Here is a 56,137-nt window from a genome sequence, read left to right as displayed (position 1 = left end):
AAAAATAATTAATAGCAAACCACCTCGGAGCAAGACCACGAGACATTCGCTACAAACAAATTCTCAATTTAGAGGCAAGTCTCGGAGGTAATAATTCCTTTTGGTTGTGTCCATAAAAAAGGGTCTGATTTTAAAATCAGACCCTTTTTTATGGATTAAAGTTTAACTGAAAATTACGCTACAGTCTCCTCTTCTTCTACTTTTTCTGGCTTTAACGCCTTCTTCTGGATCGTATCAAACATAACCGGTGTTGCGATAAAGATCGAAGAGTATGTACCTACTACAACCCCTACAATCAATGCAAACATAAAGCCCATTATACTTGCTCCTCCAAAGATGAAAATGGCAAGCAATACAATTAAAGTAGTCATAGACGTATTTAAAGTACGACTAATAGTACTGTTAATCGCCTGATTGATTATAACACCCATTTTGCGATCTGTACCGTACTCCTTCATAAACTCTCTAATACGGTCAAATACAACGACGGTATCATTCAGCGAGTAACCAATAACGGTTAGTATCGCAGCGATGAACGATTGGTCAATTTCCATATTAAATGGCATAAACTTATAGGTCAATGAGAAAATACCTAACACAATTAATACATCATGGAAAACCGCAACAACAGCTCCCAGTGAAAATTGCCATCTTCTAAAACGCAGTAAGATGTATAAAAACACAACCACCAATGATCCTAAGACTGCCCAGAACGAATCCCTTTTAATGTCATCTGCGATAGTAGGACCTACCTTGTTATATTCTAGAATACCTACTTTCTCTTCAGTAGAACCACCTTTCACAAACTGTGAAAGGGTTAAATCTGCAGGTAAATAGCTTTTTAAAGCTGTATATAATTTCTGTTGAATATCATCATCTACTTCAGAAGCCTCCTCGTCTATTCTATACTTTGTTGTGATTTTTAACTGATTTGCTTCACCGTATGTTTTTGCTTGTGCACTTTCAAGTTCTGCAATCAATTTATTCTCAACTTCAGTAGCATTAACCGGCTCTTCAAAACGAACGGTATAATTACGCCCTCCTACAAAGTCAACTCCTTGATCAAGACTGTTAGTAAATAGCGAGATTAAACTTATCACTATTAAAACACCACTTATGATATAGGCAACCTTTCTTTTTGCAAGAAAATCTTTATTAAAGTTTGTAAAAAGGTTTCTCGTAGCACCTGTACAGAATGCAAGAGACTTACCATTTTTACCATAACCGTCAATAAACAAACGTGTAACAAAGATTGCTGTAAATAAAGATGTAGCAATACCTATCATCAAGGTAGTTGCAAAACCCTGAATAGGTCCTGTACCGAATAAGAATAATATCAATGCCGTTAAGAACGTCGTAATGTTAGCATCAAGAATAGATGACAATGCATTATTGAAACCGTCTTTAATAGCATCTTTTTGAGACTTACCTTTTGCAATCTCTTCTTTAATACGCTCAAAGATCAGCACGTTTGCATCTACAGACATACCTATCGTAAGAACAATACCTGCGATACCAGGAAGGGTAAGCACAGCTCCAAGCCCCGCAAGTATACCGAATATAAATAAGATGTTTACCGCTAAAGCAACATCTGCAAAAAGACCTGCTTTCCCGTAATAGAATACCATCCATACCAGCACCAATAAAAGTGCGATCACAAATGACATCAAACCACTATTAATCGCCTCTTGCCCTAATGAAGGACCAACAACATCATAAGAAATAATCTTTGCAGAAGCAGGAAGTTTACCTGCTTTTAATACATTTGCTAAATCCTGAGCTTCAGTAACTGTGAAGCTTCCTGAGATTTCAGTAGCACCTCCTGAAATTTCGGCTTTTGCAGTAGCTGCAGAATAAACGGTTCCGTCAAGAACAATTGCAATAGCATTTCCTTCACTTGCAACCTCTCCGGTTAATTTAGCCCACTGACCAGGACCTTGCCCCTCAAAATCGATACCTACAGATGGTTGACCAGCTTGTGTATATTGTTGACGTGAATCTTGCACTACATCACCATCCATAGCAGCAGAACCACTTCGATCTGACATTAACGCATAAAGTGGAACAACATCAGATTCTCCCTCTGCAATCCCCCATCTGAATTTTGCAAAACGTAATTCTTGTGGACGAAGCCTTACAATTTCAGGCTTTGTTAAATAGCCATTAATAGTAGCAGTATCTTTTACCTGAGCATAACCTACAATTGGAGCCTGAGCATATTGCTGTATAGCTGGGTTAAAACTAAACACCTCAAATAAAGGATTATTTTGTGCAGCAGGACTTATTGAATCTTCCTCACTTGCAAGCAAGTCTTCGATAGAATCATCTGTATCTGTAGAATCAACAGTTGCTGTTGTCTTTTGCTCTTCAACAGGAGCAACAATATCTTTTAAAACAGTGTTTACCTCTAATAAATAAGGTGCAACCTGAGAAGCGTAGTGCGTTTTGTAAAACTCTAATTGAGCAGTACTTTCTAATTGAAATTTTACACGCTCTATGTCAGTAGCTCCGGGAAGCTCAATTAAAATTCGCGACTGATTGTCTAAACGCTGAATGTTAGGTTGTGTAACACCAAATTTATCAATACGATTACGCAATACCTCAAAAGCAGAATTGATAGACCCTTCTATTTCCTGAGCAATGATAGGCTCTACCTCTGCATTGGTCATATTAAAATTGATCTTCTCTCCTAAAGTAGTATTAGCAAAAATGTCTGGAGAAGCCAATTTATTATCCCCAGGAATTGCTTCGAAAGCATCAAAGAAATCATCTAAAAAGCTATTTTGAGAATCCTTTTGAGCTTCTGCAGCCTGATCTAAAGCCTGGTTAAAAGCAGGATCTGTGCTGTTATTACTCAAGCCTCTTAAAATATCTGCAACAGAAATTTCAAGAATAGCATTCATACCTCCTTTAAGATCCAGACCTTTATTAAGCTCTTTATCTTTTGCATCATTATACGTAATACCTAAAGCTATAGGATCATTACCTATAGAGTCTAAATATTGACGCTCAACCTCACCTCTTCGGTCTACATAATCCTCAACAGAATTGGGTACTTTTTGCTCAGCAAAAGCAGCTGCTTTGTCTTCTGTTTGATTTGTGAAGTACGTAAACGAAAGCTGGTATAAACTCACCAACCCAAATAAAATCGCAAATACTCTAATGAGTCCTTTATTTTGCATTACTCTTTAATATTTATTAATTCTTCCCGAACCTTTTTCAGGCGATTTTGTAAAACGTGCAAATATAGGGTTTCAATGCAGAAATGCCAATAAATATCTTTTTGATTTCTTTAACCTTTTAATTAACTGGAATTCAGACCACTAATTGGTTTTTACTCCGCTTTCAGGAACAACCTTATATGTTAAAAATGAGGCTGTAGAGTTGAACAAATCAAACCATCTCTTATTTAATTTAACACCTAACGGCAAATTTTTCGCATTAAAACCTAGATACTAAATAGATAGTACTTCATAGAATTTGCTAATATGGAAAAAAATGAACACTATTTTTTTTTATTTAATTAGCCACTTTCATAAGATTTATGCAACTATTTTAAACAAAAACCAGCGATGCCATAAATTAAAAATTTCAGATATAAATTATAAAATTTTTCAACTCCTAAGTGTTGATAAATTTTTAAAACACTGTAATTCAATTATTTAAAATTATTTATTAACAACTTCACAGCACATCAAATTTTTTTGTGTTTATTTTTCAACTACCTTCACACTATTAAAACCAGATCTAATTCTTTAAAATAAAACCGATGGCCACACAAGTTACCGCTCCTGCTTCGCAAACGTATTCACAAGATGAAGCCTTTGAAGCTTCACTAAAATATTTTAAAGGAGACGACCTTGCAGCGCGCGTATGGGTCAATAAATATGCTCTTAAGGATTCTAACGGCAATATCTACGAAAAAACTCCCGATAACATGCACCGTCGTATCGCAAAAGAGTTGGCACGTATAGAAGCGCGTTACCCTAACCCTATGGATGAAGCGGAAGTTTTTGACTTGATTAGAGATTTTAAATATATCGTTCCTCAGGGTAGTCCAATGGCAGGAATTGGCAATCCGTACCAAGTAGGCTCTTTATCTAACTGTTTTGTTATAGGAAACGACGGTGCTTCTGATTCTTACGGCGGAATTATGAAGATAGACCAGGAACAGGTTCAACTTATGAAACGTCGTGGAGGTGTAGGTCACGATCTTTCTCATATAAGACCTAAAGGTTCTGGTGTAAAAAATTCAGCACTAACCTCAACAGGGCTTGTCCCTTTTATGGAGCGATACTCTAACTCTACCCGTGAGGTTGCTCAAGACGGAAGACGTGGAGCTTTAATGCTTTCAGTTTCTATAAATCATCCCGATGCAGAAGATTTTATCGATGCTAAAATGGAGCAAGGCAAAGTGACCGGCGCAAATGTTTCCGTTCGTATTGATGATGGGTTTATGCAAGCCGTAAAAGATCAAAAAAAATACACACAGAAATATCCCATTTTCAGTAAAGACCCGCTAAACCAAAAAGAGATCGAAGCTGAAAAACTCTGGAAAAAAATTGTTCATAATGCCTGGAAATCTGCAGAACCCGGCATTCTTTTCTGGGACACGATTTCCCGCGAATCTGTACCCGATTGTTATGCAGATTTAGGTTACAAAACGGTTTCAACAAATCCGTGTGGTGAAATCCCACTGTGCCCTTATGACTCTTGTCGCTTATTAGCTATCAACCTATTTTCTTATGTTGAAGAACCTTTTACTAAGAATGCTTCTTTCAACTTTGATCTGTTTAAAAAACACGTTGCAAAAGCGCAGCGTATTATGGATGATATCATCGACCTCGAATTGGAAAAAGTAGATGCCATACTTGCAAAAATAGAAAGCGACCCAGAAAGCGAAGAGGTTAAAAAAGTAGAGCGCGATCTGTGGTTAAACATCAAAAAGAAAGCCGAAGAAGGTCGCCGTACCGGAATAGGCATTACTGCAGAAGGTGATATGCTGGCTGCTTTAGGCATCAAGTACGGAAGCGAAAAAGGGAATGAATTTTCTGTAGAAATTCACAAAACTATCGCCATTGAAGCGTATCGAGCTTCGGTTTACGCAGCAAAAGAACGGGGTGCTTTTCCTATTTTCGACTCAGAACGCGAGAAAGAAAATCCGTTTATTTTGAGACTGAAAGAAGCAGATGAAAAATTGTATTACGATATGCTGGAATACGGTCGTCGTAACATCGCGCTGCTCACGATCGCTCCTACCGGAACGACGAGCTTAATGACCCAAACAACCTCTGGAATCGAACCCGTGTTTCTTCCTGTTTACAAGCGTCGTCGTAAAGTAAATCCGAATGACAAAGATGCTCGTGTAGATTTTGTTGATGAAGTAGGAGATTCTTGGGAAGAATATGTGGTTTTTCATCACCGCTTTAAAGAATGGATGAAAAGCAACGGGATTGCTACTGACAAAAACTACAGCCAGGAAGAATTGAATGAAATTGTTGCTCAATCTCCCTATTATCAAGCAACTTCTAATGATGTTGACTGGTTAAATAAAGTACGTATGCAAGGTGCTGTACAAAAATGGGTAGATCACAGCATCAGCGTTACCATCAACCTGCCTAATGATGTAAACGAGGAGCTTGTGGGCGATTTATACCTTGAAGCCTGGCAAGCCGGCTGCAAAGGTGTCACCGTTTACCGCGACGGTTCACGATCTGGGGTGTTAATTTCTAACGAAGAAAAGAAAGAGGAGGAAGACAATGAAACACTAACTGCTTTTCCTACTAAAAGACCACAAATCTTAGAGGCAGATATCGTACGTTTTCAAAATAATAAGGAAAAATGGATCGCTTTTATAGGACTTATAGAAGGAAAACCTTACGAGATCTTTACCGGTATTGCTGATGATGAAGATGGAATTTTACTACCCCGCTGGGTTGAAAAAGGGCTGATCATTAAAAATCGAAATGATGACGGAAGCTCTCGTTATGATTTTCAATATCAAAACAAAAGAGGCTATAAAACCACTATTGAAGGCCTCTCTCACAAGTTTGATCCAGAGTATTGGAATTATGCGAAATTAATCTCTACCACACTTCGCTACGGAATGCCTATTGAAAAAGCTGTTGAACTAACGAACAGCTTACAGTTGGATAGCGCTTCAATCAATACATGGAAAAATGGTGTAGCACGAGCTTTAAAACGCTATGTAGCAGATGGCACAGTAGCCCGCAAACAAAAATGTGACAACTGTAATTCTTCAGAATTAATTTATCAGGAAGGATGTCTTACCTGTAAAGACTGCGGTTCTTCTAAATGCGGATAATTTTTCGCAGCAAACTGAACACAAAAAAGCCACTCATTGAGCGGCTTTTCTTTTTATATAAAAATCAGATTACAACTCCAATAACCCATTGGTTTTCTTCACTGCAGCAGCGCTCTCCTGAAGTTTTTCTTTTTCAGCATCTGTGAGATCCACAGGTACGATTTTCTCGATACCTCCTTTTCCTAAAATAACAGGAACGCCAATACAGATATCATCTAGATCGTATTCACCTTCCAATAAAGCAGAACAAGGAAACATCTTTTTCTGATCACAAGCAATCGCCTGCACCAATCCAGAAACAGCAGCTCCGGGAGCATACCAGGCAGAAGTACCTAATAACTTAGTAAGTGTAGCTCCACCTACTTTAGTATCTTCTTTCACTTGCTCTAAGCGATCTTCGGCTAGAAATTCTGAAGCAAGCAAACTATTACGAGTTGCCAGACGTGTTAAGGGAATCATACCAGTATCACTGTGACCACCTATAACCATTCCATCAACATCAGAAATAGGACATACTAATGCTTCAGCTAAACGATATTTAAAACGTGCACTATCTAAAGCACCACCCATTCCTATAATTCTATTTTTAGGAAGTCCGGTAGTTTTATGTACTAAATAAGTCATCGTATCCATTGGGTTACTCACTACAATAATGGTAACGTCTGGAGAATGCTTAATTAAATTTGAAGAAACATCTTTTACAATACCTGCGTTGATACCTATAAGCTCTTCTCTGGTCATACCCGGCTTTCGCGGAATACCACTTGTAATAACTGCAATATCACTGCCAGCAGTTTTAGAATAATCTCCGGTTGTACCGGTAATACGGGTATCAAAAGCATTTAAAGAAGCGGTTTGCATCAAATCCATCGCTTTACCTTCAGCATAACCTTCCTTAATATCAAGAAGAATAACATCTGAGGCAAAATTTTTCATAGCTATATATTCGGCACAACTTGCACCTACAGCTCCTGCTCCTACTACGGTAACTTTCATGGGTATGTATTTATAAGATTTATTAAATAATTTTATCGCAACCGGCAAAACAACTAAGTTATCGATTGCGGCTTTAAAATTACGACTTCATTTAGTCTTTTAAGACTCTTAAGACTTAAAATTAGGTTATGATTTGCATCATAGACCCTATATTCGGCTTCCTCAAACTCCACAGTATAAATAAAGCCACTTATAAGCTATATGCTTAAAAGTGGCTCTGGCAACCATTTGACAAATGGTAAAGTAAATTATCTAAAACTGAATGCAATTCCCGCACTCAAATTACTGTACTCTTGAACCGTGTAATCTGCATAAATTTTGAAAAATGCCAGATTTAAACGTGCGCCTAACGAAGCTCTAACGCTAGACGGACTGTAAGAAAGTGCAATGGGATCTGTTAAGGTAGTCCTGTCAGCTCCTCCATTATAATCTACATTATAAGTACCCAAAACATTCAATTCAGACTTACCTCCGGTATACCCTAAACCACCATACACAGTTATAAAAGGAAAATCTAACGAGGCTACACCTTGAAATGTATAAGAGTTTAATTTGAATTCTGCAGCCTGATTTACACCATCTACAGAAGATCCATCCTCAATATCATAATCAACATTCATAGACGTGAATGCCCCCATAACCGCAACATTAAGTGGGAGCTTATCTAAAGGACCTAAGTATTGCATGAGATTATGCTTCAACCCCACTCCAAATAAGCTACCTTTTACATCGTCGCTCCCTAATTTTGGGGTCGCTCTAACCATTAAATCGGTATCATAAATAAGCCCAACACTTGCCTGAAGCGTCGGGGCCGGCATTGCGTTGAGTGGTAAATCATCTTTAACCCCTTCAGGCATGGTAAAAGTACCAGTATCCCCATCCTGAGTAACAACCGTTACTTCTGCAGGATTTCCGCTACCAGCAACTGTAGGAGTGGTTCCCGGAGATGCTGTTATGGTGTTTTCAAAATTTAAATCAGCAAAAGAAAACAGTTCCTTTTCAGTAGGCACAATTGCTGCATTAACTCCAATAGTAATATCAAAACCTAACTTTTTATGCGTTTTTGCGGTATGATACCAGCCGCCGGACATGCTATAAACTAAGCCTTCCATTGCTGGCGCAATATAGGCTCCCATTAAAGTATTAGCATCTGCTGCTCCCGCCACAATGATTGCTTCAAAGCCTTCATCGTCCTGAGCAAAGGCATTAGCAGAAAGCGTAACTGCACTTAAAAATAGTAGTAGTTTTTTCATTTAATTGATTGATTTGGTTTATTCAAAAATAACAAAACCCCTGAAAGACACAAGGCTACACCATTAAAAAAGCCCGATAAATAATTATCGGGCTTTTAAATTCTATTTAGTATCGATTATGCATCAATATTAGCATAAACTGCATTTTTCTCAATGAATTCGCGACGTGGCGGAACCTCGTCCCCCATCAACATAGAGAAAATACGGTCTGCTTCCGTACCGTTATCTATAGTTACCTGACGAAGCGTTCTAAATTCGGGGTTCATTGTGGTATCCCACAATTGCTCCGCATTCATCTCACCAAGCCCCTTGTAACGCTGTACACCGGCGCTTCCACCCATTTGCTCGTTATACTCATCACGTTCTTTCTCACTCCAGGCATAGCGCATTTTTTTACCTTTTTTAAGTAAGTAAAGTGGTGGGGTAGCGATATAAACATGACCACCTTCAACCAACTCACGCATATAACGGAAGAAGAAGGTTAATATCAATGTTGCAATGTGACTACCATCTACATCGGCATCACACATAATCACAATTTTGTGATAACGCAGTTTTGAAAGATTCAATGCTTTACTATCTTCTTCGGTACCTATAGTAACACCTAAAGCTGTAAAAATATTCTTGATCTCTTCGTTTTCAAAAACCTTATGTTGCATCGCTTTCTCAACATTCAGAATTTTTCCGCGAAGCGGAAGAATCGCCTGAAAGTTACGATCGCGACCCATTTTTGCAGTTCCACCTGCAGAGTCACCCTCTACGAGGAATACTTCACAGGCATTAGGATCTGTCTCAGAACAGTCGGCTAATTTTCCAGGTAAACCACCTATACTCATCACCGTCTTACGCTGCACCATCTCGCGTGCTTTCTTAGCAGCGTGGCGTGCCTGAGCGGCAAGAATTACTTTCTGAACAATTGTTTTTGCATCGTCTGGATGCTCCTCAAGGTATATTTCTACCATTTCAGAAACCGCCTGCGAAACTGCAGAAGTCACTTCCCGGTTACCTAATTTTGTTTTTGTCTGACCTTCAAACTGAGGTTCTGCTACTTTAACCGAAATAATTGCAGTAAGACCTTCTCTAAAGTCATCACCGGCAATCTCAAATTTCAGTTTATCTAACATTCCCGAAGCATCTGCATACTTCTTAAGCGAAGAAGTTAAACCCCGTCTAAAACCTGCAAGATGCGTACCTCCTTCGTGTGTGTTGATGTTATTCACATACGAATGTAAATTCTCTGCATAACTGTCGTTATAGATCATTGCAACCTCAACAGGAATATCATTCTTCTCGCCTTCCATAGATATAACCTCGCTAATAATTGGCTGACGGTTACCATCCATAAAGCGAACAAATTCTTTCAACCCTTCGTCCGAATGAAAAGTTTCAACAGGAAATTCTCCCTTATCATCCTTCTGGCGTTTATCCATCAAGGTGATAGTAATACCTTTATTCAGATATGAAAGCTCACGCATACGACTAGCAAGCGTGTCGTAATTAAATTCTGTTGTTTGCTGAAAAATGGTAGGATCTGGTAAGAAAGTCACGGCAGTACCGCGATCATCTGTATCACCTATTCCCTTGACAGGGTACATGGCTTTACCTTTCTCGTACTCCTGCTCCCAAATTTTACCATCTCGGTAAACTGTAGCTCTCAAGTGATCTGAAAGTGCGTTAACACAACTCACACCAACACCATGTAAACCTCCGGAAACTTTATACGAATCTTTATCAAATTTCCCCCCGGCACCAATTTTGGTCATTACAACCTGAAGTGCAGAAACACCTTCTTTCTTATGTAAATCTACCGGAATACCCCGACCGTTATCTTTTACAGAGATCGAGTTATTTTCATTTATAATCACATCTATGGCATCACAGTGACCAGCCATAGCCTCATCTATAGAGTTATCAACAACCTCATAAACCAGATGATGCAAACCACGCACTCCTACATCCCCAATATACATCGATGGACGCATACGTACGTGCTCCATTCCTTCCAGCGCCTGAATGCTGTCTGCCGAATATTGTTTTTTATTGGCTTCTTCGCTCATATATCTTTATTAAGTTAAATTTTCTGTTTTACGATCTAAAACCCCTAATTACATCAGTATTCTTAGACCTCTTTTTTTTAGCTGAAACGCTACAATTTCAATCTAAAAAAGTTTAGCTAGATCAAGCTAAAGCTTCAAATCTAAACCCCATAAATCAGGTTTAAAAACCCTCATTACGACTAGCTAACAAATATAAAAAAAGGCTACGCGATAATATGTCAAAAGCCGCGCCAAACAGCTTAAGTTATCAACAAATTGTGGAAAAAAAGCACTGAAATTTCAGTATTCTAAAGAATAGTTGAGATTAACTATTAAAACAAAAAAACGCCTTCTTTTTGAGAAGGCGTTTTCTAAACAAATTATGTAAAACGGACTATGCCAATTCTTTCTTTTTATAGGCATCACTGTGTACATTTGCAACAGCTCTACCAGACGGATCGTTCATGTTCTTAAAAGCCTCATCCCATTCTAATGCAATTTTTGTACTACACGCAACAGATGCTTCCTGAGGAACACTCATTGCTGCTGCATCACTTGGGAAATGCTCAGCAAATATACTTCTGTAGTAATACTCTTCTTTATTACCTGGTGTTTGAATAGGGAATTTATATTTAGCGTTAGCTAATTGCTCATCGCTAATTTTCTCATCCACCATTTCTTTTAGAGTATCGATCCAGCTATAGCCTACGCCATCAGAAAACTGCTCTTTTTGTCTCCAGGCAACACTCTCAGGAAGATAGGATTCAAATGCTTTACGCAACACCCATTTTTCCATTCGCTCCCCATTGATCATTTTGTCTTGTGGGTTAATACTCATCGCTACATCCATAAATTCTTTATCCAAGAATGGAACGCGACCTTCAATACCCCAGGCAGCAAGAGATTTATTTGCTCTTAGACAATCATACATATGCAGTTTGCTCAGCTTACGTACAGTCTCCTCATGAAATTCTTTAGCATCGGGTGCTTTGTGAAAATAAAGATACCCTCCAAAAACCTCATCTGCACCTTCTCCGGAAAGAACCATTTTAACCCCCATAGACTTAATTACACGAGCCATCAAATACATAGGAGTAGAAGCTCTAATCGTAGTAATATCGTAAGTTTCCAGATTATATATTACATCTTTAATCGCATCCAGACCTTCCTGAATTGTAAATTTAATCTCGTGATGTACCGTGCCGATATGATCTGCTACTTTTTGGGCTGCAGCTAAATCTGGTGAACCTTCTAAACCTACAGAGAACGAGTGCAATCTTGGCCACCATGCTCCATCTGTATCTCCAGACTCTATTCGCTTTTCTGCATATTTCTTCGCTACTGCAGAAGTAATAGAAGAATCTAAACCTCCTGAAAGCAATACTCCATAAGGCACATCTGACATTAACTGGCGGTGCACTGCTGCTTCTAAAGCATCTCTTAGCTTCTCAATGCTAGTCTCGTTATCCTTAACAGCATCATACTCCATCCAGTCACGCTCGTACCATTTTTTCAACGCTCCTTCTGCACTGTGTAAATAATGTCCCGGAGGAAATAATTCAATTTTAGTACACGTTCCTTCTAAAGCTTTCAATTCTGAAGCTACATAGAAAGTACCGTGTTGATCCCATCCCATATAAAGTGGAATAACCCCCATATGATCACGCGCCACGAAATACTCATCTTTCTCAGAATCGTATAACGAAAATGCAAAGATCCCGTTCAGTTTATCAATAAATCCAGTACCTTCCTCCTGATAAAGTGCTAAGATCACTTCACAATCAGACTGTGTTTTAAAATCGTATTTCCCTTTTAATTGCTTACGCAATTCCTGATGGTTATAAATCTCACCATTCGCCGCAAGAATTAATTTTCCATCAGGGCTTAATAAAGGTTGTTTCCCTGATGCAGGGTCAACTATAGACAAACGCTCATGAGCGAGAATAGCTTTCTCATCGCTATAAACACCATTCCAATCTGGACCACGGTGACGTATTTTTTTTGACATTTCTAAAAGCTGTGGTCTTAACACCTCAGCTGGCTGCTTCAATTCGTAGGCACATACTATCCCGCACATAATCGTATTATTTTAATTTGTTGGTTCAAAGATGCAATACACATTCTAATTCACAAACAAATAATGCAAATATGCTTACATATTTAAACTTTTAAAGTAAAATAACTCTAAAAATAAAACTTTATAAATATAAATTTTGACATTTCAATTAATAAGTGCAAACTTCAATCATTTTAATAAAGTCTTAACAACTGTAGGTTTTACCACATTGTACATTTGTATAAAATTTTGACACTCAATTATTAAAAAAATAGTTATGAAATCCATTATACTTAAAAGCATCTTAGTAGCAACTCTTATTTTTGGCAGCACTGCAACAGCTCAAAAGTTTAGCGAACTCGATAAAAGTCCATTAGATATCGCTATGTATCGTGGTCAGGATAAAGCTCCCAGAGTGCGTGTTATTTATAGCAGACCTCAGAAAAAAGGACGCGATGTTTTTGCAGAAGAAGATGGTATGGAAAAATACGGTGAGGTATGGAGAACCGGAGCTAATGAATCTACCGAAATTAAATTCTATAAAGAAATGATGGTAGGTGACACTAAAGTACCTGCCGGAACGTATACTTTATTCACAATCCCTACAGAAGATGAGTGGACGGTAATTCTTAACAAAGACCTGGACACTTGGGGTGCTTACGGATACAAAGAAGAACGCGACTTAGTTCGTTTTAAAATACCAGCTCACAAAACAGCAGCACCTATCGAAGCATTTTCTATTTCGTTTCAACCTACAGAAGACGGTTCTGATATGTTCTTAGGGTGGGATGATCTATATATTCAAATTCCAATTGAAGAAGTTGAAATGTAATTTTCCGCATTTATTAAATAAAAGAGGCTTCCATCTGGAAGCCTCTTTTATTTAAGGTATATTAAGATACTTATGGGTTTGCAAGCTTACCTTCCATTTAGGGTTTGCCATAACATAATCTACTATCAACGGAGTCATTTTTTCACGCACACTCCACTCGGGTTGTAAAAATAATTCGCATTTACCATTAACCTTTGAAGCATGTTCTTCCGCAAAAGCAAAATCATTTTTATTATAAATAATCACTTTCAGTTCGTGAGCTTCGTCATAGATACGAGGCTTCGGTAACATACGTTTCTTAGGAGAAAGGCAAATCCAGTCCCAATGACCAGATAATTCATAAGCACCAGAAGTCTCAATGTGCACATTCAACCCTTCAGCCTTAAGCATACTGGTTAAGTGATTCATATCCCACATTAGTGGTTCTCCCCCCGTAATTACAATAGTCTTACTGTATTTTTTTGCATTAGCTACAATAGCAGCTGCCTCTGTAGGAGGATGTATCGCCGCATCCCAGCTTTCCTTAACATCACACCAGTGACAGCCTACATCACAACCACCTACTCTAATAAAATATGCAGGAGTACCGGTATGAGCACCCTCACCTTGTATGGTATAAAATTCTTCCATTAACGGAAGTAATTCACCGAGCTCTACCCGGCTTGCTGTTGCCTCTTTTGTCATAAGGTGCAAAGATACACCGCAATAAAATCGTTGCCAAAGCTTAGCTACCTTATTTTCTATGGATGAAACAAGAACACAACTCATACATTCAGAATATTAAAATCAAAAAAAAGAATAGTTTTATCAACCGATTGCTTTTTAGCATTAATCCTTATTTTTATTCCAAATTTTGACTGATGAATCAAACTGAAGCATTTAAAGATCTTATAATACAAGGCAACACTTTTAAAGGATTGAGTATCACTGTAGGAGCTGCTATGTTAGAAGGTCAGACCATCACAGGTGCGCACGTAAAAATTCCTCTTAAAACTATGAATCGTCATGGTCTTATTGCCGGAGCAACCGGTACGGGTAAAACTAAAACGCTACAGGTTTTGGCCGAAAATCTATCAGAAAAGGGAGTTCCGGTTCTGTTGATGGATATGAAAGGAGACCTTAGTGGTATCGCAAAAGCCAGTGAAGGTCATCCTAAAATTGATGAACGTCATGAAAAAATAGGATTGCCTTTTGAAGCCAAAGACTTTCCCGTAGAACTACTTACACTTTCTGAGCAAAATGGTGTGCGCCTGCGAGCTACAGTAAGTGAATTTGGCCCGGTTTTATTTTCCCGTATTCTTGATGCGACCGATGCGCAAGCTGGTATTATCGCGATACTTTTTAAATACTGTGATGACAAAAGCTTACCGCTACTGGATTTAAAAGACTTTAAAAAGGTCTTACAATATGCTACTGACGAAGGAAAAGAAGAAATTCAGGATTTGTATGGAAGGATTTCGACAGCTTCAGCGGGTTCTATTTTGCGGAAAATCGTTCAGCTTGAACAGCAAGGTGCAGATATCTTTTTTGGCGAAAAATCTTTTGATGTAGATGATCTTTTGCGCTTAGATGATAACGGAAGAGGAAAAATAAACATCATTCGGTTAACGGATATTCAAAATAGGCCTAAATTGTTTTCAACATTTATGTTGAGCCTTCTTGCTGAAATTTACAGCACATTCCCGGAGCAGGGAGATAGCGACCAACCGGAACTGGTAATCTTTATAGACGAAGCGCATCTTATTTTTAAAGAGGCTTCAAAAGCATTACACAGTCAGATTGAAAGTATCGTAAAGCTCATTCGTTCTAAGGGTGTGGGGCTTTATTTTGTAACTCAAAACCCCACTGATGTCCCCGAAGGAGTCTTGAGTCAGTTGGGTTTAAAAATTCAGCATGCGTTAAGAGCCTTTACTGCAAAAGATCGTAAAGCCATAAAGTTAACCGCAGAGAACTATCCCGATTCAGAATATTACGATACTAAAGAAGTACTTACCAGTTTGGGTACCGGTGAAGCTTTAGTTTCTGCATTAGATGAAAAAGGTCGCCCCACTCCGCTTGCCGCAACTATGATGCGTGCGCCAATGTCACGCATGGATATCTTAACAGATGCTGAGATTGAAGAAATAAATCGTAAATCTGCACTCGCTCCTAAATACAATGACGCTGTAGACCGGGAAAGTGCTTATGAGTTACTCAATGCAAAAATTAAAAAAGCAGAGAGCGAAGAAGCTAAAGAAAAAGCGCAAAAAGAACGTGCAACAGTAAAAAGAAGTTCTCGTACTTCTTCACGTAGTAGTTCTACAGAAAAAGCTATTATTAAAGTACTCACCAGCGCCACGGTTATACGCGGTGTTTTGGGTATTTTAGGTAAACTAATTAAATAAAAAAACAGACTTAAATTTAAAACTCTATATGAAACGTATTTTATTCATTGCCCTTATTGCAAGCATATCACTTACCTCTTGTAACAGCGATAATGCTTTTACAGTTACTGCAGATCAAGTAGGCCCCTTAACAAAAGACACTCAAGTTAGTGAACTCAAAACCTTGTTTAGTAAAGACAGTGTTGTAGATCAAAACTCCGGTTTAAGCGAAGAACTTAATGTAAATGCTATTGAAATTTATGAGAAAGGCGGTGAGCAATTACTAAGCCTTATGCCTACAAAAGAAGGATCTCCTAAAACCATTAAAACGATTCAGATTTTTGATGCGCGTTATACCACAGAAGAAGGCATCAACCTCAACAGTACTTTTAAAGATATTACAGACGCTTATGAAGTTTCACGTGTTGAAACGTTGATTAGCAGCATTGTTGTTTTTGTTGACGAGATCAACGCTTACTTCACAATAGATCGCGACAAACTTCCCGGGGAACTTAAATTCAATATGGATGCTAAAGTTTCTACTGCAGAAATACCTAGTGATGCCAAGATTAAATATTTTATGATAGGCTGGTAAACCCGATGTGATGTCTGATAAAAAATTTCAAATACAGAAAAAGCCTTTTGTAGTTCCTACTGATGATGACAAATATATTGGCGAACATTTTGGTAAAGCCAGCGACGGTAATTCTGAAATCAGTATTGCTCATATGGTAGCACCTCCACAATGGAGCGAACCTTTTCAAACTCCCGAGTTTGATGAATACACGTTTATTTTTGAGGGTAAAAAGCAGTTTTTAATTGATGAGGAAGAGATTATCCTAGAAGCCGGACAGTCTATTAAGATTTCTGCAGGAACACGCGTGCAGTATAGCAATCCCTTTGACAAACCATGTACTTACATCTCAATTTGCAAGCCTGCTTTTGATTTCAATAAAGTCAATAGAGAAGAATAATCAAACCAACCGCAACTCACAAACAACTGGGAATCAAATTCTAATTCGTAAATAATTATTAATTCTTACCTAAAGACACGTTAATCTAAAACCTAGCTTGAGTCTATAGCTGTACTTTTAAAATCTAACCTAATAATTTATACAATTATGATTAAGATTTTAGCACTAGTTATGGTAATAGGAGGAGCAATCTCGCTTGTAATAGGAATTATGGGTGTTTTTGGAAGTTTGAGTACCGGTGTTAGCCCTTGGGCTTTGGCTATATTGGGTGGTATTTTTTTCCTTTCTGGTATATCACTATTAAAATATCGAAAAGACACAGATGTTATTGATGCCGAAAATAAAAATTAGGCCATAGATAACCCGTATATTTGACCCTCTCAAAAAGAGGGTTTTTTTATGAATAAAATTGTCAAAAAAATTCTTCCGAAAGCGATTGGTTCATATATCAACGTGCTTGCTGTAGTAAGTCCCAGAGCTTCGGCAAAAAAAGCTTTTAAAGTTTTTAGCAAACCCAGACGCGGCAAAATAGGACCTCATCACGAAGGTTTTTTAAAACCGAATCTAGAACCACAAGTTACTGTTGAAGAGCATACCATCCAACCTTACAGATGGCCAGGTAAAGGCAAAACCATAGTATTGGTTCACGGCTGGGAAAGTCACACCCATCGTTGGAAAGACATGATTCACCGGTTTCAAGAAGAAGATTATAATATCATTGCCTTTGACGCGCCCGCACACGGTTACAGTAGTGGCAAATACTTTTATGTTCCACTTTACCACAAGGCACTAAGCGTAATTTTAAATACGTATCAGCCTGATTTCCTCATCGGTCATTCTATGGGCGGAATGACGGTTTTATACAACCAGTCGCATGCAGAAACTTTTAAAACTGAAAAATTAGTGATTCTGGGAGCTCCGGATAAACTAGAAAGCATCTTGAAAGATTACCAAAAACTTTTAGGCTTAAACAACAAAGCTCTAAAAGCATTGGATAATTTTTTCCTGAATACATTCAATTTTAAAACTGTTGAATTTTCTTCTTCCGCTTTTGCAAGAAAAATAACTGTGCCTACACTAGTCATTCACGATAAAGATGATATCATTACTCCGGCTTCTGGCTCACACGCCATTCATTCAGAATTACAAAAATCTGAATTTATAGAGACTAAAGGTCTTAATCATTCGCTCTACGATAATGAGGTAAACGAAAAAATCGTAAATTTTTTAAAAGAGTAAGAAGTCATTCTTATTTAAATCAAACACTATGTCAGAAATTCCTTTAACTCGAATCAATAAGTTTTTAAGTGAAGTAGGTTTTTGTTCACGCCGGGAGGCAGACAAGCTTATTGATGCCGGCCGTATTACGATTAACGGAAGCGTCCCAGAAATGGGAACTAAAGTGAGCCCGGCAGACGAAATACGAGTTGATGGTAAATTAGTAGGTGAGGAAAAAGACCCACCTGTTTACTTAATCTTCAACAAACCTGTGGGCATAGTTTGTACTACAGACACCCGGGTAGAAAAAGACAACATTATTGACTACATCAACTATCCTACTCGCATTTTTCCGGTAGGGAGACTTGACAAAGCCAGTGAAGGCTTAATCTTTTTAACCAATGATGGCGATATCGTAAATAAAATTCTACGTGCTCGCAACAACCACGACAAAGAATACATTGTTGAAGTTGACAAGCCCATCACCACCTCTTTTGTAAAAAGTATGGCTGGTGGTGTACCTATTCTAGACACAATAACACGCAAATGTGAAGTGGAACAATTAGGAAAAAAACGCTTCAAAATCATCTTAACGCAAGGTCTCAATCGCCAGATTAGACGTATGTGTGAGCATCTGGGCTATAATGTCACCAGGCTGAAACGCGTACGTATTATGAATATCAATCTTGATGTGAACGTTGGGAAGTACCGCCAGTTCACTAAAAAAGAACTGAAACAACTTAACAAACTTCTTTCTGAGAGTATCGGTGAATTTGATCCCAATAATGAGCCTGGCAAACGTTCTGTTGTAAAACCTTCAGGCCCCAGACGCCGAAGAATGTAAAGCTTATTTCTGTACCAAAAATCATTTCACACATTACACAATGCCTAGTAATCATTAAACCTGTGTTAAGGAGTATCCACAACTGAATAATTCCTTTTATTTTTAAATAGCACTTATTTAGATTTAAAAAATTATGGCAGATAAGATTCCTTCGGTTAAAAATGAAGAACAATATGAAGCTTTGCGTGATCAAGGCTACAGCAAAGAAAAGTCTGCTCGTATAGCAAATACTCCAGACGCCGGTAAAAAAGGTGGTAAAGCGGAAAAATATGAAGACCGTACCAAAGAAGACCTTTACAAACAAGCTAAAAAGATAGGGATTGACGGCAGATCTAAAATGAGTAAAAAAGAACTCATCAAAGCTTTACGCAATAACTAATACAAAAGAATTAACCTTTAATTTTTATGCCTGTACCTTTTCACTTAGCTATTCCTGTTGATGATGTAGCCAAAGCCCGCAAATTTTACAGAGACACTTTAGAACTTTCTGAAGGTCGCAGTAGTGAGCAATGGGTAGATTTTGACTTTTTTGGACATCAGCTTGTTATCCATTATAAACCAAAAGAGGAAAAGGCGGCTATGCATTACAATGACGTAGACGGTAAAGAAGTACCGGTTCCACATTTTGGGGTAGTACTGGATTGGGATGATTTTCATCTGTTTGCCAAACATCTAAAATCAAAAAATATTGAATTTGTAATTGAGCCTTACATTCGCTTTCAAGGTCTCCCCGGAGAACAAGCCACGATGTTCTTTTATGATCCTTGCGGAAATGCATTAGAGTTTAAAAGTTTTAAAGATATTCCTCAACTATTCTCCAAATAATGAACAAACTAAAACCCGAATTAGTTCGCCAACTTTTTTTAATAATCTTAATACTCTTTCTCTTTGTACTCATAGTAGAAGAGATGACTCCCTATTTATCTGGTGTTTTAGGCGCAATCACTTTATATGTACTCTTGCGCAAATTCGTTAAATGGTTAGTAGATAGAGGTTGGAAGTTAGGGCTTGCTGCAGGTACTGCCATGCTCGTTTCGTTTATCGTCATCTTAGTACCTATAGGGCTAACTGTTATGATGCTCACTAACAAAATAGGTAAAGCTGTAAAGAACTCTGAACGTGTTGTTGAAGTCGTAAAAAATCAAGTTGGGGTTTGGGAATCAGACCTAGGATTTAGCGTAAGTGACTCTATAGATACTAACTCTATTACAAGTTGGGTATCTACCAACTTACAAAACTTTGCAGGCGGAACGTTTAATGTTTCTATCGCTATAGGTATAATGTATTTTATACTTTATTATATGCTGGTTAATAATGATAAAATGCACAAATCACTTTACGCATTCATACCACTCAACGAAGAAAATATCGCGCGAATAGGTCACGAGAGTGTTGCAATGGTAAAAAGCAATGCTTTAGGAATACCTCTGGTTGCTTTAGCTCAAGGTATTGTTGCCTTAATTGGGTTTTTCATCTTCGGTGTTCCAGATCCTTTTTTCTGGTTTGTAATTACGGCTATCGGTAGTATGATTCCATTTGTGGGAACTCTATTAGGTATCGTTCCTGTAGTGATTCTTATGATTGCCAGCGGAAATAATCTTCAGGCTGTGGGTATTGCTATTTATGGGCTTGTAATAGTAGGTTCTACAGATAACTTAATACGTCTTTATGTTTTAGAACGTCTTGCCAATGTACATCCTTTAGTGACGTTAATTGGTGTAATCGTGGGTGTGCCTCTTTTTGGGTTTATCGGACTTATTTTTGGACCGTTGCTCATAAGTTTATTCTTGCTTATTGTAAAAATTTATAAACATGAATACGGTGACCAAAATGCTGAATTTGATGAACTAGTTCCAGATGTTTCAGAAGATAGCAAAGACTAAGTACCCACCTAAGAATAAGCCAGTTCTCATTTGGGATGGTAATTGTGGTTTCTGTAGATTTTGGATAATCAGATGGAAATCTAAAACTGGCGATGCGCTGGAATTCAAAACCTTTCAAGAAACATCAAAAAATTATAAAGATTTTCCGCTGAAGGAATTTAAAAAAGCAAGCCGGCTTATAGAACCCAACGGAAATGTATATAGTGGTCCCGATTCTGCATACCGTTGTTATGATTACGCTGAGCGGAAAAACTACCCGTATCACAAGTGGTATGTTTCAAATAAGATATTTAGATCTATAAGCGATAACTCATATAACTATATTGCTAAGCATCGCCCGGCGATGTTTAAAATCACCAAAATATTATTCGGCAATAACCCGTTGAGTCTAAAACCCTACTGGGCACTATATATTCTTGGTATTATACTATTGTTTTTTGTGGTTTTTCAATAAATTGCCCTTCAGCATTACTAGCTACTCAAAAATCAAATAGAAATTTTGAGTAATTTATAATTTAGACCAAACAATATTTTATGCAAATACTAGGAGTTGACGTAGGTGGTTCAGGAATAAAAGGGGTTCCTGTCAATCTCGACAAAGAAGAATATTTAGGTGAACGTTTTAGATTAGATACTCCTGTTCCACGCGAGCCAAAAGCTATGGTAAATACTATCGCTGATGTTGTTAAACACTGGGATTGGAAAGGTCCTGTAGGCATTGGCTTCCCTACTGTTATTCATAAAGGAAAAGCTCTTGAACATGGAAACCTGGACAAGTCTTGGTTAGGCCTCCAAGTTGACGATATGATTTCCCAAAAAATAGGATTACCCGTAAATGTTATGAATGACGCTGACGCAGCCGGGCTTGCCGAAATGGAATTTGGCGTAGGCAAAGGCGTTGATGGCCTTGTAATCGTTGTTACCGTAGGAACCGGTATAGGAAGCGGTGTTTTCTTTAATGGTGAACTCATCCCAAATTTTGAATTGGGACAAATGCGCTATAAGAAAAAGAAGATCATAGAGAAATATGCCTCTAGGCGTGTACGTTTGGATAACAATATGAGTTTTAAAAAATGGGGTAAACGCTTCAATAAATTTATTCAGCTAACTACTGAAATTTCACAACCAGAACTAATAATTATTGGTGGCGGTGCGAGTAAAAACTTAGATGAATACATAAAATATCTAAAAACAGATATACCCATTGTGGCTGCACACACTCGAAACCACGCCGGGATTATTGGTGCGGCTTTAGGAGCAAGGCATTTATTGTAAGTCTTATGAAAACAAAAAAAAGAGGTCAATTTGACCTCTTTTTTTTTTAGAAACTTCAGAATCTTAAGATTGAAGTTCGTTATGCCTTGCACGTGCAAGCAATGTATTTTTTAACAACATAGCGATTGTCATCGGTCCTACACCTCCAGGAACCGGAGTAATGAAAGATGCTTTTTTACTCACAGCTTCAAAATCTACATCTCCGGTAATTCTATAACCGCGCTCTTTGGTTTCATCAGGAACACGCGTGATGCCTACATCAATTATAGTAACATTATCTTTTACCATATCAGCTTTTAAAAACTCTGGAACTCCTAAAGCGGTGATAATTATATCAGCTTGTTTGGTTAATTCTTCAAGATTTTTAGTGCGGCTATGCGTAAGTGTTACCGTGCTGTCTCCAGGGTTTCCTTTTTGAGACATCAAGATACTCATCGGGCGGCCTACAATATGACTACGACCTATTACAACGGTATGTTTACCTGAAGTTTCTACGTTATAACGCTTCAGTAATTCCATAATACCAAACGGCGTTGCAGGTATAAACACCGGCATATCCTGAGCCATTTTACCAAAATTGGTAGGATGAAAACCATCTACATCTTTATCAGGATCAACAGCCAGTAATACTTTTTGAGAGTCTATATGTTTCGGTAATGGAAGCTGAACAATATAACCGTCAATTTCAGGATCTTTATTCAACGTATCTATTTGACTGAGCAACTCTTCCTCGGTAGTTTCTTCAGGCAACTGAATCAAAGTAGATTCAAAACCTATACGCTCACAAGCACGAACTTTACTACCTACATACGTTAAACTTGCACCATCGCTACCTACCAAAACTGCAGCTAAATGAGGTACTTTTTCGCCTTTAGCTTTCATTGCTTTTACTTCTTCGGCGATCTCATTTTTTAAATCGTTACTGGTTTTTTTTCCGTCTAAGATTGTCATACTCTATATAGTTGGCAGTATCAGCTGGCAGTTTTCAGTTACAACCAAACCTTCCTGGATTATTGATCATATAATTTAATAGCCTCCCTACTTCTCTACTCTTTTCGAGTTTTAAGGAATAGTCAGTTTCTGAAATGTATTCACAAGCGAGTGAAAATTTCAACCAAGTTTGAGTTTCTCCATTCTCAGCATCACAATCCGTTAACTTACTTACAAAATGTTTTTCGTACTTTCTTTTTCTATACGCTTCAGACATATTAGCACAAACTGATCTTGAACTTCTTCTAACTTGATCAGTCAGTGAAAACTGCTCTTCTTTTGGAAAAGATTTAGTAATCTCAAAGATTTCCATAGCCAATTCAAATGCTTTCTGATATGGTATTAAATCTTCTACACCCATAAGTATTAGTAAAAAAGTACTGCTTGCTGAGACTGCAAACTGGTGTTATCGCATATTATTCATCATCTGCATCATTTTGGCTCCGCCTCCACCCTGCATCATTTTCATCATCTTACTCATCTGATTGAATTGTTTCAACAACTGATTTACCTCTTGCACCGAAGTACCAGAGCCTTTACTGATGCGTTTTTTACGACTGCTGTTTATAATAGATGGTTGCGTACGCTCGTCTGGAGTCATACTGTGAATAATGGCTTCAATACCTTTAAAAGCGTCATCATCTATATCAAGACCTTTTAGCGCTTTACCAGCACCGGGAATCATCCCAATAAGGTCTTTCATATTACCCATTTTCTTAATCTGCTGAATCTGCTTTAAGAAATCGTCAAAACCAAACTGATTTTTAGCGATTTTCTTTTGCAGCTTACGCGCTTCTTCTTCGTCAAATTGTTCCTGAGCGCGTTCTACAAGAGACACCACATCTCCCATCCCAAGAATACGATCTGCCATACGAGAAGGATAGAACACATCTATCGCTTCCATCCTCTCACCGGTACCGATGAATTTAATGGGTTTATCTACAACCGTTTTAATAGAAAGTGCCGCACCACCGCGTGTATCACCATCTAATTTAGTTAAGATTACCCCATCAAAATTAAGAACATCGTTAAAAGCTTTTGCCGTATTAACAGCATCCTGACCCGTCATAGAATCTACTACAAACAAGGTTTCTTGTGGCTCAATCGCCTTGTGTATCGCAGCAATCTCATTCATCATCGCTTGGTCAACTGCAAGACGACCGGCGGTATCAATGATCACTACATTAAAACCGTTTGCTTTTGCGTGTGCAATTGCTGCTTCTGAAATTTTTACCGGATCTTTCTCTTCTTTATTAGAGTAAACCTCAACTCCTATCTGATCACCTACAACGTGAAGCTGATCTATTGCCGCTGGACGGTATACATCACAAGCAACAAGAAGCGGTTTTTTAGTTTTTTTAGTCTTAAGGAAATTTGCCAGTTTACCAGAAAATGTAGTTTTACCACTACCCTGCAAACCAGACATCAAAATCACAGAAGGATTACCCGAAAGGTTGAGACCTTCTGCCTCGCCACCCATCAATTGGGTAAGTTCGTCTTTTACCAATTTGGTCATCAACTGACCCGGTTTTAACGCGGTCAATACATCCTGACCCAACGCTTTTTCTTTAACCGTACTGGTAAAATCTTTGGCTATTTTATAATTAACATCTGCATCAACAAGCGCACGACGTATTTCTTTAAGGGTTTCGGCAACATTAACTTCGGTAATCTGACCGTGCCCCTTAAGCACGTGCATCGCCTTATCTAACTTATCACTTAAATTATCAAACATAGATCTTATAATAAACAACCCCGGGAATCAATCACGAGGGATTTTGTATTCTTTTAATTTATCAGGTTTTATACCTGAACTCAATCTTCCAATTTATGGATTCAAGGTTGCAAATTTAATGATTTGAATACAAGAATAATAGTTTCAAATCAGAAGATATTCATTTAACCTAATTTAGGTAAGTTGATGATTTTCTTCTTTTAAACTGCTTCAAATAATTACATACGCTCAGGAACTTCAATTCCTAACAAACTAAATGCAGAAGCAATAACATCACCCACCTTTTTAGATAGCGCTACGCGGAAACTTTTCTCTTCTGCTGTATCTGCTCCTAATATCGAAACCTGCTGATAGAATGAGTTGAATTCTTTTACCAGATCATAGGTGTAATTTGCAATCAATGCCGGACTTTGATTTTCTGCTGCTAACTGAACCGTTTCAGGATACAGCGCAACTTGCTTAATCAACTCTTTTTCTTTAGGATGCAGTTCTTTATGCGGAACGTTTACAGGCACACCCGTTTCTGCTGCTTTTCTCAAAATAGATTGAATACGCGCATACGTGTATTGAATAAACGGCCCCGTATTTCCCTGAAAATCTACAGACTCTTCAGGATTGAACAGAATGCGTTTTTTAGGGTCCACTTTAAGAATGTAATATTTCAACGCTCCAAGCCCAATGACCTTATAAAGCTCCTGTTTTTCTGCTTCGCTATACCCATCAAGTTTCCCCAGTTCTTTAGCGATGTTTCCGGCAGTTGTTGCCATCTCTTCAACAAGATCATCAGCATCAACTACGGTCCCCTCACGACTTTTCATTTTTCCACTAGGTAAGTCTACCATCCCATAACTCAGGTGATACAGATTTTCTGCCCAGTCGTAGCCTAGTTTTTTCAGTATTAAAAACAAGACTTTAAAATGATAATCTTGCTCATTTCCTACGGTATAAATCATTCCTCCTACATCAGGATGATCTTTCACACGCTGAATCGCGGTACCAATGTCCTGAGTCATATAAACGGCTGTACCATCGCTGCGTAAAACAATCTTTTCATCAAGTCCGTCTGCCGTTAGATCACACCAAACCGAACCGTCTTCTTTTCTGTAAAAAACACCTTTTCTAAGGCCTTCTTCAATATTATCTTTTCCTAATAAATAGGTATTGCTCTCGTAATAATAACTGTCAAAATCAACACCCAGACTTTTATAAGTTTGTTCAAATCCCTCATAAACCCAGCCATTCATTTTCTCCCAAAGTGCTACTACTTCTGCATTACCAGCTTCCCATTTGCGCAACATATCCTGAGCTTCCAACATCAACGGAGCTTCTTTTTCTGCTTCTTCTTTGGTTTTCCCCTGTGCAACTAAATACGATTGCTCTTCTTTGTAGGCTTTATCAAATTTCACATAGTAGTTTCCTACCAGCTTATCACCTTTCAATCCGGTAGACTCCGGAGTTTCACCATCACCAAATTTCTGCCAAGCTAACATGCTTTTACAAATATGAATCCCGCGATCGTTAATGATTTGAGTTTTGTATACTTTCTTTCCGGAAGCTTTTAAAATCTCAGCAACCGAATACCCTAATAAATTATTACGCACATGTCCTAAATGCAGAGGCTTATTAGTATTAGGCGAAGAATATTCAACCATCACAGCTTTACCAGACGCTGCTTCGTGGCCAAAGTTTTCTTGGGTACGAATACTTTCAAAAAAATCAAGATAAAAAGAATCTGCAATCACCAGATTTAAAAAACCTTTAACCACATTAAAATCTGAAATTTCAGCGAGGTTCTCTTTCACATAAGCTCCAATTTGCTCTCCTATTACAGCAGGATTACCTTTGGCAACGCGTAGAATCGGAAAAACAACAACAGTAAGATCACCTTCAAAATCCTTCCGGGTAGGTTGAGTCTCAACGCTTTCTAATTCGGCATTAAAAATACGTTGCACCGCATCTTTTACGGCTTGTGTAAGTTTATCTGATAAATTCATGAGTGCTTTTTCTGAAGGCGCAAAGATACGTAAAACGTAACGTTGACAAAGCTAAAATACCACAGAGGCTTCAAAATTGATCTTTGATAAAAAGTTTATCTTTAAAAGAAAAAAATGCTGCTCAATGTCTCATACAATAATCCTGAAGTTAAACGGAAAATAGACACCGAGGTTGGCCCGCCTTTTACCATACGAGAACGCCTGAAAATGAAAGGCATTGGTTCTTCTAAACTCAGTATTACCAGCACAAGTGTAGAAATTCACAACTTACTTATTCTAGACAGCTACATCAATACCTGTAATATAGAAATGCGTCCTGAGGGAATCATTATAGGTTTTAGATCGCTTCTGGAATCGTATGCGCTGATTATTCCCTACTATAAATTAAGCCTTTATAAAGGTAAAGCCGAAGAGTATAGCATTTACCGGGATCATTATTTTATAAAAATACGTGCAAAAGCAAACGATAAATCAACTCATAAATTCATTAAAAAGATAATGGATTATAAAGCTGAAAATCTACCATTAGGCCCCGAAGATCTTTAATTGCGTTTATAAAAACTCGCGATCAATGCAACTACACCAATACCGATTAAAAGTAAAGATTATGTTGAGAGTCCTTCTTTTGCACTAACGCTAAGACCGGAAAAGTCTACAACTTTTTGCGGAACAAAAGCCTGATATATACCCAAACCTATTAAAACCACTCCTACTACGAGAGTTATGGTACGCATTGTTTTATTCATAGTATTTCAACTTTTAAAAGGGATAAGTTAATCCTTTAGTATTTGTTTTACCTAAAAAATCTTTCAAATGGCTATCTTTAGAGAAAAGCGTTATGAAAATATTATTAACCGGAGCTAACGGGTATATCGGTATGCGACTGCTTCCTCTTCTTTTGGAGCAGCGACACGAAGTTATTTGCGCCGTCAGAGACTCTAAGCGACTTTCGGTAAGTCCTAAAATACGAGAGAAAATACAGGTCGTAGAAATTGATTTTCTTGCGGATCCCGACACTTCTAAGCTTCCTAAGGATCTGGATGCTGCGTATTACCTCATCCACTCCATGACTTCTTCGACTTCAGATTTTGATGAGAAAGAAGAACTTTCCGCTAAAAATTTTAATACATATCTCGCGGAAACCAATTGCAAACAGGTTATTTATTTAAGCGGCATTGTCAATGAAGAGAATTTAAGCAAACACTTAAGTTCCCGTAAAAAAGTGGAAGACACACTCTACAAAGGAAGATTTAATCTTACCGTTTTAAGAGCTGCAATTATAGTAGGTTCTGGTAGTTCTTCTTTTGAAATCATAAGAGATTTATGCGAAAAATTACCCGTTATGATCACACCAAAATGGGTAAAAACAAGTTGTCAACCTATTGCGATACGTAATGTTTTGCAATACCTAAGCGGCGTTTTAGGAAATGAAAAATGCTATAACGAATCTTTTGATATAGGCGGCCCAGACATATTATCCTATAAACAAATGATGTTACTGTATGCAAAAGTACGCGAACTTTCGCTCACGATTATAGATGTCCCGGTGATGACACCTAAAGTTTCTTCTTACTGGTTGTATTTTGTAACTTCCACGAGCTATAAACTGGCTTTGAATTTGGTAGACAGTATGCGTATTGAGGTTATAAGCAAAGACACGCGCTTGCAAAAAATGCTTCAGGTAAAGCCCATAAATTACATGGATGCGATACGTCTGGCTTTTGAGAAAATTGAACAAAATCAGGTCGTTTCTAGCTGGAAAGATTCTATGGTGAGTGGTCGGTTTAGAAAAGATCTCAACCATTATATCAAAGTACCGGAATATGGCTGTCTTAAAGACAGGCAATCCATAAAATTGGAAAACCCGGAGCAGGCGCTCAAAAACATCTGGTCAATCGGCGGCAAACGCGGCTGGTATTACGCAAATACGCTGTGGAAAATTCGTGGATTTCTAGACAAAGTTGCTGGCGGTGTAGGCCTCAGACGTGGCCGTACACATGACAACGAATTGTACGAAGGAGATTCTCTTGATTTCTGGCGTGTATTACTGGCGGATAAAGAAGAAAAAAGATTGCTTCTTTTCGCTGAAATGAAAGTACCCGGAGAAGCCTGGCTAGACTGGGAAATAGATGACAACAATATATTACATCAGACAGCAACTTTTAGACCTCGAGGGCTTTGGGGACGATTGTATTGGTTTAGTATGTTGCCCTTTCATTATTTTATTTTCGGCGGAATGATACGCAATATTTCGAGTTACCAACCAAAAGAAAAAAAGCTATTAAATACCTAAAGTTTATAAATAAAAACCTTCTACTTTTTTCTTCCGGAGTGCTCCTATTGAGCATCTCTGCACTGTTTTATGCCTTTACCGCCGAAAGTTACCAGCTTATTGAAACACTTTCAATAGGGGTTAGAGAATGGTTTGGTCAGTTTTATTTGGTCCTCGGTCTTCTTTCGGTTGTGCTTCTTGTTGTCGTTGCCTTTTCAAAATGGGGAACCTATAAATTGGGTAAAATTGATGAAAAACCAGCTTTCTCTAACATTGCTTGGATTTCGATGCTGTATAGCGCAGGTATGGGCGCGGGCATCTTATTGCGAGCGGTACAAGAACCCGTTTTTATGCAACAAAACCCTCCAATTCAAAACAATGTTTCTACAGAAATCAAAGCACTAGAATTTACTTTTTATCAATGGGGTTTTACAGCTTGGGCATTTTATGCACTTTTTGCACTCGCAATAGGCACGGTAGCTTTTAAGTACGGGAGGCCATTAATTACAAGCAGCTCTGTTTTTGATACCAAAAAATATTCTACAAAAAGTAGATTTAAAAATCTTGGAATTGCGCTGACAGACCTATTAACCATTCTTACAACAGTTTTTGGTCTAGTAGCTGCGGTAGCTCTTGGCTCTAGTCAAATAAAAGGTGGTCTGGATCATTTATTGGGGCTGACTTTAAATGCAAATTACAGTATTGCGCTGATACTCTTTATTGGCTTTTTGGCGTTACTTTCCGCATTAAGTGGAGTAGAAAAAGGAATAAAAATAATATCCACTGCAAATATTTACCTGACACTTGCCTTACTGATTTTTGTATTTCTACAAACAGATATGCTTTTAATACTGAAGCAATATGCTCATGCATTGTATAGGTATCTTATAGACTTTATACCTATGAGCTTAGCGCTGGGAGCTTTTGATCCCGGTAAAAAATTCCTTACTGACTGGACCTATTATTATTGGGCGTTTTGGTTGGCTTGGGCTCCCTTCACCGGATTATTCATTGCCCGAATCTCAAGAGGAAGAACTATCAGAGAGATTATACTTGGAGTTTTACTTATACCCTCTCTGGGCAGTTTCTTTTGGTTTACCGTTTTTGGGCAATCTGCTTTTGAAATGATTAATGCCGCAGGAGAATACAAAGGGGAATTTGACAATGTTTTTACTTCGCTATTTATATTTCTTTCTCACTATCCTGCTCAAAGTATTGTAAACACAATTGTTGTGATTTTATTAGTAAGCTTTTTAGTTACATCTCTAGATTCGGCGATTTTGGTTTTGAGCATGTTTACTTCAAAAAATACTGACACCCCTTCTAAAAAACATCGAATAGTCTGGAGCACATTACTTACAATTTGTGCAATTGGAATAGTGCTGCTAAGTTTTGCCAAAAAAGATGAAGATGTTTTGAGCGCTGTTCAAAAGCTTTTAATCATTACATCTCTACCACTAAGTTTCTTTATGATCGTGATGAGTTTTAAATGGATTCAAAATCTCAATAAAAAAGAATGCTAATTGGCTTTAGGGAGAAAAATCTCCGCCATCATACAACGGGCACTTCCACCACCACAGGTTTCGATGGTTTCCAGATCACTGCTTAAAATATCACAGTATTTAGTAATAGCTTCTATCTGGTTTTCTTTTAAAGCATTGTGTGCGCTGGCACTCATTACTAAATACTTTTTTCCAGCATTATTTTTTACCTGAAGCATATTACCTGCAAACTGATGCATTTGCTTTTCTGAAATTGCTATCACTTCTTTGCCTGATTCTTTCAACTGTTTAACAACAAGTTTACGCTCCTTCTTATCATCTATACTTTCCAGACAAATTACCGCAAACTCCTCTGCAATACACATCATCACATTGGTGTGATAAATAGGCAAACGTTTACTTGCTACAGACTGATATGCTGTAAAAATCACCGGTAGGTACCCAAAGTCTTCGCAAAATTCAACAAACAAATCTTCATCTGCACGAGCCGAAAGTGCGCAGTACGCTTTTTCATTTTCCCTATCTAAAATAATACTCCCAGTTCCTTCTAAGAAGACACCTTCCTCCTCTGCCTCAGTATAATCAACAACATTTTTGATTTCAAAACCAGAATCTTCAAGCAACTCAAAGAACTCGTTCCTGCGCTCTCTCCTTCGGTTTTCGGCATACATAGGGTAGACTGCAACATCTCCATTTGCGTGAGTACTCACCCAATTATTAGGAAAAATTGAATCTGGTGTATCCAGTTCTTTTTTATCCTGAAGTACCAAAACTCCAACACCAGCAGCTTTTAATTTATCTACAAACGCATCAAATTCTTGCTGAGCCTTAAGGTTAATTTCCTCATTTTTTAAGGAAACATCTTCCTGAAAATAATTATTTACAGCGGTTTGCTCATTCATTCTAAATGCAGCAGGGCGCACCATCAATACAGTATCTGTAACTTGTTTCATAGGGATTCTTTGAGATTGAATAAAAAGAGAAATTCCGGAATATTAAAATGGAATGATTACTCACGTACAAGAGGCAGCGTACTGCAACGCAATAAACCTTCTTGCTTTGAGATTTCAGCATAAGGCACTTCCTCAACTGTAATCCCTTTGCTGCGTAACCAAGTATTCAATCGCGTGAAATTCCTTTCGGAAATGACTACTTCAGGCGATATAGAGAAGACATTAGAATTCATACTAAACATTTCTTCTGAGGTGATCTCAAAAATGTTTTCAGGCCCAAAGTGATCTACAAGCCATTGATACTCTTTCTCTTCAAGAAATCCGTTTTTGTGCAGAATAGCATATTTTTCTCCTACCGGCTGAAAACAGCAGTCTAAGTGCAAAGCATTCTCATAAGGATTTGTATTTGATTTTCTCAAGTTGAAAGATTTCACCTGCTTCTCAGGAAATGTCTCCTGAAGATACTTTACAGCCAACATATTCGTTCGTGCAATTATATAATCTGCATAATCAGGACCGCGATAAACACCTACAAAAATATAATCTCCTAAAGGCATCACATCACCACCTTCTATATGTGCTTCTTCTGGAAATCTTATGATTTTTTCTGGATCAATCTGAGTTAGTACATGTTCAATAGCTTCTATTTCCTGCTCGCGATCTGGTAAAATATTTGCTTTTATAAAAACATCATCTATTACAAAACCAATGTCTCTTGTAAAAATCTGGTTATAATTATCGATCAGTTTAGGTCTAAAAACCTGAACACCGTATTTATTAAAAACTTCCTCAACAGCTTCCATCTCTTGAATCATATCCTCTTCTTTAGGATAAGTATTCGCTTTGATGTGTAATAAAGATTTAGGATCATAAGCCTCTTCTACAGCAGGAATACCACCGTTTGTTTTTGCTGTTCCTAGAATCACAGAGCGAAGTCGAGACGTCTCATCGTTAATATTCAGCTTTATCATAAAATTGAAGTTGTCGCAAATATAAAAACATAAAGCGGGTTTTTGAACTATTGCCAAAAACCCGCTTCATTATTTAAAATCTTTAGGATTTCTATCGTTCTTCCATAGGTTTAAAGGCTCTCAAAGTCTCACCAATATAAACTTGACGAGGTCTTCCTATAGGCTCTTTACGTAAACGCATTTCACGCCACTGAGCAATCCATCCCGGCACGCGCCCCATCGCAAACATCACAGTAAACATTTCAACAGGAATACCTAATGCTCTGTAAATAATACCTGAATAAAAATCTACGTTAGGATATAATTTACGTTTAACAAAATAATCGTCTTCTAAAGCTTCTTTTTCTAGTCCTTTAGCAATAGCTAAAACTTCATCTTCTACACCTAGCTGTTCTAAAACTTCATCCGCAGCTTTTTTAATGATTTTAGCACGAGGATCAAAATTCTTATAAACTCTATGACCAAAGCCCATTAAACGGAAAGGATCTTCTTTATCTTTTGCCTTAGCCATATATTTTTTAGTATCACCACCATCCGCTTTAATGGCTTCAAGCATTTCGATCACCGCTTGATTAGCGCCACCGTGAAGTGGCCCCCATAATGCAGAAATACCAGCAGATATTGAAGCAAACAGTCCGGCGTGAGAAGAACCAACAATTCGTACAGTTGAAGTAGAACAGTTTTGCTCATGATCAGCGTGTAAGATTAAAAGCTTATCAATAGCATCTATAATAGCTTTATCAACTTTATACTCACTGTTAGGCTTCGAGAACATCATCTTATGTAAATTCTGCACATAATCTAAACTGTCATCACCATAATCAAGAGGCTTGCTCATTTTTGTACGCATAGTCCAAGCTACAAGAACCGGAAACTTACCTAAAAGTTTAACAATGGCTGCATACATATCTTCTTCAGAATCTACATTTACTGCATCTGGATTAAATGCTGTTAATGCAGAGGTTAAAGATGCTAACACTCCCATTGGATGAGCAGATTTAGGAAAACCATTTAAGATCTTCTTAACATCCTCATCAACGTGATTCTCTTCTTTTATATCATTATGAAATTTAGTCAACTGCTCTTCTGTAGGCAATTCACCAAATATTAAAAGATAAACAACTTCTAAAAATGAAGCTTTCTCAGCTAAATCTTCAATAGAATACCCTCTATACCTCAAAATTCCTTCCTCACCATTCAAGAAAGTTATAGCACTCTCACAACTACCCGTATTTTTAAAACCAGGGTCAATTGTGGTAATTCCACCTGTTACAGCTCGTAAACTGGCGATATCGATTGCACTTTCATTTTCAGTACCTGTAATTATAGGAAATTCGTAGGATTTCTCACCTATTATTAATTTAGCATTATCTGCCATTTTTCAAATATGTTTTAGCTGATTATCAAAATTTTCAAGAGTTGCTAAATTACGAAATACAAAGGAATTTATAAAGGAATTAGGGCTTTAGCAAGGTTAAAAAAATACAAATAAAAAAGGGGTGCATACCTAGCAGCATGTCACCCCTCACCCAACTTCAAAATTTAGATATCTTTATTTGGACAAAAAGAGCGATACGTACTTGATTCAGAATCGCTCTTTCACCCAACTTCAAATTTTTAAATCTGTTAAATTAGATTTTGTCAGGTTAACTATCTAATTTGAAGCGTGGTAAAAACCTTTTTTATCTTGAAGCTAAATTAATAGTTTTTTTCTTACTAATAATAAATAAAAGAAACAATTTAAGCACTTAATCGTTAAAATATTACATTTTAATGTTATTATACAAGTAAAAACATTTCGAAATTAAAATAGATTTTATCTAAATTTTACTCAATAAAAAAAGGCATTGAAAACAATGCCTTTTTCATTAAAACTACCGAAGTTAATTATTTTATTTTAAAAGCCTTAAGCTTAGGAAAATAAGCAACAGTACCTAATTCTTCTTCAATACGAAGCAGTTGATTGTATTTTGCCATACGATCACTACGTGAAGCAGAACCTGTTTTGATCTGTCCTGTATTTAATGCTACAGCTAAATCTGCAATAGTATTATCTTCTGTTTCTCCAGAACGGTGAGACATAACAGAAGTATAACCTGCATTATGCGCCATATTCACAGCAGCAATAGTTTCAGTCAATGTACCTATCTGATTTACTTTAATCAAAATTGAATTAGCTATACCATTTTCGATACCTCTTGAAAGGCGCTCTACATTAGTAACAAATAAATCATCTCCTACTAATTGTACTTTATCGCCAATCTTTTCAGTTAATGATTTCCAACCATCCCAGTCATTCTCATCCATACCATCCTCAATTGAAATAATTGGGTATTTACCTGCTAATTCAGCTAAATAAGAAGCCTGCTCTTCACTAGTTCTAACCACACCTTTATCACCCTCAAACTTGGTGTAATCATATTTACCGTCTACGTAAAATTCTGCTGCTGCACAGTCTAAGGCGATCATTACTTCATCACCAAACTTATATCCTGCATTTTCAACAGCTTTTTGAATGCTTTCAATAGCATCTTCAGTACCATCTAATGTTGGTGCAAAACCACCTTCATCACCTACAGCTGTACTCAAACCGCGATCGTGAAGTACTTTTTTAAGATTGTGAAAAATTTCAGTACCCATTTTCATAGCGTGAGTAAAATCTTCAGCTTTTACAGGCATAATCATAAATTCCTGAAAAGCGATAGGAGCATCACTATGAGAACCTCCATTAATGATATTCATCATTGGTACCGGAAGTGTATTTGCACTTACACCGCCTACATAGCGATATAATGGCATATTCAATTCATTTGCTGCTGCTTTAGCAACCGCTAAAGAAACACCTAAAATTGCATTTGCCCCTAGCTTAGATTTATTTGGAGTACCATCTAAATCAATCATAGTTTGATCGATTAGATTTTGTTCAAAAACAGAAACTCCTAAAAGTTCTTGAGCTATAACCGCATTTACATTTTCTACAGCTTTTAAAACTCCTTTACCCATATAATCAGAACCACCATCACGCAATTCAACAGCTTCATGCTCACCAGTTGATGCTCCAGAAGGAACCGCAGCTCTTCCTAAAACACCGTTTTCGGTTAAAACATCTACTTCAACTGTGGGATTTCCACGAGAATCCAAAATTTGACGTGCGTGGATATTGATAATTATACTCATTTTTATTAAAAATTGATTAGTTCATTTAGCTCCCGCAATATAAGGAATACTTGACTATTTATAAGGAAGCTATGCCCCTTTTGGATTATTTTAATGATTATTTAAAACGCATCTACCCTTCTACTAAATCATGGAAAGGAATTCAACAAAATGATTAAAACACATTAGAATTAGTATAAAAAAATCCCGACTACTTGTCGGGATTTTATATTTATACAGTTTCTATAGTCATACGCTGCACAAACTCATCAAACAAGTATGTAGCGTCGTTTGGTCCGGGACCAGCTTCTGGGTGATACTGAACAGAAAAACAGTTTTTATTTTTCATTTTCAGCCCCATTACAGTCTGATCATTAAGATGTTTATGGGTTACCTCAATATTAGGATTCTGAATTGCTTCTTCATAATTTACAGCAAAACCATGGTTCTGAGAAGTTATCTCTCCTTTGCCTGTACCGTGGTTTAAAACAGGGTGATTGATACCTCTATGGCCGTGATGCATTTTAAAAGTACTTATTCCATTTGCCAAAGCGATAATTTGATGTCCTAGACATATACCGAATAATGGTATATCTGCATCTAATATTTGCTTTGCTGTTTCAATAACTCCGTGTAGAGGTTCTGGATCACCAGGGCCATTAGATAAAAAGAAACCATCAGGGTTCCAAGCTTTCATTTCTTCAAAAGAAGCATTATAAGGGAATACTTTGATATACATATCGCGCTTAGCCATATTGCGTAAAATATTCTTCTTAATACCAAGATCTATCGCTGCTACTTTATAACTAGCATTTTCGTCTCCGAAATAATACGGTTCTTTGGTGGAAACCTTTGAGGCTAACTCAAGACCGTGCATATTAGGCACAGACGCTAATTGTTCTTTAAGCGATTCAATATTATCAACGTCTGTTGAAATTACAGCATTCATAGCACCATTGTCTCTTATATATGAAACAAGGGCGCGGGTGTCAACATCTGAAATTACAAATAATTTATTCTTATTAAGAAAATCTTCTAAAGACTCGTCTACACGAATTCTTGAATAATTATAACTGAAGTTTTTACAAATCAGTCCTGAAATTTTTACGGTATCAGATTCTGTCTCTTCGTTATTACCTCCATAGTTACCTATGTGAGCGTTTGTAGTCACCATAAGCTGACCAAAATAAGAAGGATCTGTAAATATTTCTTGATAACCGGTCATACCGGTATTAAAACAAACTTCTCCAAAAGCAGTTCCTTCTTTATTACCCACAGATTTTCCGTAGAATATTGTTCCATCAGCTAAAAGTAAAATTGCTTTTCTATTGGTTTGGTATTTCATAAGGCAGATTCTATAACTTATAATTTGTTGCAAAAATAATTATAAAAAAAAGGATAAGCCCTAGGGCTTATCCTTTTTTTGAAAGTTAAAAAATAAATATATTTTTATTCTTCTTCGTCATTAGCTTTTACCTCTTTAGCAGGAGCTTCAGTTGTTGCAGCTGCAGGAGCTTTTTTACCTGCTCTACGAGTTGATTTTTTCTTCGTTTTACCTAAGTTATAAATCTCGTTATAATCAACCAATTCAATCATTGCCATATCAGCATTATCTCCTAGACGATTTCCTAATTTGATAATTCTAGTATAACCTCCTGGACGGTCACCTACTTTTACAGCAACATCTCTAAAGAGTTCTGCAACTGCATCTTTTTGACGCAATTTACTCATCACAATACGACGATTGTGAGTAGTGTCTTCTTTAGACTTTGTAACTAAAGGCTCAACAAACTGTTTAAGAGCTTTTGCTTTTGCAACAGTTGTATTAATACGTTTGTGTTCAATTAATGAACAAGCCATATTAGCCAACATAGATTTTCTATGTGCTGTCTGACGTCCTAAATGATTATTCTTTTTTCCGTGTCTCATGACATTTTAAAATTTAACATCCATCTTGCTCAACCCTTTTTGAGGAGCAAATTATGAAGTATTACTAGTCTTTATCTAATTTATATTTTGATAGATCCATTCCGAAATTCAAACCTTTTACATTTACAAGCTCTTCAAGCTCTGTAAGAGATTTTTTACCAAAGTTACGGAACTTCATCAAATCGTTTTTATTGTAAGAAACTAAGTCTCCTAAAGTTTCTACTTCTGCAGCTTTAAGACAGTTAAGAGCACGAACCGAAAGATCCATGTCAACTAATTTTGTCTTAAGCAACTGACGCATGTGCAATGACTCTTCATCATATGTTTCAGTCTGAGCAATTTCATCAGCCTCAAGGGTGATACGCTCATCAGAAAACAACATAAAGTGGTGAATCAAAGTTTTTGCAGCTTCAGTTAAAGCATCCTTAGGGTGAATAGAACCATCAGTGATGATTTCAAAAACTAATTTTTCATAATCAGTTTTTTGTTCAACACGATAGTTTTCTATACTATACTTTACGTTCTTAATTGGAGTATAAATTGAATCTGTAAAAATAGTACCGACAGGTGCATTTTGCTTTTTGTTCTCTTCCGCAGGAACATAACCACGACCTTTTTCTACCGTGATCTCCATATTGATATTAACTTTCTTCTCCATATTGGCAATTACCAAGTCTGGATTAAGAATTTGGAAACCAGAAATAAATTTCTGAAAATCTCCAGCAGTTAATTGTTCTTTATCAGAAACCGAAATAGTTACAGTTTCATTATCAATCTCATCAATTTGTCTTTTAAAACGAACTTGTTTAAGATTAAGAATGATCTCTGTAAAGTCTTCTACAACTCCTGCAATAGTTGAAAACTCATGGTCAACTCCTTCAACGCGTACCGAAGTAATTGCAAACCCTTCTAACGAAGAAAGCAAAACTCTACGTAACGCGTTACCCACAGTTAAACCGTAACCTGGCTCTAAAGGTCTGAATTCAAACTTACCTTCAAAGTCAGTAGAGTCAATCATTATGACCTTATCAGGCTTCTGGAAATTTAGTAATGCCATATTATGTTTTCTAAGAGTTGTTATTATTATTTAGAGTACAATTCTACAATGAACTGCTCATTGATATTTTCTGGAATCTGAATACGCTCTGGTATAGAAACGAAAGTACCTTGTTTTGAATCGTTGTTCCAAGTAATCCACTCATAAACGTGACTTGCATTTGCAAGAGAATCTTGGATCGCAGTTAAAGATTTAGATTTTTCACGTACAGCAACAACATCTCCAGGCTTAATTTGATAAGATGGGATATTCACTAATTCACCATTAACAGTGATATGTCTGTGTGAAACAAATTGACGAGCTGCTCTTCTTGATGGAGCAATACCCATTCTAAAAACAACGTTATCCAAACGAGACTCACAAAGTTGTAATAATACAACCCCAGTAATTCCAGTAGCACGTGTTGCTTTTTCAAACATATTACGGAATTGATTTTCTAAAATCCCATAAGTGTATTTTGCTTTTTGCTTCTCTTGAAGCTGTATAGCATATTCAGACTTTTTACCACGACGTCTGTTGTTTCCGTGTTGACCAGGAGGATAGTTTCTTTTTTCAAAAGATTTGTCATCTCCAAAAATCGCTTCACCAAATTTACGGGCGATTTTAGTCTTAGGACCGGTATATCTTGCCATTATAATGTTTATTAGTGGGGTGATTAAGGAATTAAGGTCTAGTCCTTCGCAAAATCAATACTCCCCGATTGATATAAAAAAATTAATTAAACTCTTCTTCGTTTAGGAGGACGACATCCGTTGTGAGGTAATGGAGTAACGTCAATAATTTCTGTTACTTCGATCCCACTATTGTGTATAGAACGTATTGCAGATTCACGACCGTTACCTGGTCCCTTAACGTAAACTTTTACTTTACGCAAACCAGCTTCGTGAGCTACTTTACTAGCATCCTCTGCAGCTAGCTGTGCAGCGTAAGGAGTATTTTTCTTAGAACCTCTAAAACCCATTTTACCGGCTGAAGACCAAGAAACAACATCACCTTTCTTATTAGTCAAAGAAATCAATATGTTGTTGAAAGATGCTGCAATATGTGCTTCACCTACAGACTCAACAATTACTTTACGCTTTTTGGTTCCTTTACCAGCTTTAGCGTTTTTTCCTCCACCTTTAGTGTTTTGCTTTGCCATTGTTACTTATTATTTAGTTGCCTTTTTCTTATTAGCAACCGTTTTACGCTTCCCTTTACGGGTTCTTGAGTTATTCTTAGTTCGTTGTCCACGTAATGGCAAACCAGAACGATGTCTGATCCCACGGTAGCAACCAATATCCATAAGACGTTTGATGCTCATAGAAACTTCACTTCTAAGCTCACCTTCAATCTTATAAGTACCTACAGCTTCACGAATACGACCTATTTGATCATCATCCCACTCGTTTACTTTTAAATTCTCATCAACGTCAGCTTGAGCTAATATTTTCTCAGCTCTACTTTTTCCGATTCCAAAGATGTACGTCAAAGCGATTACACCTCTTTTTTGTTTTGGGATATCTACCCCTGCAATTCTAGCCATAATCCTTAACCTTGTCTTTGTTTGAACTTAGGGTTCTTTTTATTAATAACGTATAATCTTCCTTTGCGACGCACGATTTTGCAGTCTGCACTTCTTTTCTTCACTGATGCTCTTACTTTCATCTTACTAGTATCTATAAGTTATACGAGCCTTAGATAAATCGTATGGGCTCATTTCAAGTTTTACTTTGTCCCCAGGTAGTAATTTTATATAATGCATGCGCATCTTACCTGAGATATGCGCAGTCACGATGTGACCATTTTCTAGCTCAACGCGAAACATTGCGTTAGACAATGCTTCAATAATTGAACCGTCTTGTTCTATTGCTTGTTGTTTTGCCATTATGCTACTGCTTTTCTGTTTTTACCAGTTTTCATTAAGCCATCATAATGTCTATTCAATAAGTATGAATTTACTTGTTGCATAGTATCGATAGCTACACCTACTAAGATAAGCAATGACGTTCCACCGTAAAACAAAGCCCATCCCTGTTGCATCCCTAAAACACTAACTGCAATTGCTGGGAAAATAGCGATAAGAGCTAGAAACACAGAACCTGGAAGTGTAATCTGAGACATAATTCGATCTAAATATTCAGAAGTCTCAGTACCCGGTCTAATACCCGCGATAAAACCTCCACTTCTTTTAAGATCATCAGCCATTTTATTAGTTGGTACTGTAATCGCCGTATAGAAATACGTAAAAATGATTATCAATAAACCAAACACTAAGTTGTACCAAAATCCAAAAATGTTAGTAAACTGAGATGCTATACTTTGAGCCATTGGAGAATCTGAAAGTCCAATAACCGCACCAGGAATAAACATAATTGCCTGAGCAAAAATGATAGGCATCACCCCTGAAGCATTCAATTTTAAAGGAATGTACTGACGACTACCAAAAACATTACGCTCGTAACTACCACTAGCAGTTCTACGAGCATATTGCACAGGTATTTGACGTACGGCCATTACAAGGAGAACAGATAGTAAAACGATTACAAACCAAATCACTAACTCTATAAGGATCATAATTAATCCTCCATTAGATTCTGAAACTCTTGAAACCCATTCCTGAAGAAAAGACTGAGGTAAACGCGCAATAATACCCACCATAATTAACAGTGAGATACCATTACCAATACCCTTATCAGTGATCTTTTCTCCTAACCACATTGCAAAAATACAACCTGTAGTAAGAATAATAACCGAAGAAACTATAAAAGTTACATTACTCCCCATAACAAATGCTTCCGGAGGAAGAATGTTGAACAGATTTGTAATATAACCAGGACCCTGAATAAGTGTTATCGCAATGGTTAACCAGCGTGTAATCTGATTAATTTTACGACGACCACTCTCACCTTCCTTTTGAAGTTTCTGCAAGTAAGGTACCGCTATACCCATAAGCTGCACTACAATTGAAGCAGATATGTAAGGCATAATACCTAATGCAAATACAGAGGCATTAGAAAATGCCCCTCCTGTAAATGCGTTTAATAACCCAAGTAATCCACCGTCTGTTTGAGCAGACAAATTGGCTAACTGAGATGCATCAATACCAGGAAGTACGATTTGAGCCCCAAAACGGTATACCAAAAGTAAACCTAGGGTTAAAAGAATACGATTCTTTAACTCTTCAATCTTCCAAATATTTTTAATCGTTTCTATAGCCTTCATGCTGATTGTGTTATAAAGTTACTGCTTCTCCGCCTGCCGCTTCTATAGCTTTCTGTGCTGAGGCTGTAAATTTATGAACTGTAATCTTCAATTTAGCTTTTAACTCACCACGACCTAAAATCTTTACAAGATCATTTTTCCCGGCAAGTCTGTTTTGTACTAAAACATCAATGGTAACTTCATCTTTGATTCTACCAGCGTCAACATATTCTTGTAGTGTATCAAGATTTACTCCTGTAAACTCTTTACGGTTAATGTTTGTAAAACCAAACTTAGGAACACGTCTTTGAAGTGGCATTTGCCCACCTTCAAAACCTACTTTTTTAGAATATCCTGATCGTGACTTCGCACCTTTGTGCCCACGGCCAGCAGTTCCACCATTTCCTGTAGCTTCACCACGACCTCGCCTGCTGTCGTTCTTTTTTACCGAGCCTGCTGCCGGTTTTAGACTGTTTAAACCCATTTCTATTTATATTTAAGCTTCTTCTACAGAAACTAAATGACTTACTTTATTAATCATTCCCAAGATGTTCGGAGTATTTTCATGCTCAACAACCTGGCCCATTTTTCTAAGACCTAATGCCTCTAGAGTTCTCTTCTGGTTTTGAGTACGGTTAATAGCACTCTTTACCTTAGTTACTTTAATTTTTGCCATTGTCTTAAAAATTATCCTTTAAAAACTTTTTCAAGAGAAATTCCTCTTTGTTTAGCTACAGTCTCTGCACTACGTAATTGCAACAAAGCGTCAAAGGTAGCTTTTACCACGTTATGTGGGTTAGAAGATCCTTGATTTTTTGAAAGTACATCATGAATACCTACAGATTCAAGAACTGAACGTATTGCACCACCGGCAATAACACCGGTACCTGGAGCAGCTGGCATAAGCAGAACACGTGCTCCGCCATATTTTCCTTTTTGCTCATGAGGAATAGTACTCTTATTTAGAGGGATACGTACTAGATTTTTCTTAGCGTCTTCTACTGCCTTAGCAATTGCACTAGCAACATCCTTAGACTTACCAAGGCCCTGACCTACAACACCACTCTCGTCACCTACAACAACAATAGCAGAAAATCCAAAAGCTCTACCACCTTTTGTTACCTTAGTAACACGTTGAACACCAACTAAACGATCTTTAAGATCCAATCCACTTGGTTTTACTAACTCTACGTTTTTATATTTTTGATACATAACTTCTTAGAATTTTAATCCGCCTTCTCGGGCTCCTTCTGCTAATTGTTTTACTCTACCGTGGTATAAATAACCACCTCTATCAAAAGCTACAGCTTCTATACCTGCTTCTTTAGCTTTCTCTGCAATTGCCTTACCTACAAGTTTAGCAACATCAGCTTTATTTCCTTCTGCAGAAAAGTCTTTATCTCTTGAAGACGCAGCACCTAATGTTTTACCAGTAGTATCATCTATAATCTGTGCGTAAATCTCTTTATTACTTCTATATACAGAAAGTCTTGGGCGCTCTGCAGTACCAGTAAGTGACTTACGAATTCTGCGACGTATCTTATTTCTTCTTGTGTATTTTGAAAATGCCATATCGCTATATATTATGCAGATTTACCTGCTTTTCTTCTGATTTGTTCTCCTACAAACTTGATACCTTTTCCTTTGTAAGGTTCTGGCTTACGGAAGCCTCTAATCTTAGCAGCAACCTGACCAACCAATTGTTTGTCGTAAGAAGTTAATTTTACTATCGGATTTTTCCCTTTTTCAGTTACAGTTTCAACTACAACCTCAGGAGCCACCTCTAACACAATATTGTGAGAGAAGCCAAGAGCCATATCTAATTTCTGACCTTGGTTGCTAGCTCTATAACCTACACCCACCAACTCTAAAGATTTAGTATAACCATTAGCTACACCTTCAATCATATTAGCAATAAGTGCACGGTAAAGACCATGCTTAGCTTTATCATCTTTTTTCTCAGAAGAACGTTCTAACGTAATAACACCTTCTTCAATCTTAATATCTATGTTAGAATACTCTTGCTTAAGCTCTCCTAACTTTCCTTTTACAGTAATGATACCCCCCGCTACTTCAACAGTAACACCAGAAGGTATTGTAATTGGGTTTTTTCCTATTCTTGACATTGCTCTGTTCTTTTAACTGATTAATATACGTAGCAAAGCACTTCGCCTCCAACATTCTCACTTTGAGCTTGCTTTCCTGTCATTACTCCTTTTGAAGTAGAAACAATAGAGATTCCTAAACCATTAAGAATACGTGGCACATCTTTAGAAGATGAGTATTTACGTAAACCAGGCTTACTAATTCTCTGAATATTTTTGATAACAGACTCTTTAGTCTCTTTATCATACTTCAAGGCAATTTTAATAGTGCCTTGAGCAGTTTTATCTTCAAATTTGTAACTCAAAATGTAACCTTGATCAAACAAGATCTTAGTTATCTCTTTCTTTAAGTTTGAAGCAGGTATTTCCACAACTCTGTGGTTTGCTGCCGCTGCGTTTCTAATCCTAGTTAGAAAATCTGCAATAGTATCTGTATACATTTATATTAGATTGCGGTTTTGGTTTTCATATTTAACTATTTAAAATGAACCTAAAACCAATTTATTCTTAATTTACCAGCTTGCCTTTTTTACACCTGGTATAAGACCTTGATTAGCCATCTCACGAAACATAACGCGTGAAATACCAAAAGTTCTCATATATCCCTTAGGACGTCCTGTTAATTTACAACGGTTATGTTGACGCACAGGAGATGCGTTTTTAGGCAGCTTTTGTAATGCTTCATAATCACCAGCCTCTTTTAAGGCTTTTCTTTTTTCAGCATATTTGGCTGCAAGTTTCTCACGTTTTCTCTCGCGAGCTTTCATTGATTCTTTTGCCATAATTACTTCTTTTTAAAGGGTAGCCCCAATTGAGTTAATAATGCTTTTGCTTCTTTATCTGTTTCTGCAGAAGTTTCAAAGGTAACATTCATACCTTCAATTTTACGCACTTTATCAATATCTATTTCAGGAAATATGATTTGCTCTTCGATACCTAAACTATAGTTACCGCGACCATCAAATCCTGTTGCATTGATACCGTTAAAATCTCTTACTCGAGGTAATGCAGAAGTGATCAAACGATCTAAGAACTCATACATACGCTCACCACGCAATGTAACTTTAGCTCCAATCGGCATACCTTTTCTAAGTTTAAAAGCAGCAACATCCTTTTTAGACATTGTTGCAATTGCACGCTGACCAGCGATGGTAGTCAATTCTTCTACAGAATAGTCTATCAACTTTTTGTCAGCTACAGCAGCACCAACACCCCTAGAAATTACAATCTTTTTTAATTTAGGTACTTGCATAACATTCTTATACCCAAACTCTTCAGTAAGAGCCGCTATTACACGCTCTTTATATTCTGTCTTTAGTCTTGAAATGTAAGCCATAACTAAATTACTTCATTTGATTTTTTAGAAAAACGCACTTTCTTATCACCTTCTACACGATAACCTACACGAGTAGCATCACCATTACCGTCAACTAATGACAGGTTAGAAATATGTAAAGCAGCTTCTTTCTTTGCGATACCACCTTGAGGATTTGAAGCACTTGGCTTCTCGTGTTTAGAAACCAAATTAATCCCTTCAACGATCGCTTTGTTCTTATCTTTAAATACACGTTGCACCTTACCTTCCTGACCTTTATGATCACCTGCAGTAACACGAACGGTATCTCCAACTTTTATTTTAAGCTTTGTCATTTTAATACTGTATTAAAGCACCTCAGGCGCTAATGATACAATCTTCATGAATTGTTTCTCACGAAGCTCTCTTGCTACAGGACCAAATACACGAGTACCGCGCATCTCTCCCTGAGCATTTAAAAGTACACAAGCATTATCATCAAAACGGATATAAGATCCGTCAGGACGACGCACTTCTTTACGTGTACGCACAACTACCGCAGTAGAAACAGCTCCTTTTTTAACTTGGCCGTTTGGAGTTGCATCTTTTACAGAAACAACAATCTTATCACCTACAGAAGCATATCTTCTCTTTGTACCACCTAACACGCGGATAGTCAAAACTTCTTTTGCCCCGGTGTTGTCAGCTACTCTTAATCTTGATTCTTGTTGTAACATAATTACTTAGCTCTTTCAATGATTTCTACAAGTCTCCAACTCTTAGATTTACTTAAAGGTCTAGTTTCCATGATCTTTACTGTATCTCCAATATTGCAGTCATTTTGCTCGTCGTGTGCTACGTATTTTTTCGTTTTTAAAACGAACTTACCATACATAGGGTGTTTTACTTTCTTAACCTCAGAAACCACGATAGATTTCTGCATTTTATTACTGGTAACGACACCTATACGTTCTTTTCTTAAATTTCTTTTTTCCATCTTAAGCAGCATTATTGTAATTCTCGTTTTGTAAGCTCAGTAGCAATACGCGCTACAGATCTTCTTAGACCTCTAAGCTGAATGGGATTTTCCAAAGGAGAAATAGCGTGAGCCATTTTTAAGTCTGAATAAGCTCTCTTAGCTTTTACTAACTCTTCCTGTAATTCTGCTACAGATAGTTCTTTTACTTCTGATTGTTTCATTTTTCTAGAATTTAGTCAGCTTGATAATCCCGAGCCACTACATATTTTGTTCTAACCGGAAGCTTCTGAGCAGCTAAACGTAACGCCTCACGCGCTACAGGCTCAGCAACACCTCCTATCTCAAAAAGCATTCTGCCAGGTTTAACGACAGCTGCCCAATACTCAACAGCACCTTTACCTTTACCCATACGTACCTCAAGAGGCTTCTTTGTGATAGGCTTATCAGGAAATATTCTAATCCATAACGAACCCTCACGCTTCATAAAACGTGTGGCAGCAATACGTGCAGCTTCTATTTGTCTTGACGTAAGAAAGTTGGAATCTAATGATTTGATACCAAAAGTACCATTAGAAAGCTGATGCCCTCTTCCGGCATTACCTTTCATACGACCCTTCTGTTGCTTACGGAATTTTGTCTTTTTAGGCTGTAACATCTTGTTTTACTTTAAAAAATTACTTTCTACGACGTGATTTTGGAGCACCAGATCCACGACCGCCCTTTCCTTGCTTCTTAGCAAGACCTACTAAAGGAGATAATTCTCTTTTACCGTAAACCTCACCTTTCATAATCCACACTTTAATACCCAATCTACCATAAGTAGTGTGAGCTTCTACCAAAGCATAGTCTATATCAGCTCTGAATGTTGATAATGGAATACGACCATCTTTATAAGATTCTGAACGCGCCATTTCAGCACCATTCAAACGACCTGAAATCTGTATCTTAATACCTTCTGCATTCATACGCATTGCAGCCGCAATTGCCATTTTAGTAGCACGACGATATGAGATACGATTTTCAATTTGACGGGCTACTGAGGAAGCAACCAAAAATGCGTCAAGTTCTGGACGTTTAATCTCAAAGATATTGATCTGAACCTCCTTATCTGTAATTTGTTTAAGTTCCTCTTTCAACTTGTCTACCTCTTGACCACCTTTCCCGATAATGATACCAGGACGAGCAGTAGTGATAGTAACGGTTACAAGCTTAAGCGTACGCTCAATAATTACTCTAGACACACTAGCTTTAGATAAACGAGCGTGAATATACTTTCTAATCTTATCGTCTTCGGCAAGTTTATCACCGTAGTCGTTACCACCATACCAGTTAGATTCCCATCCTCTGATAATACCTAGGCGATTCCCGATTGGATTTGTCTTCTGTCCCATTTATTATTTGCTTTGTGTGTTATCTTTAGCACCAAGCACAACTGTAACGTGGTTGCTGCGTTTTCTTATTCTATGTGCGCGACCTTGTGGTGCCGGACGAAGTCTTTTCAACATACTCCCTCCATCTACACGGATCTCTTTAACAACTAAATCAGCATCTTCAATATTCGCATCCTCGTTTTTCTCTTGCCAGTTTGAAATAGCAGAAAGAACCAACTTTTCTACACGACGAGAAGCCTCTTTATTACTAAATTTTAATATTTGAAGCGCCTTTTCTACTTTCTGACCACGTACAAGATCTGCAACTAAGCGCATCTTACGAGGAGAAGTAGGGCAGTTGTTCAGTTTTGCAAAGGCTACAGTTTTCTTAGCCTCTTTTCTCTGCTCTGCTCTTTCTTTTTTACGAACTCCCATAGCTTCAATTATTTTTTACCTTTATTTTTTGACCCCACATGACCTCTAAAAGATCGTGTTGGTGAAAATTCTCCTAACTTATGACCCACCATGTTCTCTGTTACATAAACCGGAACAAACTGGCGACCGTTATGAACAGCTATAGTTTGACCAACGAAATCTGGAGTAATCATTGAAGCTCTTGACCAAGTCTTGATTACTGTCTTTTTATTAGCCTCTACATTAGCAGCAACTTTTTGCTCTAATTTATAGTGAACGTAAGGTCCTTTTTTTAATGAACGTGCCATATCTTATTATTTCTTTCTACGTTCTACAATATATTTATTACTCGCTTTCGTCTTAGTACGGGTTCTGTAACCTTTAGCAGGTATACCGTTTCTAGAACGTGGGTGACCTCCAGAAGCACGACCTTCACCACCACCCATTGGGTGATCAACAGGGTTCATTACAACCGGTCTTGTACGTGGACGCCTACCTAACCAACGCTTTCTACCAGCCTTACCAGAAACGATAAGCTGATGATCACTGTTAGAAACTGCACCTATAGTAGCCATGCAGTTAGCAAGAATCAATCTTGTTTCACCAGAAGGCAACTTAACAGTTGCAAATTTTCCGTCACGAGCCATTAACTGCGCAAACGCCCCAGCACTACGAGCCATAATAGCTCCTTGCCCCGGACGTAATTCTATACAAGAAATAATAGTACCTAATGGGATATCAGACAAAGGCATAGCGTTCCCTATTTCAGGAGCCGAACCAGATCCAGAAACAACATTCTGATCTACCTGCAAACCATTTGGCGCAATAATGTAACGCTTCTCTCCGTCTTGATAATTCAAAAGCGCAATAAAAGCAGTACGATTAGGATCATACTCAATGCTCGCTACAGTAGCAGGAACACCTTCTTTATTTCTTTTAAAATCAATAACGCGATAGCGTTTTTTATGACCACCACCTTTATAGCGCATGGTCATTTTTCCTTGACTGTTTCTCCCTCCAGATTTTTTAATCGGAGCCAATAGGCTTTTTTCCGGCTTATCAGTAGTAATGGCGTCAAACCCATTAACTACTCTAAATCGCTGTCCTGGAGTGATCGGTTTTAATTTTCTTACTGACATTTGTTTGTCTTAAATGTTACTATAAAAATCAATCACATCACCTTCCGCCACCTGTACAATAGCTTTCTTAAAGCCTTTTGTTTTACCAGTGATCATACCAGATTTTGTAAACTTGGTATTACGATCTGGGCGAACGTTCATTGTTCTTACTTTAATTACCGAAACACCATAAGTCGCCTCTACAGCGTTTTTAATTTCGATCTTATTCGAACCGGGATTTACTTCAAAGGTATAACGGCTGTTAAGCTCACTATCCGATGTAGCTTTTTCGGTAATCACGGGTTTTATTAAAATACTCATGTTGTTACTTACTTAAAGTTTGCTCAATTTCTTCTAGAGATCCTTCCAAAAACACTACATTATTTGCATTCATAATTTTGTAAGTGCTTAATTCTGAACTCATTACAACCTCAGAGGTCTTCAAATTGCGTGACGACAAATATACATTATTATTTGAAGCGCCCAACACAAACAAAGACTTTTTATTATCTAAGCCCAAGGCTTTTACAACGTCAACAAAATCCTTAGTTTTTGGGGTATCAAAATTGAAATCCTCAACTACCAAAATTGCTTTATCATTTGCTTTCAACGTAAGAGCAGAACGGCGCGCTAAACGCTTAAGACCTTTATTCAATTTGAATGAATAATTACGAGGTCTAGGACCAAACATTCTACCACCACCTTTAAACACACCAGACTTGATACTACCAGCACGAGCTGTACCCGTACCTTTTTGTTTCTTTATCTTACGTGTACTACCTGCGATCTCTGCACGCTCTTTAGATTTGTGCGTACCTTGTCTTTTATTAGCAAGGTGCTGCTTTACATCTAAATAAATAGCATGGTCATTAGGCTCTATTGCAAAAATAGCGTCAGAAAGGTTTGCCTCTCTTCCTATTTCTTTTCCTTTGATATCAACTACTGCTACTTTCATTATCTCTCAATAATTACATAAGAATTTTTGTGACCTGGCACACAACCTTTCACCACAAGCAGGTTCTTTTCAGCAACCACTTTTAAAACTCTTAAATTTTGAACTTTTACTCGCTCATTTCCCATTTGACCAGCCATACGCATACCTTTAAATACACGAGCAGGATAAGATGCCGCACCGATAGAACCAGGCGCTCTCAAACGGTTATGCTGGCCGTGGGTAGACTGACCTACACCACCAAATCCATGACGCTTTACTACACCTTGAAAACCTTTACCTTTAGAAGTACCAGCTATATCTACAAACTGACCTTCTTTAAAGACTTCTACAGTTACTGCATCTCCTAATTTGTACTCACCTTCAAATTCTTGGAATTCGACAACTTTGCGCTTTGCAACTGTACCTGCTTTCTTGGCGTGACCTTGAGCAGCTTTATTTGCAGTCTTTGCGTCATCGAAACCTAACTGAAGGGCACTATACCCGTCAACCTCTTCGGTTCTGACTTGGGTAACAACGCAGGGACCTGCTTCGATCACAGTACAAGGAATGTTCTTCCCATTCTCGTCAAAGATGCTGGTCATACCTACTTTTTTTCCAATTAACCCAGACATATTAATTAATATTGATTATTACTAGTTTACTTATTTATTGTTTGGCTTTCGCCGAAATAAAACAGGGTCAAAATACGTTCGACCCTGAATGTATTTTTATCCGTTTTTCCCTCGCCCGCAGCTTAGGACATGTTTATTCCGCTATGCGGAAATCAAACTATACTTTAATCTCTACTTCAACCCCACTAGGCAATTCAAGCTTCATTAACGCATCAATGGTTTTTGAAGATGAACTGTAAATATCAAGTAAGCGCTTATAAGAGCTAAGCTCAAACTGCTCACGAGATTTCTTGTTTACGTGTGGAGAACGCAATACTGTAAAGATTTTTTTGTGAGTAGGTAGTGGGATTGGCCCAGTTACTACAGCACCGGTACTTTTTACCGTTTTTACGATTTTTTCAGCAGACTTATCTACTAAGTTATGATCGTAAGATTTAAGTTTTATTCTGATTTTCTGACTCATTTCTTAGTAAATTAAGCGTTAGCAGTTCCTTTTGCCGCAGCGATAACTTCTTCCGATACATTAGAAGGAGTTTCTGCATAATGTGAAAATTCCATAGTAGAAGTTGCACGACCAGAAGAAAGCGTACGTAATGTAGTAACATAACCAAACATTTCAGACAATGGTACAGTTGCTTTCACAACTTTTGCACCAGCACGGTCACCCATACTACTCATCTGACCACGACGCCGGTTAAGGTCACCTACGATATCACCCATATTTTCTTCAGGAGTAATAACTTCAACTTTCATTATAGGTTCAAGCACAACAGCACCAGCAGCTTTAGCAGCGGCCTTGAATCCCATTTTAGCAGCAAGCTCAAAAGACAATGCATCAGAATCTACAGGGTGGAAAGAACCATCCTTAAGTGTAACTTTCATCGCATCAACTTCAAAACCAGCCAAAGGACCATTGATCATCGCAGCCTTAAAACCTTTCTCTACAGATGGTATATATTCTTTAGGAACGTTACCACCTTTTACCATATTCACAAATTCAAGACCTACTTTGCCTTCTTCTGCAGGCTCTAGAGTAAACACTATATCAGCAAATTTACCACGACCACCAGATTGCTTCTTGTAAACCTCTCTATGATCAGCAACTCTTGTAATAGCTTCTTTATACTCTACTTGTGGCTGACCTTGACTCACTTCCACCTTAAACTCACGCTTAAGACGATCTACAATAATATCTAAGTGCAACTCACCCATACCAGAAATAATAGTCTGACCTGAGGCCTCGTCTGTACGAACCTGGAAAGTAGGATCCTCTTCAGCTAATTTAGCTAAAGCCATACCTAACTTATCAACATCCGCCTTAGTTTTAGGCTCAACAGCAATACCAATTACAGGATCAGGAAAGTCCATACTTTCAAGAACGATTGGATGCTTTTCATCAGATAAAGTATCACCAGTCTTGATATCCTTAAACCCTACTGCAGCACCTATATCTCCAGCTTCGATAAAGTCAATTGCGTTTTGCTTATTAGCATGCATTTGATAGATACGAGATATACGCTCTTTATTTCCTGAACGATTGTTCAATACATAAGACCCAGCCTCCAGCCTACCTGAGTAGCTACGGAAAAATGCTAAACGACCTACGAAAGGATCTGTAGCAATTTTAAATGCAAGAGCAGCAAATGGAGCAGTCACATCTGGCTTACGAATTTCTTCTTTCTCAGTATCCGGATTAATTCCTTTAATACCATCCTTATCCATCGGAGAAGGCAAGTAACGACATACAGCATCCAATAAAAACTGCACACCTTTGTTTTTAAAGGCAGAACCACAAATCATTGGAATAATAGACATATCCATTACAGCAGCACGAAGAGCAGCATGCACTTCATCTTCAGTAATAGAATCTTCATCTTCCATATATTTCTCAAGTAAATTCTCATCATAAGCAGCAACCTCTTCGATTAGCATACCACGATACATCTTCACTTCCTCCTTCATTTCTTCAGGAATCTCAACAACATCAAAGGTTGCACCCTGAGTCTCATCATGCCACACTACAGCACGATTCTTAACAAGATCAATAATCCCTCTGAAGTCCGCTTCATCACCAATAGGCAAAACAATAGGCACTGCATTAGAACCTAACATTTCTTTTACCTGCTTACAAACCTCAAGAAAGTTAGATCCCTGACGATCCATTTTATTTACAAAGCCCATACGTGGCACTTTGTAATTATCTGCAAGTCTCCAGTTTGTTTCAGATTGTGGCTCAACACCATCAACTGCACTAAACAAGAACACTAAACCATCAAGAACACGCAAAGAACGGTTTACCTCTACAGTAAAATCAACGTGTCCCGGAGTGTCAATAATATTGAAGTTATAATCTTTAGTCTCTGGAAGCGGCTGAGCATTTTCCATAGGAAACTTCCACGTACAGGTTGTAGCAGCTGAAGTAATGGTTATACCACGCTCCTGCTCTTGCTCCATCCAATCCATAGTAGCTGCACCATCATGCACTTCTCCTATTTTATGACTCACACCAGTATAATAAAGTATACGCTCTGTTGTCGTTGTTTTACCAGCGTCAATGTGAGCAGCTATACCTATATTTCTTGTAAATTTTAAATCTCTTTGTGCCATTTTTTTTTAGAATCTAAAGTGAGAGAATGCTTTGTTAGCTTCCGCCATCTTATGAGTATCTGTACGCTTCTTAACAGCAGCACCTTCTTCTTTAGCAGCAGCTAATACTTCTGCAGCTAATTTAGAAGCCATCGATTTTTCATTACGCTTTCTTGAAAAGCTAATCAACCACTTCATTGCAGTAGAAATCTTACGATCTGGTCTAATCTGCATTGGTATCTGAAAGGTTGCTCCACCTACTCTACGACTACGCACTTCTACGTGAGGCATAACATTAGATAGCGCATCTTTCCAAACCTCTAAAGCTGTTTTCTCGTCGTTGTTTTTCTTTTCCTCTACGATATCCATTGCATCGTAAAAGATCTTAAAGGCTACCGACTTTTTACCGTCCCACATCATCATGTTTACAAAACGCGTAACCAGCTGATCGTTAAAACGAGGATCTGGTAAAAGTGGTCTCTTTTTGGCCTGTCTTTTTCTCATTTCTTCTCTTTAAAAGTTTTTAATTACTTCTTAGGGCGTTTTGCTCCATACTTAGAACGACGCTGTAGTCTTCCCTGAACACCTGCGGTATCCAAAGCTCCACGTACAATGTGATATCTAACACCTGGCAAATCTTTTACCCTTCCGCCTCTAACCAATACTATCGAGTGCTCTTGTAAATTGTGACCCTCACCACCAATGTATGCATTCACCTCTTTACCGTTAGTCAATCTAACACGCGCTACTTTACGCATCGCAGAGTTAGGTTTCTTAGGTGTAGTGGTGTACACACGAGTACAAACCCCGCGGCGTTGTGGGCACGAATCTAAAGCAGCCGATTTACTCTTCTTGGTTATCTTAGCTCTTCCTTTTCGTACTAATTGTGAAATTGTTGGCATAATTTCCTTTACCTAAATTATAGTTATTCTAATAGCCCCTTTTCTAAGGGCTCGCAAAGGTATAAAATAAATTGAGTAATTCAACACATAAATCATTAATTTTCAAAGGTATTTTATTATAATAGGTATTTGCCAAAAAACACTACAAACCAAATCCAAAATAAACACTTGAAGCAAAAGCAATTTTTATACAATCTACTTTTAGCTATTTACCTATCAAGCCTATGTTCAGCTTTTTCTCAGAATATTTCTTTAGAGATTATCACTAATTCTAAATCAGAAGACAGCCTCATCTCAAAATATTTTCAAAATATTGAATTTGACTCATTTAATGAGATGACCGAAGAAATAAACCAAACAAAGAATAAACTTTACCTAGAAGGATATCTTCAACATAAGTTCCATAACTTAAAAAAGAACTCAAAAGAGAACTATAGCTTAGAATTTTTTAGCGAAAAAAAAACAAAACAAATTACCTTATATATATATGACACAAAAACATTGAATTACTTAACAGATCTTGATTACAAAATTTCTAAAAACTCAATCAAAATAAAACCTCAAGAAATCCGTGAAATCCTCCCCAAACTAACACAAAACGCCGCAGAAATAGGCAACCCACTAACCACATTTCAACTAATAAATATTTTAGCATCAGAAAAAGGCTTTTCTGCAGAGCTAAAAGTTAACAGAAAAGAAAACAGAAACCTCACAAAGGTAATCATCAAAGGATACTCCAAGTTCCCGAAAAGCTTTATTAAACACCAAGCCAAACTAAAAACCCCGGCCCTTTTTCAAAAAAAGAAAATCCTAGACAAGACAAAAACCTTAGAAGAATTAGACTTTGTATCATTTAGCAAAGCCCCTGAGTTACAATTTAAAAAAGACAGCACATCTTTATACCTATATCTAGATAAAAAAAACACTAATACACTTGAGGGATTTTTAGGTTTTAGCCCTAACGAAGATGAATCAAAGTTGAGACTCGCTGGTTATTTAAACTTAAACCTAATAAACAACTTCAACCAAGGAGAACGAACAAACCTAACTTACAAAAGCAATGGCGACAACCAACAAATTTTAAACCTAAACACAAACCTCCCCTTTCTTTTCAAAAGTCCAATCAGCCTTTCCACAGGGATTAACATCTTCAGACAAGACAGCACATTTTCTAACGCATCACAAACTTTAGAAACTTCATTAAACATCGCTAAAAACACATTCCTCTCAACCTCACTAGAGCTTGAACAATCAACAACATCGCAAAACTCAGAGAACACAAACACAAAACCTTACAAAAAACAAATCTATTCAGGAAAACTCAGCTACAGTAAAACAAAAAACTCAACATTACAACCTCAATCAGCCTACTTAGAATTTATCGCAGGAACCGCTTTAAGAAAGACACAAAACCCCAACACCACAAATCAATTTATCGCCAGTTTAAATGCAGCATATAATTTTAGAATAAGCCCAAACCACAACCTTCACCTAAACAACCAAACAGCACTATTAAAATCCACTAATTACCTTGACAATGAATTATTTCGCTTTGGCGGAATCAACAACATAAGAGGATTTAAAGAAAATAGCATATCTGCAAATTTATACACAACCCTTCAAACAGAATACAGATACTCCCCCAGCTCAAAAATCTACATAAACACAATTATTGATGCCGCGTACTACGAAAACAATCTCAGCAACCAAGAAGATATCTTATACAGTTTTGGACTAGGAACTTCTCTTTTAACAAAAGCCGGAATACTAAAACTAAACCTAGCCAACGGCATTCACAATAATCAAAAATTCGAGTTATCAAACTCAATTCTACATTTAACATTGATCGCTAATTTTTAATAAAAAATTATTGTTAATTAAAAAACAAACCAACTAAACCATTAATTAAATAAGCATTTTTAATGTAAAAAATACGTTAATAATCATTAATATTAATACATTCTCAACTTAATATGCTAAAATTTAAAAATATCTTTAATTAACAC

66 protein-coding genes (1 of these 66 cut by a window edge) are annotated in these 56,137 nt (G+C 37.4%); 18 read left to right on the top strand and 48 right to left on the bottom strand.

Annotation, left to right across the window (positions count from 1 at the left end; all coding sequences use genetic code 11):
- Position 1, top strand: a 1-nt sliver of a protein-coding gene (locus tag DSM02_RS17635; RefSeq protein WP_128766824.1) for a glutaminase. Its footprint begins 917 nt before the window's first position; a 1-nt sliver of its 918-nt coding sequence is all that appears in the window; the start codon falls outside the window, past its left edge; only part of the stop codon is in view: it crosses the left edge, with 1 base visible at position 1.
- Between the two features lie 172 nt (positions 2-173).
- Here DSM02_RS17635 and secDF read toward each other — a convergent pair whose 3' ends face one another.
- Entirely contained in the window at positions 174-3,182 is a 3,009-nt protein-coding gene (secDF, locus tag DSM02_RS17630) for a protein translocase subunit SecDF (protein ID WP_128766823.1), read from the bottom strand.
- A gap of 587 nt (positions 3,183-3,769) precedes the next feature.
- Here secDF and DSM02_RS17625 point away from each other — a divergent pair.
- Positions 3,770-6,325, top strand: coding sequence for an adenosylcobalamin-dependent ribonucleoside-diphosphate reductase (locus DSM02_RS17625; protein ID WP_128766822.1), 2,556 nt, complete (start codon positions 3,770-3,772; stop codon positions 6,323-6,325).
- Positions 6,326-6,394: 69 nt separating this feature from the next.
- On the opposite strand, the gene DSM02_RS17620 is transcribed toward DSM02_RS17625, so the two are convergent.
- From DSM02_RS17620 to asnB, 4 genes are all read right to left on the bottom strand, one after another.
- Entirely contained in the window at positions 6,395-7,321 is a 927-nt protein-coding gene (locus DSM02_RS17620; RefSeq protein ID WP_128766821.1) for a malate dehydrogenase, read from the bottom strand.
- 248 nt (positions 7,322-7,569) lie between these two features.
- The gene (locus DSM02_RS17615; RefSeq protein ID WP_128766820.1) at positions 7,570-8,574 is read right to left on the bottom strand and encodes a DUF6588 family protein; all 1,005 of its coding nucleotides are present in this window, start codon (positions 8,572-8,574) and stop codon (positions 7,570-7,572) included.
- A 116-nt stretch (positions 8,575-8,690) separates the two neighbouring features.
- Entirely contained in the window at positions 8,691-10,631 is a 1,941-nt protein-coding gene (gene gyrB, locus DSM02_RS17610) for a DNA topoisomerase (ATP-hydrolyzing) subunit B (RefSeq protein ID WP_128762235.1), read from the bottom strand.
- A 373-nt stretch (positions 10,632-11,004) separates the two neighbouring features.
- Positions 11,005-12,687, bottom strand: a complete 1,683-nt coding sequence (gene asnB / locus DSM02_RS17605; RefSeq protein ID WP_128766819.1) for an asparagine synthase B — start codon at positions 12,685-12,687, stop codon at positions 11,005-11,007.
- Between the two features lie 256 nt (positions 12,688-12,943).
- Between asnB and DSM02_RS17600 the strand changes: the two genes are divergently transcribed.
- Complete coding sequence (locus DSM02_RS17600) at positions 12,944-13,498, top strand: DUF2911 domain-containing protein (protein WP_128766818.1); 555 nt, start codon at positions 12,944-12,946, stop codon at positions 13,496-13,498.
- Positions 13,499-13,549: 51 nt separating this feature from the next.
- On the opposite strand, the gene DSM02_RS17595 is transcribed toward DSM02_RS17600, so the two are convergent.
- The gene (locus DSM02_RS17595) at positions 13,550-14,182 is read right to left on the bottom strand and encodes a 7-carboxy-7-deazaguanine synthase QueE (protein WP_128766817.1); all 633 of its coding nucleotides are present in this window, start codon (positions 14,180-14,182) and stop codon (positions 13,550-13,552) included.
- 176 nt (positions 14,183-14,358) lie between these two features.
- Here DSM02_RS17595 and DSM02_RS17590 point away from each other — a divergent pair, with 176 nt between their 5' ends.
- The 11 genes from DSM02_RS17590 to ppgK all read left to right on the top strand — a co-directional run bounded on the left by DSM02_RS17590 (position 14,359) and on the right by ppgK (position 22,055).
- The gene (locus DSM02_RS17590) at positions 14,359-15,882 is read left to right on the top strand and encodes a helicase HerA-like domain-containing protein (RefSeq protein ID WP_128766816.1); all 1,524 of its coding nucleotides are present in this window, start codon (positions 14,359-14,361) and stop codon (positions 15,880-15,882) included.
- A 28-nt stretch (positions 15,883-15,910) separates the two neighbouring features.
- Positions 15,911-16,456, top strand: coding sequence for a hypothetical protein (locus DSM02_RS17585; protein WP_128766815.1), 546 nt, complete (start codon positions 15,911-15,913; stop codon positions 16,454-16,456).
- Positions 16,457-16,466: 10 nt separating this feature from the next.
- Positions 16,467-16,835 (top strand): cupin domain-containing protein, encoded by a 369-nt coding sequence (locus DSM02_RS17580; protein WP_128766814.1) that lies wholly within the window; start codon positions 16,467-16,469, stop codon positions 16,833-16,835.
- A 147-nt stretch (positions 16,836-16,982) separates the two neighbouring features.
- Positions 16,983-17,186, top strand: a complete 204-nt coding sequence (locus DSM02_RS17575) for a hypothetical protein (protein WP_128766813.1) — start codon at positions 16,983-16,985, stop codon at positions 17,184-17,186.
- A gap of 48 nt (positions 17,187-17,234) precedes the next feature.
- Positions 17,235-18,074, top strand: a complete 840-nt coding sequence (locus DSM02_RS17570; protein ID WP_128766812.1) for an alpha/beta fold hydrolase — start codon at positions 17,235-17,237, stop codon at positions 18,072-18,074.
- A 28-nt stretch (positions 18,075-18,102) separates the two neighbouring features.
- The gene (gene rluF, locus DSM02_RS17565) at positions 18,103-18,897 is read left to right on the top strand and encodes a 23S rRNA pseudouridine(2604) synthase RluF (protein WP_128766811.1); all 795 of its coding nucleotides are present in this window, start codon (positions 18,103-18,105) and stop codon (positions 18,895-18,897) included.
- Positions 18,898-19,030: 133 nt separating this feature from the next.
- The gene (locus DSM02_RS17560; protein ID WP_128766810.1) at positions 19,031-19,276 is read left to right on the top strand and encodes a DUF7218 family protein; all 246 of its coding nucleotides are present in this window, start codon (positions 19,031-19,033) and stop codon (positions 19,274-19,276) included.
- A gap of 26 nt (positions 19,277-19,302) precedes the next feature.
- Positions 19,303-19,722 (top strand): VOC family protein, encoded by a 420-nt coding sequence (locus DSM02_RS17555; protein ID WP_128766809.1) that lies wholly within the window; start codon positions 19,303-19,305, stop codon positions 19,720-19,722.
- Positions 19,722-20,780, top strand: coding sequence for an AI-2E family transporter (locus DSM02_RS17550; protein ID WP_128766808.1), 1,059 nt, complete (start codon positions 19,722-19,724; stop codon positions 20,778-20,780). Before DSM02_RS17555 ends, DSM02_RS17550 begins: the two co-directional genes overlap by 1 nt.
- The gene (locus DSM02_RS17545; protein ID WP_128766807.1) at positions 20,755-21,234 is read left to right on the top strand and encodes a thiol-disulfide oxidoreductase DCC family protein; all 480 of its coding nucleotides are present in this window, start codon (positions 20,755-20,757) and stop codon (positions 21,232-21,234) included. Before DSM02_RS17550 ends, DSM02_RS17545 begins: the two co-directional genes overlap by 26 nt.
- Positions 21,235-21,314: 80 nt before the next feature.
- Entirely contained in the window at positions 21,315-22,055 is a 741-nt protein-coding gene (ppgK, locus tag DSM02_RS17540) for a polyphosphate--glucose phosphotransferase (protein WP_128766806.1), read from the top strand.
- A gap of 63 nt (positions 22,056-22,118) precedes the next feature.
- On the opposite strand, the gene folD is transcribed toward ppgK, so the two are convergent.
- From folD to argS, 4 genes are all read right to left on the bottom strand, one after another.
- A complete protein-coding gene (gene folD, locus DSM02_RS17535; protein WP_128766805.1) occupies positions 22,119-23,006 on the bottom strand; it encodes a bifunctional methylenetetrahydrofolate dehydrogenase/methenyltetrahydrofolate cyclohydrolase FolD in 888 nt (295 codons plus the stop codon).
- A gap of 34 nt (positions 23,007-23,040) precedes the next feature.
- Complete coding sequence (locus DSM02_RS17530) at positions 23,041-23,406, bottom strand: four helix bundle protein (RefSeq protein ID WP_128766804.1); 366 nt, start codon at positions 23,404-23,406, stop codon at positions 23,041-23,043.
- Positions 23,407-23,451: 45 nt separating this feature from the next.
- Positions 23,452-24,780 (bottom strand): signal recognition particle protein, encoded by a 1,329-nt coding sequence (gene ffh, locus DSM02_RS17525; protein WP_128766803.1) that lies wholly within the window; start codon positions 24,778-24,780, stop codon positions 23,452-23,454.
- A gap of 218 nt (positions 24,781-24,998) precedes the next feature.
- Positions 24,999-26,774, bottom strand: a complete 1,776-nt coding sequence (argS, locus tag DSM02_RS17520; RefSeq protein WP_128766802.1) for an arginine--tRNA ligase — start codon at positions 26,772-26,774, stop codon at positions 24,999-25,001.
- Between the two features lie 114 nt (positions 26,775-26,888).
- Here argS and DSM02_RS17515 point away from each other — a divergent pair, with 114 nt between their 5' ends.
- Positions 26,889-27,320 carry a hypothetical protein gene (locus tag DSM02_RS17515; protein WP_128766801.1) on the top strand — a complete coding sequence of 144 codons (432 nt, stop codon included), beginning with the start codon at positions 26,889-26,891 and terminating at the stop codon, positions 27,318-27,320.
- Positions 27,321-27,379: 59 nt separating this feature from the next.
- Here the strand turns inward: DSM02_RS17515 and DSM02_RS20440 are convergent, their stop codons facing one another.
- A complete protein-coding gene (locus tag DSM02_RS20440; protein WP_164918337.1) occupies positions 27,380-27,520 on the bottom strand; it encodes a hypothetical protein in 141 nt (46 codons plus the stop codon).
- Between the two features lie 92 nt (positions 27,521-27,612).
- Here DSM02_RS20440 and DSM02_RS17510 point away from each other — a divergent pair, with 92 nt between their 5' ends.
- Together DSM02_RS17510 and DSM02_RS17505 are read left to right on the top strand one after the other, a co-directional pair.
- On the top strand, positions 27,613-29,067 hold the full coding sequence (locus tag DSM02_RS17510; RefSeq protein WP_128766800.1) for an SDR family oxidoreductase: 1,455 nt from the start codon (positions 27,613-27,615) through the stop codon (positions 29,065-29,067).
- A 38-nt stretch (positions 29,068-29,105) separates the two neighbouring features.
- Positions 29,106-30,569, top strand: coding sequence for a BCCT family transporter (locus tag DSM02_RS17505; protein WP_128766799.1), 1,464 nt, complete (start codon positions 29,106-29,108; stop codon positions 30,567-30,569).
- Here the strand turns inward: DSM02_RS17505 and ctlX are convergent.
- From ctlX to rpsL, 37 genes are all read right to left on the bottom strand, one after another.
- Positions 30,566-31,501, bottom strand: coding sequence for a citrulline utilization hydrolase CtlX (gene ctlX / locus DSM02_RS17500; protein ID WP_128766798.1), 936 nt, complete (start codon positions 31,499-31,501; stop codon positions 30,566-30,568). The genes DSM02_RS17505 and ctlX overlap by 4 nt on opposite strands.
- A 56-nt stretch (positions 31,502-31,557) precedes the next feature.
- A complete protein-coding gene (locus DSM02_RS17495) occupies positions 31,558-32,472 on the bottom strand; it encodes a dimethylarginine dimethylaminohydrolase family protein (protein WP_128766797.1) in 915 nt (304 codons plus the stop codon).
- A gap of 91 nt (positions 32,473-32,563) precedes the next feature.
- Complete coding sequence (locus DSM02_RS17490; protein ID WP_128766796.1) at positions 32,564-33,850, bottom strand: citrate synthase; 1,287 nt, start codon at positions 33,848-33,850, stop codon at positions 32,564-32,566.
- A 509-nt stretch (positions 33,851-34,359) separates the two neighbouring features.
- Positions 34,360-35,649, bottom strand: coding sequence for a phosphopyruvate hydratase (gene eno / locus DSM02_RS17485; RefSeq protein WP_128766795.1), 1,290 nt, complete (start codon positions 35,647-35,649; stop codon positions 34,360-34,362).
- A gap of 211 nt (positions 35,650-35,860) precedes the next feature.
- Positions 35,861-36,973: a glutamine-hydrolyzing carbamoyl-phosphate synthase small subunit gene (carA, locus tag DSM02_RS17480; RefSeq protein WP_128766794.1), complete on the bottom strand. Its 1,113-nt coding sequence runs from the start codon at positions 36,971-36,973 to the stop codon at positions 35,861-35,863.
- Between the two features lie 104 nt (positions 36,974-37,077).
- Positions 37,078-37,557 (bottom strand): 50S ribosomal protein L17, encoded by a 480-nt coding sequence (gene rplQ, locus DSM02_RS17475; protein WP_128766793.1) that lies wholly within the window; start codon positions 37,555-37,557, stop codon positions 37,078-37,080.
- Positions 37,558-37,621: 64 nt separating this feature from the next.
- Positions 37,622-38,614 carry a DNA-directed RNA polymerase subunit alpha gene (locus tag DSM02_RS17470; RefSeq protein ID WP_072984068.1) on the bottom strand — a complete coding sequence of 331 codons (993 nt, stop codon included), beginning with the start codon at positions 38,612-38,614 and terminating at the stop codon, positions 37,622-37,624.
- Between the two features lie 26 nt (positions 38,615-38,640).
- Complete coding sequence (gene rpsD / locus DSM02_RS17465; RefSeq protein WP_128762265.1) at positions 38,641-39,246, bottom strand: 30S ribosomal protein S4; 606 nt, start codon at positions 39,244-39,246, stop codon at positions 38,641-38,643.
- An 86-nt stretch (positions 39,247-39,332) separates the two neighbouring features.
- Positions 39,333-39,755 (bottom strand): 30S ribosomal protein S11, encoded by a 423-nt coding sequence (rpsK, locus tag DSM02_RS17460; RefSeq protein WP_073100097.1) that lies wholly within the window; start codon positions 39,753-39,755, stop codon positions 39,333-39,335.
- Positions 39,756-39,764: 9 nt separating this feature from the next.
- A complete protein-coding gene (gene rpsM, locus DSM02_RS17455; RefSeq protein ID WP_073100096.1) occupies positions 39,765-40,139 on the bottom strand; it encodes a 30S ribosomal protein S13 in 375 nt (124 codons plus the stop codon).
- Positions 40,140-40,144: 5 nt separating this feature from the next.
- Positions 40,145-40,261, bottom strand: a complete 117-nt coding sequence (gene ykgO / locus DSM02_RS17450; protein WP_009779203.1) for a type B 50S ribosomal protein L36 — start codon at positions 40,259-40,261, stop codon at positions 40,145-40,147.
- A 4-nt stretch (positions 40,262-40,265) separates the two neighbouring features.
- Positions 40,266-40,481, bottom strand: a complete 216-nt coding sequence (gene infA / locus DSM02_RS17445) for a translation initiation factor IF-1 (protein WP_028376332.1) — start codon at positions 40,479-40,481, stop codon at positions 40,266-40,268.
- A complete protein-coding gene (gene secY, locus DSM02_RS17440) occupies positions 40,481-41,818 on the bottom strand; it encodes a preprotein translocase subunit SecY (protein WP_128766792.1) in 1,338 nt (445 codons plus the stop codon). The genes infA and secY overlap by 1 nt, the downstream gene beginning before the upstream one ends.
- A gap of 10 nt (positions 41,819-41,828) precedes the next feature.
- Positions 41,829-42,281: a 50S ribosomal protein L15 gene (gene rplO / locus DSM02_RS17435; protein ID WP_128762268.1), complete on the bottom strand. Its 453-nt coding sequence runs from the start codon at positions 42,279-42,281 to the stop codon at positions 41,829-41,831.
- Positions 42,282-42,293: 12 nt separating this feature from the next.
- Entirely contained in the window at positions 42,294-42,473 is a 180-nt protein-coding gene (rpmD, locus tag DSM02_RS17430; RefSeq protein ID WP_128762269.1) for a 50S ribosomal protein L30, read from the bottom strand.
- A gap of 11 nt (positions 42,474-42,484) precedes the next feature.
- Positions 42,485-43,009, bottom strand: coding sequence for a 30S ribosomal protein S5 (rpsE, locus tag DSM02_RS17425; protein WP_073100092.1), 525 nt, complete (start codon positions 43,007-43,009; stop codon positions 42,485-42,487).
- A 6-nt stretch (positions 43,010-43,015) separates the two neighbouring features.
- A complete protein-coding gene (gene rplR / locus DSM02_RS17420; RefSeq protein ID WP_128762270.1) occupies positions 43,016-43,369 on the bottom strand; it encodes a 50S ribosomal protein L18 in 354 nt (117 codons plus the stop codon).
- A gap of 11 nt (positions 43,370-43,380) precedes the next feature.
- On the bottom strand, positions 43,381-43,923 hold the full coding sequence (gene rplF, locus DSM02_RS17415; protein WP_128766791.1) for a 50S ribosomal protein L6: 543 nt from the start codon (positions 43,921-43,923) through the stop codon (positions 43,381-43,383).
- A 20-nt stretch (positions 43,924-43,943) separates the two neighbouring features.
- The gene (gene rpsH / locus DSM02_RS17410) at positions 43,944-44,342 is read right to left on the bottom strand and encodes a 30S ribosomal protein S8 (RefSeq protein WP_073100089.1); all 399 of its coding nucleotides are present in this window, start codon (positions 44,340-44,342) and stop codon (positions 43,944-43,946) included.
- Positions 44,343-44,414: 72 nt separating this feature from the next.
- Positions 44,415-44,684, bottom strand: coding sequence for a 30S ribosomal protein S14 (gene rpsN, locus DSM02_RS17405; protein ID WP_128762272.1), 270 nt, complete (start codon positions 44,682-44,684; stop codon positions 44,415-44,417).
- 2 nt (positions 44,685-44,686) lie between these two features.
- On the bottom strand, positions 44,687-45,238 hold the full coding sequence (gene rplE / locus DSM02_RS17400) for a 50S ribosomal protein L5 (RefSeq protein WP_073100087.1): 552 nt from the start codon (positions 45,236-45,238) through the stop codon (positions 44,687-44,689).
- Between the two features lie 2 nt (positions 45,239-45,240).
- Complete coding sequence (gene rplX, locus DSM02_RS17395) at positions 45,241-45,552, bottom strand: 50S ribosomal protein L24 (RefSeq protein WP_128762274.1); 312 nt, start codon at positions 45,550-45,552, stop codon at positions 45,241-45,243.
- A 12-nt stretch (positions 45,553-45,564) separates the two neighbouring features.
- On the bottom strand, positions 45,565-45,933 hold the full coding sequence (rplN, locus tag DSM02_RS17390; RefSeq protein WP_009779191.1) for a 50S ribosomal protein L14: 369 nt from the start codon (positions 45,931-45,933) through the stop codon (positions 45,565-45,567).
- Between the two features lie 2 nt (positions 45,934-45,935).
- Positions 45,936-46,193, bottom strand: coding sequence for a 30S ribosomal protein S17 (gene rpsQ / locus DSM02_RS17385; RefSeq protein ID WP_040533212.1), 258 nt, complete (start codon positions 46,191-46,193; stop codon positions 45,936-45,938).
- A gap of 11 nt (positions 46,194-46,204) precedes the next feature.
- The gene (rpmC, locus tag DSM02_RS17380; protein WP_009779189.1) at positions 46,205-46,396 is read right to left on the bottom strand and encodes a 50S ribosomal protein L29; all 192 of its coding nucleotides are present in this window, start codon (positions 46,394-46,396) and stop codon (positions 46,205-46,207) included.
- 11 nt (positions 46,397-46,407) lie between these two features.
- Positions 46,408-46,830 (bottom strand): 50S ribosomal protein L16, encoded by a 423-nt coding sequence (gene rplP, locus DSM02_RS17375; RefSeq protein WP_072984087.1) that lies wholly within the window; start codon positions 46,828-46,830, stop codon positions 46,408-46,410.
- Positions 46,831-46,849: 19 nt separating this feature from the next.
- Entirely contained in the window at positions 46,850-47,566 is a 717-nt protein-coding gene (rpsC, locus tag DSM02_RS17370; protein WP_128762275.1) for a 30S ribosomal protein S3, read from the bottom strand.
- A gap of 3 nt (positions 47,567-47,569) precedes the next feature.
- Positions 47,570-47,980: a 50S ribosomal protein L22 gene (rplV, locus tag DSM02_RS17365; protein ID WP_128766790.1), complete on the bottom strand. Its 411-nt coding sequence runs from the start codon at positions 47,978-47,980 to the stop codon at positions 47,570-47,572.
- An 8-nt stretch (positions 47,981-47,988) separates the two neighbouring features.
- Positions 47,989-48,267: a 30S ribosomal protein S19 gene (rpsS, locus tag DSM02_RS17360; RefSeq protein ID WP_128762276.1), complete on the bottom strand. Its 279-nt coding sequence runs from the start codon at positions 48,265-48,267 to the stop codon at positions 47,989-47,991.
- 6 nt (positions 48,268-48,273) lie between these two features.
- On the bottom strand, positions 48,274-49,098 hold the full coding sequence (gene rplB, locus DSM02_RS17355) for a 50S ribosomal protein L2 (protein ID WP_128762277.1): 825 nt from the start codon (positions 49,096-49,098) through the stop codon (positions 48,274-48,276).
- Positions 49,099-49,107: 9 nt separating this feature from the next.
- The gene (rplW, locus tag DSM02_RS17350) at positions 49,108-49,398 is read right to left on the bottom strand and encodes a 50S ribosomal protein L23 (protein WP_128762278.1); all 291 of its coding nucleotides are present in this window, start codon (positions 49,396-49,398) and stop codon (positions 49,108-49,110) included.
- 4 nt (positions 49,399-49,402) lie between these two features.
- Positions 49,403-50,032, bottom strand: coding sequence for a 50S ribosomal protein L4 (gene rplD / locus DSM02_RS17345; RefSeq protein WP_128766789.1), 630 nt, complete (start codon positions 50,030-50,032; stop codon positions 49,403-49,405).
- On the bottom strand, positions 50,032-50,643 hold the full coding sequence (gene rplC / locus DSM02_RS17340; RefSeq protein ID WP_128762280.1) for a 50S ribosomal protein L3: 612 nt from the start codon (positions 50,641-50,643) through the stop codon (positions 50,032-50,034). The genes rplD and rplC overlap by 1 nt, the downstream gene beginning before the upstream one ends.
- A 157-nt stretch (positions 50,644-50,800) precedes the next feature.
- Entirely contained in the window at positions 50,801-51,106 is a 306-nt protein-coding gene (rpsJ, locus tag DSM02_RS17335) for a 30S ribosomal protein S10 (RefSeq protein ID WP_009779180.1), read from the bottom strand.
- A gap of 11 nt (positions 51,107-51,117) precedes the next feature.
- Complete coding sequence (gene fusA, locus DSM02_RS17330) at positions 51,118-53,250, bottom strand: elongation factor G (protein ID WP_128766788.1); 2,133 nt, start codon at positions 53,248-53,250, stop codon at positions 51,118-51,120.
- 6 nt (positions 53,251-53,256) lie between these two features.
- Positions 53,257-53,733, bottom strand: coding sequence for a 30S ribosomal protein S7 (gene rpsG / locus DSM02_RS17325; protein WP_073100077.1), 477 nt, complete (start codon positions 53,731-53,733; stop codon positions 53,257-53,259).
- Between the two features lie 23 nt (positions 53,734-53,756).
- Positions 53,757-54,131 carry a 30S ribosomal protein S12 gene (rpsL, locus tag DSM02_RS17320; RefSeq protein ID WP_009779177.1) on the bottom strand — a complete coding sequence of 125 codons (375 nt, stop codon included), beginning with the start codon at positions 54,129-54,131 and terminating at the stop codon, positions 53,757-53,759.
- A gap of 168 nt (positions 54,132-54,299) precedes the next feature.
- Between rpsL and DSM02_RS17315 the strand changes: the two genes are divergently transcribed.
- Entirely contained in the window at positions 54,300-55,991 is a 1,692-nt protein-coding gene (locus DSM02_RS17315) for a BamA/TamA family outer membrane protein (protein WP_128766787.1), read from the top strand.
- The last annotated feature ends 146 nt before the right edge of the window (positions 55,992-56,137 follow it).

This window comes from Leeuwenhoekiella polynyae, assembly GCF_004104075.1.
Lineage (GTDB): Bacteria > Bacteroidota > Bacteroidia > Flavobacteriales > Flavobacteriaceae > Leeuwenhoekiella > Leeuwenhoekiella polynyae.
This window is presented reverse-complemented; position numbering and strand designations above follow the sequence as displayed.

What these genes read in the sequence shown, in the direction of transcription:
- rpsN (WP_128762272.1), bottom strand. Translation starts at nt 44,684, where the DNA reads ATGGCAAAAGAATCAATGAAAGCTCGCGAGAGAAAACGTGAGAAACTT.
- DSM02_RS17490 (WP_128766796.1), bottom strand. Translation starts at nt 33,850, where the DNA reads ATGGCAGATAATGCTAAATTAATAATAGGTGAGAAATCCTACGAATTT.
- rplD (WP_128766789.1), bottom strand. Translation starts at nt 50,032, where the DNA reads ATGAAAGTAGCAGTAGTTGATATCAAAGGAAAAGAAATAGGAAGAGAG.
- DSM02_RS17495 (WP_128766797.1), bottom strand. Translation starts at nt 32,472, where the DNA reads ATGATAAAGCTGAATATTAACGATGAGACGTCTCGACTTCGCTCTGTG.
- DSM02_RS17545 (WP_128766807.1), top strand. Translation starts at nt 20,755, where the DNA reads ATGTTTCAGAAGATAGCAAAGACTAAGTACCCACCTAAGAATAAGCCA.
- DSM02_RS17550 (WP_128766808.1), top strand. Translation starts at nt 19,722, where the DNA reads ATGAACAAACTAAAACCCGAATTAGTTCGCCAACTTTTTTTAATAATC.
- rplQ (WP_128766793.1), bottom strand. Translation starts at nt 37,557, where the DNA reads ATGAGACACGGAAAAAAGAATAATCATTTAGGACGTCAGACAGCACAT.
- DSM02_RS17575 (WP_128766813.1), top strand. Translation starts at nt 16,983, where the DNA reads ATGATTAAGATTTTAGCACTAGTTATGGTAATAGGAGGAGCAATCTCG.
- DSM02_RS17580 (WP_128766814.1), top strand. Translation starts at nt 16,467, where the DNA reads ATGTCTGATAAAAAATTTCAAATACAGAAAAAGCCTTTTGTAGTTCCT.
- rplF (WP_128766791.1), bottom strand. Translation starts at nt 43,923, where the DNA reads ATGTCAAGAATAGGAAAAAACCCAATTACAATACCTTCTGGTGTTACT.
- DSM02_RS17470 (WP_072984068.1), bottom strand. Translation starts at nt 38,614, where the DNA reads ATGGCATTACTAAATTTCCAGAAGCCTGATAAGGTCATAATGATTGAC.
- rpmC (WP_009779189.1), bottom strand. Translation starts at nt 46,396, where the DNA reads ATGAAACAATCAGAAGTAAAAGAACTATCTGTAGCAGAATTACAGGAA.
- rpsD (WP_128762265.1), bottom strand. Translation starts at nt 39,246, where the DNA reads ATGGCAAGATATACCGGTCCTAAGACTAAAATCGCCCGTAAATTTGGT.
- rplR (WP_128762270.1), bottom strand. Translation starts at nt 43,369, where the DNA reads ATGGCATTTTCAAAATACACAAGAAGAAATAAGATACGTCGCAGAATT.
- rpsM (WP_073100096.1), bottom strand. Translation starts at nt 40,139, where the DNA reads ATGGCTAGAATTGCAGGGGTAGATATCCCAAAACAAAAAAGAGGTGTA.
- rplW (WP_128762278.1), bottom strand. Translation starts at nt 49,398, where the DNA reads ATGAGTATTTTAATAAAACCCGTGATTACCGAAAAAGCTACATCGGAT.
- ykgO (WP_009779203.1), bottom strand. Translation starts at nt 40,261, where the DNA reads ATGAAAGTAAGAGCATCAGTGAAGAAAAGAAGTGCAGACTGCAAAATC.
- DSM02_RS17615 (WP_128766820.1), bottom strand. Translation starts at nt 8,574, where the DNA reads ATGAAAAAACTACTACTATTTTTAAGTGCAGTTACGCTTTCTGCTAAT.
- DSM02_RS17560 (WP_128766810.1), top strand. Translation starts at nt 19,031, where the DNA reads ATGGCAGATAAGATTCCTTCGGTTAAAAATGAAGAACAATATGAAGCT.
- DSM02_RS17625 (WP_128766822.1), top strand. Translation starts at nt 3,770, where the DNA reads ATGGCCACACAAGTTACCGCTCCTGCTTCGCAAACGTATTCACAAGAT.
- argS (WP_128766802.1), bottom strand. Translation starts at nt 26,774, where the DNA reads ATGAATTTATCAGATAAACTTACACAAGCCGTAAAAGATGCGGTGCAA.
- rpsL (WP_009779177.1), bottom strand. Translation starts at nt 54,131, where the DNA reads ATGCCAACAATTTCACAATTAGTACGAAAAGGAAGAGCTAAGATAACC.
- DSM02_RS17530 (WP_128766804.1), bottom strand. Translation starts at nt 23,406, where the DNA reads ATGGGTGTAGAAGATTTAATACCATATCAGAAAGCATTTGAATTGGCT.
- folD (WP_128766805.1), bottom strand. Translation starts at nt 23,006, where the DNA reads ATGACAATCTTAGACGGAAAAAAAACCAGTAACGATTTAAAAAATGAG.
- DSM02_RS20440 (WP_164918337.1), bottom strand. Translation starts at nt 27,520, where the DNA reads ATGAATAAAACAATGCGTACCATAACTCTCGTAGTAGGAGTGGTTTTA.
- infA (WP_028376332.1), bottom strand. Translation starts at nt 40,481, where the DNA reads ATGGCAAAACAACAAGCAATAGAACAAGACGGTTCAATTATTGAAGCA.
- ppgK (WP_128766806.1), top strand. Translation starts at nt 21,315, where the DNA reads ATGCAAATACTAGGAGTTGACGTAGGTGGTTCAGGAATAAAAGGGGTT.
- rpsE (WP_073100092.1), bottom strand. Translation starts at nt 43,009, where the DNA reads ATGTATCAAAAATATAAAAACGTAGAGTTAGTAAAACCAAGTGGATTG.
- ffh (WP_128766803.1), bottom strand. Translation starts at nt 24,780, where the DNA reads ATGTTTGATAATTTAAGTGATAAGTTAGATAAGGCGATGCACGTGCTT.
- fusA (WP_128766788.1), bottom strand. Translation starts at nt 53,250, where the DNA reads ATGGCACAAAGAGATTTAAAATTTACAAGAAATATAGGTATAGCTGCT.
- rpsG (WP_073100077.1), bottom strand. Translation starts at nt 53,733, where the DNA reads ATGAGAAAAAGACAGGCCAAAAAGAGACCACTTTTACCAGATCCTCGT.
- gyrB (WP_128762235.1), bottom strand. Translation starts at nt 10,631, where the DNA reads ATGAGCGAAGAAGCCAATAAAAAACAATATTCGGCAGACAGCATTCAG.
- rplC (WP_128762280.1), bottom strand. Translation starts at nt 50,643, where the DNA reads ATGTCTGGGTTAATTGGAAAAAAAGTAGGTATGACCAGCATCTTTGAC.
- DSM02_RS17595 (WP_128766817.1), bottom strand. Translation starts at nt 14,182, where the DNA reads ATGACAAAAGAGGCAACAGCAAGCCGGGTAGAGCTCGGTGAATTACTT.
- rplX (WP_128762274.1), bottom strand. Translation starts at nt 45,552, where the DNA reads ATGACAAAGCTTAAAATAAAAGTTGGAGATACCGTTCGTGTTACTGCA.
- secY (WP_128766792.1), bottom strand. Translation starts at nt 41,818, where the DNA reads ATGAAGGCTATAGAAACGATTAAAAATATTTGGAAGATTGAAGAGTTA.
- rluF (WP_128766811.1), top strand. Translation starts at nt 18,103, where the DNA reads ATGTCAGAAATTCCTTTAACTCGAATCAATAAGTTTTTAAGTGAAGTA.
- rplB (WP_128762277.1), bottom strand. Translation starts at nt 49,098, where the DNA reads ATGTCAGTAAGAAAATTAAAACCGATCACTCCAGGACAGCGATTTAGA.
- rpsC (WP_128762275.1), bottom strand. Translation starts at nt 47,566, where the DNA reads ATGGGACAGAAGACAAATCCAATCGGGAATCGCCTAGGTATTATCAGA.
- DSM02_RS17600 (WP_128766818.1), top strand. Translation starts at nt 12,944, where the DNA reads ATGAAATCCATTATACTTAAAAGCATCTTAGTAGCAACTCTTATTTTT.
- eno (WP_128766795.1), bottom strand. Translation starts at nt 35,649, where the DNA reads ATGAGTATAATTATCAATATCCACGCACGTCAAATTTTGGATTCTCGT.
- rpmD (WP_128762269.1), bottom strand. Translation starts at nt 42,473, where the DNA reads ATGGCAAAAATTAAAGTAACTAAGGTAAAGAGTGCTATTAACCGTACT.
- rpsK (WP_073100097.1), bottom strand. Translation starts at nt 39,755, where the DNA reads ATGGCAAAGCAAAACACTAAAGGTGGAGGAAAAAACGCTAAAGCTGGT.
- rpsJ (WP_009779180.1), bottom strand. Translation starts at nt 51,106, where the DNA reads ATGAGTCAGAAAATCAGAATAAAACTTAAATCTTACGATCATAACTTA.
- asnB (WP_128766819.1), bottom strand. Translation starts at nt 12,687, where the DNA reads ATGTGCGGGATAGTATGTGCCTACGAATTGAAGCAGCCAGCTGAGGTG.
- rplN (WP_009779191.1), bottom strand. Translation starts at nt 45,933, where the DNA reads ATGTTACAACAAGAATCAAGATTAAGAGTAGCTGACAACACCGGGGCA.
- secDF (WP_128766823.1), bottom strand. Translation starts at nt 3,182, where the DNA reads ATGCAAAATAAAGGACTCATTAGAGTATTTGCGATTTTATTTGGGTTG.
- DSM02_RS17510 (WP_128766800.1), top strand. Translation starts at nt 27,613, where the DNA reads ATGAAAATATTATTAACCGGAGCTAACGGGTATATCGGTATGCGACTG.
- DSM02_RS17620 (WP_128766821.1), bottom strand. Translation starts at nt 7,321, where the DNA reads ATGAAAGTTACCGTAGTAGGAGCAGGAGCTGTAGGTGCAAGTTGTGCC.
- DSM02_RS17590 (WP_128766816.1), top strand. Translation starts at nt 14,359, where the DNA reads ATGAATCAAACTGAAGCATTTAAAGATCTTATAATACAAGGCAACACT.
- rpsH (WP_073100089.1), bottom strand. Translation starts at nt 44,342, where the DNA reads ATGTATACAGATACTATTGCAGATTTTCTAACTAGGATTAGAAACGCA.
- rplE (WP_073100087.1), bottom strand. Translation starts at nt 45,238, where the DNA reads ATGGCTTACATTTCAAGACTAAAGACAGAATATAAAGAGCGTGTAATA.
- DSM02_RS17570 (WP_128766812.1), top strand. Translation starts at nt 17,235, where the DNA reads ATGAATAAAATTGTCAAAAAAATTCTTCCGAAAGCGATTGGTTCATAT.
- rplV (WP_128766790.1), bottom strand. Translation starts at nt 47,980, where the DNA reads ATGGGAGTTCGTAAAAAAGAAAGAGCAGAGCAGAGAAAAGAGGCTAAG.
- ctlX (WP_128766798.1), bottom strand. Translation starts at nt 31,501, where the DNA reads ATGAAACAAGTTACAGATACTGTATTGATGGTGCGCCCTGCTGCATTT.
- DSM02_RS17555 (WP_128766809.1), top strand. Translation starts at nt 19,303, where the DNA reads ATGCCTGTACCTTTTCACTTAGCTATTCCTGTTGATGATGTAGCCAAA.
- rplO (WP_128762268.1), bottom strand. Translation starts at nt 42,281, where the DNA reads ATGGGTTTAAACAGTCTAAAACCGGCAGCAGGCTCGGTAAAAAAGAAC.
- rpsS (WP_128762276.1), bottom strand. Translation starts at nt 48,267, where the DNA reads ATGGCACGTTCATTAAAAAAAGGACCTTACGTTCACTATAAATTAGAG.
- rplP (WP_072984087.1), bottom strand. Translation starts at nt 46,830, where the DNA reads ATGTTACAGCCTAAAAAGACAAAATTCCGTAAGCAACAGAAGGGTCGT.
- carA (WP_128766794.1), bottom strand. Translation starts at nt 36,973, where the DNA reads ATGAAATACCAAACCAATAGAAAAGCAATTTTACTTTTAGCTGATGGA.
- DSM02_RS17585 (WP_128766815.1), top strand. Translation starts at nt 15,911, where the DNA reads ATGAAACGTATTTTATTCATTGCCCTTATTGCAAGCATATCACTTACC.
- rpsQ (WP_040533212.1), bottom strand. Translation starts at nt 46,193, where the DNA reads ATGGAAAAAAGAAATTTAAGAAAAGAACGTATAGGTGTCGTTACCAGT.
- DSM02_RS17515 (WP_128766801.1), top strand. Translation starts at nt 26,889, where the DNA reads ATGCTGCTCAATGTCTCATACAATAATCCTGAAGTTAAACGGAAAATA.